The 53,941-nt window shown below is 73.8% G+C and carries 59 protein-coding genes (2 of these 59 running past the window's edge); 34 read left to right on the top strand and 25 right to left on the bottom strand.

Translation table 11 applies throughout. The annotated features are described in order from the left end of the window. Positions 1-140, bottom strand: the 5' end (the start) of a protein-coding gene (locus EDD26_RS11555) for an ABC transporter permease family protein (RefSeq protein ID WP_123697852.1). Its footprint begins 430 nt before the window's first position; the window shows 140 of its 570 coding nt (coding positions 1-140); its start codon is at positions 138-140; its stop codon lies off the left edge, out of view. A gap of 109 nt (positions 141-249) precedes the next feature. Beyond that, the gene (locus tag EDD26_RS11550; protein WP_123697851.1) at positions 250-636 is read right to left on the bottom strand and encodes a pyridoxamine 5'-phosphate oxidase family protein; all 387 of its coding nucleotides are present in this window, start codon (positions 634-636) and stop codon (positions 250-252) included. Between the two features lie 141 nt (positions 637-777). Here EDD26_RS11550 and EDD26_RS11545 point away from each other — a divergent pair, with 141 nt between their 5' ends. The 7 genes from EDD26_RS11545 (at position 778) to EDD26_RS11515 (ending at position 7,373) form a co-directional block, all read left to right on the top strand. After that, positions 778-1,674, top strand: coding sequence for an AraC family transcriptional regulator (locus EDD26_RS11545; RefSeq protein WP_123697850.1), 897 nt, complete (start codon positions 778-780; stop codon positions 1,672-1,674). Positions 1,675-1,707: 33 nt separating this feature from the next. Continuing rightward, positions 1,708-2,613, top strand: coding sequence for an oxygenase MpaB family protein (locus EDD26_RS11540; protein WP_123697849.1), 906 nt, complete (start codon positions 1,708-1,710; stop codon positions 2,611-2,613). A gap of 83 nt (positions 2,614-2,696) precedes the next feature. Further along, positions 2,697-3,179 carry a cupredoxin domain-containing protein gene (locus EDD26_RS11535; RefSeq protein ID WP_148058743.1) on the top strand — a complete coding sequence of 161 codons (483 nt, stop codon included), beginning with the start codon at positions 2,697-2,699 and terminating at the stop codon, positions 3,177-3,179. A gap of 46 nt (positions 3,180-3,225) precedes the next feature. Continuing rightward, positions 3,226-3,744 (top strand): metallophosphoesterase family protein, encoded by a 519-nt coding sequence (locus EDD26_RS11530; protein WP_123697847.1) that lies wholly within the window; start codon positions 3,226-3,228, stop codon positions 3,742-3,744. Between the two features lie 16 nt (positions 3,745-3,760). After that, a complete protein-coding gene (locus tag EDD26_RS11525; protein WP_123697846.1) occupies positions 3,761-4,516 on the top strand; it encodes a hypothetical protein in 756 nt (251 codons plus the stop codon). A 76-nt stretch (positions 4,517-4,592) separates the two neighbouring features. Further along, positions 4,593-6,056 (top strand): serine/threonine-protein kinase, encoded by a 1,464-nt coding sequence (locus tag EDD26_RS11520; RefSeq protein WP_123697845.1) that lies wholly within the window; start codon positions 4,593-4,595, stop codon positions 6,054-6,056. 114 nt (positions 6,057-6,170) lie between these two features. After that, positions 6,171-7,373, top strand: a complete 1,203-nt coding sequence (locus EDD26_RS11515) for a cysteine desulfurase-like protein (RefSeq protein WP_123697844.1) — start codon at positions 6,171-6,173, stop codon at positions 7,371-7,373. Here EDD26_RS11515 and EDD26_RS11510 read toward each other — a convergent pair. From EDD26_RS11510 to EDD26_RS11500, 3 genes are all read right to left on the bottom strand, one after another. Then, entirely contained in the window at positions 7,370-7,828 is a 459-nt protein-coding gene (locus EDD26_RS11510; protein ID WP_123698563.1) for an ASCH domain-containing protein, read from the bottom strand. The two genes, EDD26_RS11515 and EDD26_RS11510, sit on opposite strands and share 4 nt — an antisense overlap. A 92-nt stretch (positions 7,829-7,920) precedes the next feature. Then, a complete protein-coding gene (locus EDD26_RS11505) occupies positions 7,921-8,676 on the bottom strand; it encodes an alpha/beta fold hydrolase (protein ID WP_123697843.1) in 756 nt (251 codons plus the stop codon). Between the two features lie 91 nt (positions 8,677-8,767). After that, a complete protein-coding gene (locus tag EDD26_RS11500; RefSeq protein WP_123697842.1) occupies positions 8,768-9,724 on the bottom strand; it encodes a manganese catalase family protein in 957 nt (318 codons plus the stop codon). Positions 9,725-9,849: 125 nt separating this feature from the next. Between EDD26_RS11500 and EDD26_RS11495 the strand changes: the two genes are divergently transcribed. Continuing rightward, positions 9,850-10,689 carry an SDR family NAD(P)-dependent oxidoreductase gene (locus EDD26_RS11495; RefSeq protein ID WP_123697841.1) on the top strand — a complete coding sequence of 280 codons (840 nt, stop codon included), beginning with the start codon at positions 9,850-9,852 and terminating at the stop codon, positions 10,687-10,689. Here the strand turns inward: EDD26_RS11495 and EDD26_RS11490 are convergent. Then, positions 10,673-11,083 carry a GNAT family N-acetyltransferase gene (locus EDD26_RS11490; protein WP_170165626.1) on the bottom strand — a complete coding sequence of 137 codons (411 nt, stop codon included), beginning with the start codon at positions 11,081-11,083 and terminating at the stop codon, positions 10,673-10,675. The two genes, EDD26_RS11495 and EDD26_RS11490, sit on opposite strands and share 17 nt — an antisense overlap. 79 nt (positions 11,084-11,162) lie before the next feature. Here EDD26_RS11490 and EDD26_RS11485 point away from each other — a divergent pair, with 79 nt between their 5' ends. Further along, a complete protein-coding gene (locus tag EDD26_RS11485; RefSeq protein WP_123697839.1) occupies positions 11,163-11,645 on the top strand; it encodes a pyridoxamine 5'-phosphate oxidase family protein in 483 nt (160 codons plus the stop codon). Positions 11,646-11,670: 25 nt separating this feature from the next. Here EDD26_RS11485 and EDD26_RS11480 read toward each other — a convergent pair whose 3' ends face one another. Beyond that, on the bottom strand, positions 11,671-12,897 hold the full coding sequence (locus EDD26_RS11480) for a hypothetical protein (RefSeq protein WP_123697838.1): 1,227 nt from the start codon (positions 12,895-12,897) through the stop codon (positions 11,671-11,673). Between the two features lie 44 nt (positions 12,898-12,941). After that, positions 12,942-14,165, bottom strand: coding sequence for a saccharopine dehydrogenase family protein (locus EDD26_RS11475; RefSeq protein WP_123697837.1), 1,224 nt, complete (start codon positions 14,163-14,165; stop codon positions 12,942-12,944). A gap of 128 nt (positions 14,166-14,293) precedes the next feature. Here EDD26_RS11475 and EDD26_RS11470 point away from each other — a divergent pair, with 128 nt between their 5' ends. Further along, positions 14,294-14,815 carry a hypothetical protein gene (locus EDD26_RS11470; RefSeq protein ID WP_123697836.1) on the top strand — a complete coding sequence of 174 codons (522 nt, stop codon included), beginning with the start codon at positions 14,294-14,296 and terminating at the stop codon, positions 14,813-14,815. Further along, the gene (locus tag EDD26_RS11465; protein ID WP_123697835.1) at positions 14,812-15,597 is read left to right on the top strand and encodes a thioesterase family protein; all 786 of its coding nucleotides are present in this window, start codon (positions 14,812-14,814) and stop codon (positions 15,595-15,597) included. The genes EDD26_RS11470 and EDD26_RS11465 overlap by 4 nt, the downstream gene beginning before the upstream one ends. A 15-nt stretch (positions 15,598-15,612) precedes the next feature. Here the strand turns inward: EDD26_RS11465 and EDD26_RS11460 are convergent, their stop codons facing one another. Together EDD26_RS11460 and EDD26_RS11455 are read right to left on the bottom strand one after the other, a co-directional pair. Continuing rightward, positions 15,613-16,791, bottom strand: coding sequence for a hypothetical protein (locus EDD26_RS11460; RefSeq protein WP_148058742.1), 1,179 nt, complete (start codon positions 16,789-16,791; stop codon positions 15,613-15,615). A 101-nt stretch (positions 16,792-16,892) separates the two neighbouring features. Continuing rightward, positions 16,893-17,822 (bottom strand): hypothetical protein, encoded by a 930-nt coding sequence (locus EDD26_RS11455; protein WP_148058741.1) that lies wholly within the window; start codon positions 17,820-17,822, stop codon positions 16,893-16,895. A gap of 77 nt (positions 17,823-17,899) precedes the next feature. Between EDD26_RS11455 and EDD26_RS11450 the strand changes: the two genes are divergently transcribed. After that, positions 17,900-18,277 (top strand): DUF2255 family protein, encoded by a 378-nt coding sequence (locus EDD26_RS11450; RefSeq protein ID WP_123697832.1) that lies wholly within the window; start codon positions 17,900-17,902, stop codon positions 18,275-18,277. Between the two features lie 16 nt (positions 18,278-18,293). On the opposite strand, the gene EDD26_RS11445 is transcribed toward EDD26_RS11450, so the two are convergent. Further along, a complete protein-coding gene (locus EDD26_RS11445; RefSeq protein WP_123697831.1) occupies positions 18,294-18,944 on the bottom strand; it encodes a DsbA family protein in 651 nt (216 codons plus the stop codon). A 67-nt stretch (positions 18,945-19,011) separates the two neighbouring features. Between EDD26_RS11445 and EDD26_RS11440 the strand changes: the two genes are divergently transcribed. Next, a complete protein-coding gene (locus tag EDD26_RS11440; RefSeq protein ID WP_123697830.1) occupies positions 19,012-19,299 on the top strand; it encodes a DUF1905 domain-containing protein in 288 nt (95 codons plus the stop codon). Positions 19,300-19,409: 110 nt separating this feature from the next. Further along, positions 19,410-21,569, top strand: coding sequence for a protealysin inhibitor emfourin (locus EDD26_RS11435; protein WP_123697829.1), 2,160 nt, complete (start codon positions 19,410-19,412; stop codon positions 21,567-21,569). Positions 21,570-21,814: 245 nt separating this feature from the next. Here the strand turns inward: EDD26_RS11435 and EDD26_RS11430 are convergent, their stop codons facing one another. Further along, positions 21,815-23,521, bottom strand: coding sequence for a thiamine pyrophosphate-binding protein (locus EDD26_RS11430; protein WP_123697828.1), 1,707 nt, complete (start codon positions 23,519-23,521; stop codon positions 21,815-21,817). Between the two features lie 133 nt (positions 23,522-23,654). Beyond that, positions 23,655-24,863 (bottom strand): ATP-binding protein, encoded by a 1,209-nt coding sequence (locus EDD26_RS11425; RefSeq protein WP_148058740.1) that lies wholly within the window; start codon positions 24,861-24,863, stop codon positions 23,655-23,657. A gap of 89 nt (positions 24,864-24,952) precedes the next feature. Here EDD26_RS11425 and EDD26_RS11420 point away from each other — a divergent pair, with 89 nt between their 5' ends. Then, positions 24,953-25,654: a lysoplasmalogenase family protein gene (locus EDD26_RS11420; RefSeq protein ID WP_170165625.1), complete on the top strand. Its 702-nt coding sequence runs from the start codon at positions 24,953-24,955 to the stop codon at positions 25,652-25,654. Between the two features lie 68 nt (positions 25,655-25,722). After that, positions 25,723-26,535 carry an aspartate/glutamate racemase family protein gene (locus EDD26_RS11415; protein ID WP_123697825.1) on the top strand — a complete coding sequence of 271 codons (813 nt, stop codon included), beginning with the start codon at positions 25,723-25,725 and terminating at the stop codon, positions 26,533-26,535. Here EDD26_RS11415 and EDD26_RS11410 read toward each other — a convergent pair. After that, positions 26,428-27,324 carry a LysR family transcriptional regulator gene (locus tag EDD26_RS11410; protein WP_170165624.1) on the bottom strand — a complete coding sequence of 299 codons (897 nt, stop codon included), beginning with the start codon at positions 27,322-27,324 and terminating at the stop codon, positions 26,428-26,430. The two genes, EDD26_RS11415 and EDD26_RS11410, sit on opposite strands and share 108 nt — an antisense overlap. Before the next feature lie 61 nt (positions 27,325-27,385). On the opposite strand from EDD26_RS11410, the gene EDD26_RS11405 reads away from it, so the two are divergent. After that, a complete protein-coding gene (locus EDD26_RS11405; protein ID WP_123697823.1) occupies positions 27,386-27,670 on the top strand; it encodes a GNAT family N-acetyltransferase in 285 nt (94 codons plus the stop codon). On the opposite strand, the gene dhaM is transcribed toward EDD26_RS11405, so the two are convergent. From dhaM to dhaK, 3 genes are read right to left on the bottom strand one after another with little or no spacing between them, the layout of a single operon-like run. After that, positions 27,671-28,357: a dihydroxyacetone kinase phosphoryl donor subunit DhaM gene (gene dhaM / locus EDD26_RS11400; RefSeq protein WP_123697822.1), complete on the bottom strand. Its 687-nt coding sequence runs from the start codon at positions 28,355-28,357 to the stop codon at positions 27,671-27,673. Further along, entirely contained in the window at positions 28,354-28,977 is a 624-nt protein-coding gene (gene dhaL / locus EDD26_RS11395; protein ID WP_123697821.1) for a dihydroxyacetone kinase subunit DhaL, read from the bottom strand. Before dhaL ends, dhaM begins: the two co-directional genes overlap by 4 nt. A gap of 7 nt (positions 28,978-28,984) precedes the next feature. Further along, a complete protein-coding gene (gene dhaK / locus EDD26_RS11390; RefSeq protein WP_123697820.1) occupies positions 28,985-29,989 on the bottom strand; it encodes a dihydroxyacetone kinase subunit DhaK in 1,005 nt (334 codons plus the stop codon). A 175-nt stretch (positions 29,990-30,164) separates the two neighbouring features. Between dhaK and EDD26_RS11385 the strand changes: the two genes are divergently transcribed. Beyond that, complete coding sequence (locus EDD26_RS11385; RefSeq protein ID WP_123697819.1) at positions 30,165-30,944, top strand: MIP/aquaporin family protein; 780 nt, start codon at positions 30,165-30,167, stop codon at positions 30,942-30,944. A gap of 96 nt (positions 30,945-31,040) precedes the next feature. After that, positions 31,041-32,552 carry a glycerol kinase GlpK gene (gene glpK / locus EDD26_RS11380; RefSeq protein ID WP_123697818.1) on the top strand — a complete coding sequence of 504 codons (1,512 nt, stop codon included), beginning with the start codon at positions 31,041-31,043 and terminating at the stop codon, positions 32,550-32,552. A gap of 97 nt (positions 32,553-32,649) precedes the next feature. Here the strand turns inward: glpK and EDD26_RS11375 are convergent, their stop codons facing one another. Beyond that, positions 32,650-33,603, bottom strand: coding sequence for a hypothetical protein (locus tag EDD26_RS11375; protein WP_123697817.1), 954 nt, complete (start codon positions 33,601-33,603; stop codon positions 32,650-32,652). Between the two features lie 4 nt (positions 33,604-33,607). Next, a complete protein-coding gene (gene trpD / locus EDD26_RS11370) occupies positions 33,608-34,660 on the bottom strand; it encodes an anthranilate phosphoribosyltransferase (RefSeq protein WP_123697816.1) in 1,053 nt (350 codons plus the stop codon). Positions 34,661-34,738: 78 nt separating this feature from the next. Between trpD and ctaE the strand changes: the two genes are divergently transcribed. The 5 genes from ctaE to EDD26_RS11345 are packed head-to-tail and all read left to right on the top strand — an operon-like array spanning position 34,739 to position 40,030. Then, positions 34,739-35,374: a cytochrome c oxidase subunit 3 gene (gene ctaE, locus EDD26_RS11365; protein WP_483923577.1), complete on the top strand. Its 636-nt coding sequence runs from the start codon at positions 34,739-34,741 to the stop codon at positions 35,372-35,374. A 13-nt stretch (positions 35,375-35,387) separates the two neighbouring features. Further along, positions 35,388-36,203, top strand: a complete 816-nt coding sequence (qcrC, locus tag EDD26_RS11360; RefSeq protein WP_123698561.1) for a cytochrome bc1 complex diheme cytochrome c subunit — start codon at positions 35,388-35,390, stop codon at positions 36,201-36,203. Between the two features lie 32 nt (positions 36,204-36,235). After that, positions 36,236-37,351 carry a cytochrome bc1 complex Rieske iron-sulfur subunit gene (gene qcrA / locus EDD26_RS11355; protein ID WP_123697815.1) on the top strand — a complete coding sequence of 372 codons (1,116 nt, stop codon included), beginning with the start codon at positions 36,236-36,238 and terminating at the stop codon, positions 37,349-37,351. After that, the gene (gene qcrB / locus EDD26_RS11350; protein ID WP_123697814.1) at positions 37,348-38,937 is read left to right on the top strand and encodes a cytochrome bc1 complex cytochrome b subunit; all 1,590 of its coding nucleotides are present in this window, start codon (positions 37,348-37,350) and stop codon (positions 38,935-38,937) included. The genes qcrA and qcrB overlap by 4 nt, the downstream gene beginning before the upstream one ends. Positions 38,938-38,992: 55 nt before the next feature. Continuing rightward, positions 38,993-40,030, top strand: a complete 1,038-nt coding sequence (locus EDD26_RS11345; RefSeq protein ID WP_123697813.1) for an LLM class flavin-dependent oxidoreductase — start codon at positions 38,993-38,995, stop codon at positions 40,028-40,030. 34 nt (positions 40,031-40,064) lie between these two features. Here the strand turns inward: EDD26_RS11345 and EDD26_RS11340 are convergent, their stop codons facing one another. Next, a complete protein-coding gene (locus EDD26_RS11340) occupies positions 40,065-41,228 on the bottom strand; it encodes a phosphotransferase family protein (RefSeq protein ID WP_123697812.1) in 1,164 nt (387 codons plus the stop codon). A 60-nt stretch (positions 41,229-41,288) separates the two neighbouring features. Here EDD26_RS11340 and EDD26_RS11335 point away from each other — a divergent pair, with 60 nt between their 5' ends. After that, a complete protein-coding gene (locus tag EDD26_RS11335) occupies positions 41,289-42,341 on the top strand; it encodes an FUSC family protein (protein WP_123697811.1) in 1,053 nt (350 codons plus the stop codon). Here EDD26_RS11335 and EDD26_RS11330 read toward each other — a convergent pair. Further along, a complete protein-coding gene (locus EDD26_RS11330) occupies positions 42,299-42,814 on the bottom strand; it encodes a hypothetical protein (protein ID WP_123697810.1) in 516 nt (171 codons plus the stop codon). The two genes, EDD26_RS11335 and EDD26_RS11330, sit on opposite strands and share 43 nt — an antisense overlap. A gap of 33 nt (positions 42,815-42,847) precedes the next feature. Between EDD26_RS11330 and EDD26_RS11325 the strand changes: the two genes are divergently transcribed. Next, positions 42,848-43,309 carry an HD domain-containing protein gene (locus EDD26_RS11325; protein ID WP_123697809.1) on the top strand — a complete coding sequence of 154 codons (462 nt, stop codon included), beginning with the start codon at positions 42,848-42,850 and terminating at the stop codon, positions 43,307-43,309. A 158-nt stretch (positions 43,310-43,467) separates the two neighbouring features. On the opposite strand, the gene EDD26_RS11320 is transcribed toward EDD26_RS11325, so the two are convergent. From EDD26_RS11320 to EDD26_RS11305, 4 genes are read right to left on the bottom strand one after another with little or no spacing between them, the layout of a single operon-like run. Further along, complete coding sequence (locus EDD26_RS11320) at positions 43,468-44,535, bottom strand: lipid II:glycine glycyltransferase FemX (RefSeq protein ID WP_170165623.1); 1,068 nt, start codon at positions 44,533-44,535, stop codon at positions 43,468-43,470. Between the two features lie 60 nt (positions 44,536-44,595). After that, the gene (locus EDD26_RS11315) at positions 44,596-45,648 is read right to left on the bottom strand and encodes a lipid II:glycine glycyltransferase FemX (protein ID WP_123697807.1); all 1,053 of its coding nucleotides are present in this window, start codon (positions 45,646-45,648) and stop codon (positions 44,596-44,598) included. Next, entirely contained in the window at positions 45,645-46,715 is a 1,071-nt protein-coding gene (locus EDD26_RS11310) for a lipid II:glycine glycyltransferase FemX (protein ID WP_123697806.1), read from the bottom strand. Before EDD26_RS11310 ends, EDD26_RS11315 begins: the two co-directional genes overlap by 4 nt. Before the next feature lie 32 nt (positions 46,716-46,747). Beyond that, positions 46,748-47,524 carry an EI24 domain-containing protein gene (locus EDD26_RS11305; protein WP_123697805.1) on the bottom strand — a complete coding sequence of 259 codons (777 nt, stop codon included), beginning with the start codon at positions 47,522-47,524 and terminating at the stop codon, positions 46,748-46,750. Positions 47,525-47,590: 66 nt separating this feature from the next. Between EDD26_RS11305 and EDD26_RS11300 the strand changes: the two genes are divergently transcribed. From EDD26_RS11300 to metE, 8 genes are all read left to right on the top strand, one after another. Continuing rightward, a complete protein-coding gene (locus EDD26_RS11300; RefSeq protein ID WP_123697804.1) occupies positions 47,591-48,622 on the top strand; it encodes a DMT family transporter in 1,032 nt (343 codons plus the stop codon). After that, a complete protein-coding gene (locus tag EDD26_RS11295) occupies positions 48,585-49,466 on the top strand; it encodes an SDR family oxidoreductase (RefSeq protein WP_123697803.1) in 882 nt (293 codons plus the stop codon). Before EDD26_RS11300 ends, EDD26_RS11295 begins: the two co-directional genes overlap by 38 nt. Continuing rightward, positions 49,466-49,723, top strand: a complete 258-nt coding sequence (locus EDD26_RS11290) for a DUF7218 family protein (protein ID WP_123697802.1) — start codon at positions 49,466-49,468, stop codon at positions 49,721-49,723. Before EDD26_RS11295 ends, EDD26_RS11290 begins: the two co-directional genes overlap by 1 nt. A gap of 22 nt (positions 49,724-49,745) precedes the next feature. After that, a complete protein-coding gene (locus EDD26_RS11285; RefSeq protein ID WP_245989868.1) occupies positions 49,746-50,237 on the top strand; it encodes a DUF6328 family protein in 492 nt (163 codons plus the stop codon). An 87-nt stretch (positions 50,238-50,324) separates the two neighbouring features. Then, on the top strand, positions 50,325-51,524 hold the full coding sequence (locus tag EDD26_RS11280; RefSeq protein ID WP_123697800.1) for a MalY/PatB family protein: 1,200 nt from the start codon (positions 50,325-50,327) through the stop codon (positions 51,522-51,524). After that, positions 51,521-52,864 carry an O-acetylhomoserine aminocarboxypropyltransferase/cysteine synthase family protein gene (locus EDD26_RS11275; protein ID WP_123697799.1) on the top strand — a complete coding sequence of 448 codons (1,344 nt, stop codon included), beginning with the start codon at positions 51,521-51,523 and terminating at the stop codon, positions 52,862-52,864. Before EDD26_RS11280 ends, EDD26_RS11275 begins: the two co-directional genes overlap by 4 nt. Further along, positions 52,861-53,817, top strand: coding sequence for a methylenetetrahydrofolate reductase (locus tag EDD26_RS11270; protein ID WP_123697798.1), 957 nt, complete (start codon positions 52,861-52,863; stop codon positions 53,815-53,817). The genes EDD26_RS11275 and EDD26_RS11270 overlap by 4 nt, the downstream gene beginning before the upstream one ends. Continuing rightward, on the top strand, positions 53,814-53,941 hold the 5' end (the start) of the coding sequence (gene metE / locus EDD26_RS11265) for a 5-methyltetrahydropteroyltriglutamate--homocysteine S-methyltransferase (RefSeq protein WP_123697797.1). It continues 2,143 nt past the right edge of the window; only the first 128 of its 2,271 coding nucleotides appear in the window; the start codon lies at positions 53,814-53,816; its stop codon lies beyond the right edge, outside the window. Before EDD26_RS11270 ends, metE begins: the two co-directional genes overlap by 4 nt.

Here is a 53,941-nt window from a genome sequence, read left to right as displayed (position 1 = left end):
CTCGACAGTCGCGTGCGCTCCCGGGGGTCCTTCGCCTCGGCGGTGGCGCCGTTGAGGCCGATGGCTCCCATGAGCGAGCCGCCGAACCAGGCGGCGGCGGTGAGGTCGTGGACCGAGCGGGCGATGAGGTTCGTGTACATGGTGACTCCGATGGTGGGATGACGTCGTGCCCACACCGTGCACCGTTTGTACCCCGACGACAACAGGCGAACGTCCAGCCTTCCCTCGCCCCGCGGCAGCTGTGGACCGTCAGCCCGGCTGCACGTTGCCGAGCAGCCGCTCGACCTCGATCTCGATCACCACGCGCTCGGGGTTCGGTCGCGGCTGGCGGTAGCGCTCGGCGTACCGGCGCACTGCCTCGGCGACGCGCTCGGGCTCCGCAGAGACCGTGGCGCGGCCCTCGACGGTGCTCCACCAGCGGCCCTCCACCTGCGAGACGGCGACCCGGCTGCCGGGATGCCTGCGCAGGTTGCGGGCCTTGTAGCTCGAGCCCGACGTGATGACCCGCACGAGCTGCCGCTCGGCGTCGAACGTCGCGCCGACGGGCACCTGGTGGATCGTGCCGTCCGGGCGCGGCGACGCCAGCATGCACAGCCGGTACTCCCGCCAGAACTGCTCGAAGTCGATCTGCTCCATGTGCCCTCCCATGCGAGCGTAGGTGGCGAGCCGACCCGAATGGCACGCCCCGCCGGGACCCAGCGGCGCGGATCGCACCGGACCGCGATGATCGGGCGTGCGGCCGCACGCTCGCGCAGACTCGATGTCGAAGGGGGAACCGTGATCGCAGCGCTCAACCGGCTCGTCGAGCTCGTCGAGGAGCACCTCGAGGGCGAGATCGACGTCGCCCGCCTCGCGCGGGAGCGCGGCACGACGGAGTACCACGTGCGCCGGATGTTCTCCTCACTCGCCGGGATGCCGCTCTCGGACTACGTGCGGCGCCGCCGCATGACGGTCGCCGCTGCCGAGCTGCTCGGGGACGGCGACCTGCTCGGGATCGCGGTGCGCTACGGGTACGGCTCGACCGAGGCGTTCGGCCGCGCGTTCCGGGCGGTGCACGGCGCGAGCCCGGCTGCCGTGCGCCGCGATGGCGGCCCCCTTCGCACACAACCGCAGCTCAGGTTCCGCCTGAGCGTCGAAGGGAGCACCACCATGGACACCCGCATCGCAGAGCGTCCGGCATTCCGGCTCATCGGCCACGCCGCCCGCGTGCCGCTCATCCACCAGGGCGTCAACCCGCACATCCAGGCGCACATCGCGGCGCTGCCGGCCGACGAGCACGCTCGGCTGAAGGCGCTCAGCAGCGAGCAGCCCGCCGGACTGCTGCAGGTCAGCGCCGACGTCGACCCCGACTACACCGAGGGCCGCGAGCTCACGTACCTCCACGGCGTCGCCGTCGCCGAGGGGGCCCCCGTGGCCGACGACCTGGACGCCATCGAGGTGCCGGCCGGCACGTGGGCGGTCTTCCGCAGCGAGGGACCGCATCCGGCGGCGCTCCAGTCCGTCTGGGCGGCGACGGCGAGCGACTGGTTCCCCTCCAATCCGTGGCGGCTGCGCCCGGGTCCGTCGATCGTGGCGGTCCTCGACCGCGCGGCCGACTTCAGCACGGCGACGTGCGAGCTGTGGCTCCCGGTGGAGCGGGCCGGCATCGAGCCGTCTCCGACCGCGAGCGCATGACGCACCCAGGCGGCGCCTGACAGGCTGGACCCCATGGTGCAGACGCTCCGGGCTCGGCTGCTGACGGCGCTGTCGGGCGATCCCGGCGGGTCGCCGGCATGGATCCGCGAGCTCGCCGAGGGCGACGACGCCGGTCACTTCGCCGCGGGCGGCGCCGCGTGGACCGTGCACGGCAGCATGGCGACGCTCGTCGCCGGCATCCGCGCACTGCTCCTCCAGGCGCTCCACCCGGGCGCGATGGCGGGCGTCCATGACTGGTCGACGTATCGGCAGGACCCCCTCGGGCGCCTGTCGGGCACCGTGCGCTGGGTCGTCTGCGTGACCTACGGCTCGACGGCGCAGGCCGACCGCGAGACGGCACGGGTCGCGCGGTTCCACCGCCGCGTCGAGGGCGCGTACGTCGACGGGACGGGCGCGGAGCGCAGCTACAGCGCCGGCGATCCGGCGCTCGCGGAGTGGGTGCACCTGGCGTTCACGGATGCGTTCCTCACCTGCCAGCAGGTGTGGGGCGAGCCCATCCCCGGCGGCCCGGATGCCTACGTCGAGGAGTGGTCGCGCGCGGGCAGGCTCATGCGCGTCGCCGAGCCGCCGACGACCGAGGCCGAGCTGCGCCGGCGGCTGCGCGGCTACCTCGAGCGCGGCGAGCTGCGCGGGGACGAGCGCGTGCGCGAGGTCGTCTCGTTCCTGCGACGCCCGATGCTGCCCGGCGCCGCCGGCATCGGCTACCGGCTGCTCTTCGAGGGCGCGGTCGCGACGATCCCGCGCCCCTACCGGCGCCTGCTCGGCCTGCGCCGCTCGCCGCTCCCCGTCGTGACGGGCACGCGCATCGTGCTCGCGATCGCCGGCCGAGCGCTCGCGTCGGGCGAGGGCAAGCGGGCCCAGGACTGGGCGCGCGAGCGGCTCGCGCGGCTGCGCCAGGCGGACGCCCCCTCGACGTGAGCCGGGCCCCCGGCGCCTCGCACAGGCGACCCATAACGGGCGACGCTACGCTCGGCGCCACGGCCCGACCGATGGAGATCACGATGACCCGCAGACGCACGACCGCAGCAGCACTGATCGCCGCGATGGGCCTGGCGCTGGCCGCATGCAGCGGCGGCACCGGCGCCGCCCCCTCATCCGAGCCCGTCGAGCCCAGCGCGTCGACCGCGCCGAGCGCGTCGTCCGGCGCGAGCGAGACGGCCGCACCGAGCGAGGGCACGACTGCCACCGCGCTCATCGGCATGGTCGGCACCGCCGACGATCCGGATGCGTACGAGATCGCGCTGACCGACGAGAGCGGCGCCCCGGTCACCACCCTGCCGGCCGGCGACTACACGCTCACGTTCGCCGACCGCTCCGCCGCGCACAACTTCCACCTCACCGGACCGGGGGGTGTCGACGTCGCCACCGACCTCGCCGGCGTCGACGAGTCGACCGTCGAGATCACGCTCGAGCCCGGCACCTACCTCTTCGTGTGCGACCCGCACGTGTCGAGCATGAGCGGCCAGGTCGAGGTCACCGCCTGACCCCGCATGCCAGCGCCCCGCCGCTCCCCCTCCGCAGGCTGACGGCGTGACGACGCGCCTGCTGCTGCTGAGCGACACGCACGTGCCGAAGCGGGCGAGGGCCGTGCAGGGGCAGGTCTGGCAGCTCGTCGACGAGGCGGACGTCGTCATCCACGCCGGCGACTGGGTCGACATCGGGCTGCTCGACGAGCTCGAGGGGCGCGCGCGCCGGCTGATCGGCGTCGCGGGCAACAACGACGGCGCGGCGCTCTGGGATCGGCTCGGCGAGGTCGCGCGGGTCGACGTCGAGGGCGTGCGCATCGCGGTCGTCCACGAGACCGGTTCGGCCGCCGGCAGGGAGCGGCGCTGCGACGAGCGCTTCGGGCCCCGCGCCGACGACCCGTGCGACGTGCTCGTCTTCGGGCACTCCCACATCCCCTGGGACTCCACCACCCCCGGCGGCCTCCGGCTCCTGAACCCGGGCTCCCCGACCGATCGGCGTCGGCAGCCGGTCGGCACGGTGATGACGGCCGTCGTCGACGGCGGTCGCCTGCACTCGGTGACGCTGGTCCCGACACCGCGCTGAGGGCTATCGTCCAGCCATGGACGCCGCCCCGAAGCCCTACCGGGCGATCAAGGCCGTGCTGTTCGCCTTCGGCACGATCGCGCTCGCGAGCGGCGCGACCGCGGTGTTCGTGAGCTCGAACGACGCGGGCTCCGCCGCGCTCGTCGTCGTCGGCGCTGCGCTGCTGGCGTTCGGCGTGCTCCTCGAGCGCATCGTCTCGCTCCGGGCCGGGCCGGTCGAGCTGCAGCTCGAGCTCGTGCGGACCCAGGCCGAGATCGCCGCGGCGGTCGAGCGCGGCGACAGCGACCGCGCGGCGCGGCTCAGCGAGCGGGCGACCGCCCTCGTCGCGAGCTTGAGCCCGCTCGCCGCCGAGTACGAGCGGGTCCGCAGCCTGCGCCCGGGCAGCCGGGAGCACCCGCAGGCCCTGGACGAGCGCGCGGTCGAGGCGGCGCGCCGCCGTGCGGCGGCCGACGACGTCGCTCCCGAGACGATCGAGCTCCTGTTCGACACGCCCGGCGCGGGCAACCGGCTCACCGCGCTCGCGCTCATCCAGGGTCGGCCGGAGGCCGCGTCGCTCCCGGTGCTCGAGCGCGCGATCCTGCACGCCGCATCCGACGTCGAGCAGCTCCAGGCGCTGCGCTCGGCAGAGGCCGCCGTCGGCTCCGCGGCGCTCGACCCGGCTCGACGCGCGCAGCTGATCGCGACGGTCGACGAGGCCGTGCGCATCGGGAGGATCCGCGGCGACGACTCCGACCGGATGCGCATCGCGAAGCGGATCGCGGGCCTGGCCTAGCCGTCACCGACGGCGCGCACCACTGGGGTACATCTCAGCCCTCCGCAGGTACGATTGGGGCGACGGTGGAGGCACCATGCAGGCAGTGGATCCGCTCCAGCCAGGGAGCGTGCTCGTCGGACGGTATCGGCTCGGCGCGCTGCTCGGCTCCGGCGGGATGGCGTTCGTCCATCGCGCCACCGACGAGGTGCTGCGCCGCGAGGTCGCGCTCAAGGTGCTCGTGCCCACGACCTCGGATTCGACCGAGCTGCAGCGCGTCCGGTCGGAGATCGACCTGCTCGCCACGCTGAGCCATCGGGCGCTCGTCACGCTCTTCGACGCGGGCAGCACGACGCTCGACGGCCGCGACATCACCTACCTGGTGATGGAGCTCGTCGACGGGCCGACGCTCGCCGCGCGGCTCGCCCTCGGGCCGCCTCCCGAGCCCGACGTCGCCCGGATGGCGCGCGACCTCGCGGAGGCGCTCGTCGTCGTCCACGCGAGTGGCGTCGTGCACCGCGACCTCAAGCCGGCGAACATCCTGCTCGCGCCCTCGCCGCTGCCCGGACGCGAGTTCGACGCCAAGCTCGCGGACTTCGGCATCGCCTCGCTCGTCGACGCCGCGCGGCTCACCGCCACGGGCATGGTGCTCGGCACCGCGGCCTACCTCAGCCCCGAGCAGGCGACCGGCGCACGCGTCGGCCCGTCGTCGGACGTCTACTCGCTGGGGCTGGTGCTGCTGGAGTCGCTCACCGGCCAGCGCGAGTTCCCCGGCACCATGATCGAGTCGCTCAGCGCCAGGCTCACTCGCGACCCGGTCATCCCCGGGTCCGTCGGCTACGAGTGGAAGTCGCTGCTCACCGCCATGACCGCGCGTGACCCGGCAGCGCGCCCCACCGCCGCTGCGGTGCTCGACCGGCTCGCCGATGTGGCCGGCGGGGCGCCCCTGCTCGTCGGTGCCGCGGCCGCGACGGCCGCCGCGATGGCGCCGAGCCCGGCGCCGACGGCAGCGCTGCCCGCTCACGCCGGGGCGACCGGATCGGCCACCACCACCGCCGACACAGCGCCGGCGCAGGCGAGCAGACGTCCGCGCCGACGGCCGTGGATGCTCGTCGGCGGCGTCGCCGCGGCCGTCGCGATCGTCGGGGCGGTGGTGGCGTTCACGCTCCAGGGACTGCCGACCACGCCGGCAGCGGTGGCGCCGACGGACTCGTCCGTGCCGGCAGTCGCGGTGACGCCGCCGCCCGCGACCTCGGAGCCGGTGGTGGTGGATCCGGTCGTCGAGCAGCCCGTCGTCGAGCAGCCCGTCGTCCAGCAGCCGGTCGTGGAGCAGCCGGTCGAGGAGCCGGTCGTGAACGAGCCCGCCACCAACACCGGCAACAACGGGAACGGCAACGGCGGTGCCGGCAACGGCGGCTCGGGCAGCGGCAACGGGGGCGGCGGCAGCGGGGCTGGCTCCGGCGGCGGCGGCGGGGGCGGCTCGGGCAACGGCGGCGGCGGCAACGGCGGCGGCGGCAACGGCGGCGGCGGCAACGGGAACGGCGGCAACGGGAACGGCTGAGCGCCCGCTCGACCGCTGCGGGGTGCACGATCGCGTCGCTCGCGACGCGGCCGGAGCACCCATCGCTCGTCGCATAGCCTGGCCGTGGTCCACCGCCCCGCCCCGAGGAGTCCCATGCCCTTCGACGTCGCCGCGCTCCGCGCGCAGTTCCCCTCGCTCGCATCCGGGATCGCCCACTTCGACGGCCCGGGCGGCACGCAGACGCCCGCCGTGGTCGGCGAGGCAATCGCGCGCACGCTGACCGCGCCGCTGTCGAACCGCGGCACCGTGACCGCGAGCGAGCGCAACGCCGGCGACGCCGTCGCCGCCTTCCGCGCGGCGATCGGCGATCTGCTCGCCGCCGACCCCTGTGGCGTGGTGTACGGGCGCAGCGCGACCCAGCTGACCTACGACTTCTCCCGCCACCTGGCGAAGACCTGGCGCCCGGGCGACGAGGTCGTCGTCTCGCGGCTCGACCACGACGCCAACGTGCGCCCGTGGATCCAGGCGGCGGAGGCCGTGGGCGCGACCGTGCGCTGGCTCGAGCTCGACCCGGCGACCGCCGACCTCGACCTGGATGCGCTCGACGACGTCATCACCGACCGCACCCGCCTCGTCGCCGTCACCGGTGCCTCCAACCTGCTGGGCACGAAGCCCGATGTGGCCCGCATCGCGCGTCGCGCGCACGAGGTCGGCGCCCTCGTCCACGTCGACGGCGTGCACCTCGCCGCGCACGCCGCCGTCGACGTGGCGGAGCTCGGCGCAGACCTCTTCGTCTGCTCCCCGTACAAGTTCTTCGGTCCGCACTGCGCCGCACTCGTGGCATCGCCCGCGCTGCTCGAGACGCTCGCGCCCGACAAGCTGCTGCCGTCGACGAACGCCGTGCCGGAGCGCTTCGAGCTCGGCACGCTGCCCTACGAGCTGATGGCGGGCGCGACAGCCGCGGTCGACTTCATCGCCGGCCTCGCGCCGGACGCAGGCTCGCGCCGCGCGCGGATCCTCGCAGCGCACCACGCGATCGACGAGCACGAGCGCCGGCTCCGCGGACGGATCGAGGACGGCCTCGCCGCGCTCGGGGAGCGGGTCACGCTGCACTCGATCGCGAGCGAGCGCACCCCCACGCTCTTCCTGACCTTCCGCGGCCGCGACGCGACCGACGCCTACCGCACCCTCGCGACGCGCGACATCCTCGCGCCCGCCGGCTCGTTCTACGCCTACGAGCCCTTCCGGGCGCTGGGCCTCGAGGTCGACGGCGGCCTGCGCGTCGGGCTCGCCGCGTACAACGACGACCGCGAGGTCGACCGGCTGCTGGAGGCGCTCACCGACTTCGTCGGCTAGGCGTCCGCGTGCTCGGGCGGCCAGACCACGCGGAACCGCTCGAACACGATCTCGTCGTCCTCCGACCACTCGGCGCCGCGGGCGGCAGCGGTGCGCTGCCAGTAGCGGCGGTGCTCGCGCCGCCAGCTCCCGAGCGAGCCGTCGTCCTCGCCCTCGTCGGCGGCGAACGCGGCATCCGCGCTCCCGAACGGCCCGACGCGCAGCTCGACGCTGCGGATGATGATGGTCGGCACACCGCGGCCGTCGCACGCGATCCAGTGCGATCCGATCCGCGGCACGTCGTCCCCGCGGGCGAGGAAGTCGGCCACGAGCTCTGCCGTCGCCCGCTTGCGGCCGCGGAGCACGATGTCGAGCAGCGCATCGGCGAGCCGCTCCGAGTCGCCGAAGTGCTCGACGGTGTGCTCGGGCGACGCCGCGACCGCCTCCGGCCGAGCGGCGGCGTAGGCCCGCCACAGCTCGGCGGCTGCCTCGAGATCGGGCGGGGCGACGGGCTGGGACGATCCGGGGGCGCTCACCCGATCGATCGTGCCAGACGCGCTCGCCGCGGTCAGCCGTGGGCGAGGATGGCCGCCGCGACCGCTCGCGGCGCCGCCCGCTGCGCGTTGTGCGGCCCGCCCGGGATGTGCACGAGCGATGCGACGGGGGCGCTGTCGCGCAGGAGCCGGCACCACCGCGCGCTCGCGATGGGGTCGTGCTCGCCGCGGATGACGAGCAGCGGCATCGTGAGCTCCCGCACCCGCTCCTCGATCGGGTACGTCAGCATCGGCTGCAGCTGGGCGACGTACCAGGGCACGCCGCAGCGGAGGTAGTCGGTCGACACGATCCAGTTCGTGGCTGGAGACTCGAGGAAGGTGTCGACGGCGAGGGCGCGCGCCTGTGCGGCGGCGGAGCGGTGGGCCACGTCCGCGACCGGGCCGATCGCGACCACGCGCGACACCAGGTCGGGCCGCTGGCGGCCGAGCTCCACCACCCACTGGGTGCCCATCGAGTGCCCGACGAGCACGGCCGGCCCCGCGTCGAGCGAGGCGACGACCTCGGCCAGCGCGGCCGCCATCGTCTCGACGTCGACGGCCCTCGCCGGCCTGGGCATCGCGCCGAACCCGGGCAGGTCGAGCGAGACGACCCGGCTGTGCGGTCGCAGCGCATCGTGCAGCCGCGCGAAGTACCGACTCGACATCCCGATGCCGTGGACGAGCACGATCGTCGGGAGGTCGGCCGCATCGGCGCGGGCCTCCGTGATGACGCGGAACGCGAGGTCGCCGATGTCGATCCGGCGCGCGAGGCGGGTGCGCGTGCGCCTCACGCGCGCACTGCTGCGGCGCGTGACATGCGCTCACGCTAGCGGCGGGACGCGCGACGGCCGCGGCGCGCCACGCCGCGGCCGTCCGCGAGCGTCAGGACGACTTCATCGGGCCGAAGTCCATGTCGATCTGCGCCATCTCCATCGCCGCCGTCGCCTCGATGAGCGCGCGCAGCTCCTTGTCGGCTCCCGGCGCGAACTCTTCGAGCCGCTCCGGCGCGATGTCGAGGGGCGCACCCTGCGGCGCCTGCTGCGACGCGTCGAGCTCGGTGCCGTCGTTCGAGGGCGACATGCCCTGGAAGATCTTGCCGGCCTCCGACTGGTCGCCGAGGTCGAAGGAGTACTGCTTGCTCTGCAGCCCGAGGTCGAGCAGTCGCTTGACCTCCGGGAACTGCTCGGCGTTGGTCTTCGGGATCGGCAGCGAGGTGCGCCAGTTCACCCCGAGCGTCTCGAGCGCCTTCGCGTAGGCGTTCTCGTGGGCCTGGTCGCGCACGATCAGGTACGAGATCGTCGAGCGGGCGGTCTTGTTCGCCGTCATCTCGTACAGCCGGCACTTCTGCAGCCGACCGGTCGACTCGAGCATCAGGTTGTAGAGCAGGTCGAGCACGAGGTTGCCCGAGTTGTAGACGTAGCTGCCGAGCCACGGGTTGCCGGCCGCGTCGACCGGCATCGCGCCCTGCGCCCCGACGAGGTAGTGGTGGATGTTGCTGTGGTCGACGGCGATGCTGAGCGGCGTCGCCCCGCGCTTGCCGGGCTCGTCGACCGGATCCGTGGGCTTGCCCTGGTAGCGCGGCGAGCCGTCGAGCAGGCGCGAGATGGTCGTGCCGATGAGCTCGACGTGCGAGATCTCCTCGGTCCCGATGCCCTGGATGAGGTCCTTGTACGGCTTGCCGGAGGGGCCGCGGAAGTTGATGCTCTGGAAGAGGTACTGCATCATCGTGCGCATCTCGCCGAACTGCCCGCCCAGGCCCTCCTGCAGGGCGTTCGCGGCGGCGGGATCCGGCTCGTCCTGCTCGATGGGGTTGATCAGCTGCTGCAGGTGGAAGTACATGTCGTCTCCGATCGATGGGGAGTCGCGACGCTACTCCTTGTACCCCAACCGCTCTAGCGAGCCGTCGCGACGCACACCGGATGCTCAGCCAGGCGCGCCCAGCCGAGCGCCGTAGGGTGACCGCCATGCCCTCCCGCACGATCGTCCTCACCGGTGCCTCCGACGGCATCGGCGCAGCCGCCGCCCGACAGCTCGCGGAGCGCGGGCACCGCCTGCTGCTCGTCGGACGCTCCGCCGAGAAGACGGCAGCGGTCGCGCAGGCGCTCGGCGCCGAGCACTTCGTCGTGGACTTCGCGAGGCTCGACGACGTGCGCGCGCTCGCCCGCGACCTCCTCGCGACGACCGAGCGCGTCGACGTGCTCGCCAACAACGCGGGTGCGATCCTCGGCCGGCGAGCGCTCACGGTCGACGGGCACGAGCAGACCTTCCAGGTCAACCACCTCGCGCCCTTCCTGCTCACGCAGCTGCTGCTGCCCGCGCTGCAGGCAGGCGAGGGCATCGTCGTGAACACCGCCAGCTCGGCGGCACGCCGGCTCGCGCGCTTCGACATCGACGACCTCGAGGGCGAGCGCTCGTTCGGCCCCAACCGCGCCTACGGCAACGCGAAGCTCGCGAACATCCTGCACGCCCGCGGGCTGCAGGCGAGGTACGGGAATGCAGGCATCAGCGCGGTCGCCTTCGACCCCGGCAACGTGCGCACGAGCTTCGCCACCGGCAGCACGAGCATCCTGCGCTTCGTCTACCGCACGCCGCTCGCCCGCCTGCTGCTCATCTCGCCGGAGCAGGGCGGCGAGAACCTGACGTTCTTCGCCGACGGGAGCCCCGGCACGACGTGGGAGCCGGGCAGGTTCTACACCGAGCGGTATCCGGCGACACCCGACCAGACGAATCCGCTCGTGCACGCCGACATGCTCGTCGACCTGCTGTGGGAGCGCAGCGAGGCGATGCTCAGCCGCGCACGCTGAGCGTCATGCCGAGCGGGTCGCCGTCCGCCGCCCGGAAGCCGAGCCCCTCGTAGACCGAGACCGCCTCGGGGCTCGCGAACAGGCCGACGACCGCCTCCGCCGGCGCCGCGGCGCGCACCCAGTCGAGCAACCGCTCGACGATCTGGGTCGCGATCCCCTGCTCCGACGCGGCCGGGTCGACCATGACGTCCTGCACGTAGCAGTAGCGCACCCCGTCGCCCACGAGCCTGCCGACGCCCACGACGGCGTCGCCCTGCCGCGCGACCACGCCGTGCAGCGAGCGGTCGAGCGAGCCGCCGATCGTCGCCCAGTCGAAGTGGTCGAGCCAGCCGACCGCATCGGCGACCGCGCGCTGCTCCTCGACGGTGGGCACGCGGTCCTCGAAGGTGGTCATGCGGAGCACCCTAGCCGCGGCTCGCTCAGAGCCGGGTGGGCACGGCGTTCGCCCAGCCGCTCGTGACAGGTTGAGCCCCATGACCGCATACGACGAGCAGCTCAAGACCATCGCCGACATCATGCGCTCCACGCGCATCGCCTCCCTCGCCTACGTCTCGATGGACGGCGGGCTCGTGTCGACGCCGATGGGCACGCAGGACTTCACCGAGCCGGGCACCGTCTGGTTCATCACCGAGCGCAGCACCTCCAAGGTCGCCGCGATCGAGGCCGACCCGCGCGTCAACGTGCACTACGCGAGCAAGAGCGGCTGGGTGTCGCTCGCCGGCACCGCCCGCTACGTCGACGACCGCGCGAAGCTCAAGGAGCTGTGGGATGCGTCGGCCGGCATCTTCATGTCCGGCACGCCCGACGACCCCGACAACGGCCTGCTCGAGGTGACCGCGTCGACCGCCGAGTACTGGGACTCCCCCGGCAAGGTCGCGACGGCCGTCAACCTCGTCAAGGGGCTCGTCACCGACGGTGAGCCGGACCTGGGCGACACCGGCATCGTCCCGCTGTAGGCGGCGCGGGCTCACGCATCGGCGGTCAGGGTGCGAGGCTGACTGCCACGATCGCGGAGAGCCCGACCCCGGCTCCTGTGAGGCCGAGCATCGCACGCCGGGAGATCTGACCGTCCCCCGCGAGTGCGCAGACCAGCGCGGCCGAGAGCAGCGTCGGCACCGCCACGAGCGCGGGACGCGCGGCCACTGCGGCGACCGGGTCGTCGACGAGGGCTCCGAGCACGACGGCGGCCAGCGGCAGCGCGAGGGCAGCGATCGCGAGCGGCGCGCTGCACCGGCCGAGCCAGCGGATGCGCGCATGCGGTGCGTCGATGGTGTGGAACGCGGCGATGCGGATCTCATCCGCGCCGGCCCGCCGCAGCACGTCGAGCTCGGCGCGCGAGAAGGGCAGATCCCAGGACCTGCGGCTCAACCGCGCCAGCGCCTCGACGGGGTCGTCGACGCGGCGCAGCACCGCGACGAGCGCATCGCGCTCGGGACCGGTCGACAGGCCCTCCACGAGGAGCCCCCAGCGCGCAGCGCCAGCCCGGTCGCCCCACCGGCGCGCCTCGTCGACGAGCCACTGCCGGGATCGAGCCGCGTCGCCGAGCGGACCGCCCGCCCACATCGCGGTGCCGACCGCGGCACGCTCGGCGGTCCTACGCTCCCGCCCCTGGAGTCGCTCGATCGACGCCCGATCGGCGTCCGAGATCGCGGCGTCGCGTGCCGTCGTGAAACGGGTCTCCGCGCGCACGATGCCCCACACCGCGAGCGCGCAGCAGGCGGCCGCCACGAGCCCGCTCACCAGCATCCAGGTCTGCGGACGATCGCCGCGCGCGAGGTCGAGCAGTGCCATGAGGAGGCTGCCGAGCACCCAGGCGCCCGCGATGAGCGCCATCACGAGCGACAGGCACCCGTCAGCGTCACTGCGGTCGGCATCCTGCGGCGGCAGCGCGAGGTCCGCGACCGCCGGAGGCACGGGATCCTCCCTGCGCAGGCCCAGATACCCGCGGACCGCGGCGGGCCCTTCCGCGATCAGCGTCAAGCGCAGCGCCCTCAGCTCGCTCACCCTCGCCCAGCCGGGCTCGACGATCCCCCACCTGGCCGCCTGGTCGAGGGCGCCGAGCGCGCGGTAGTGCTCGGCCAGCTCGCGGCGCAGCACCGGGTCGCCCTGCCACCGCACGCGATGGACGAGCGCTCGACGCGCAGCGCGCAGCGCCGCGTCCGGCTCGACGAGCAGCTGCGCGAGCACGTCGGCCGAGCGGTCCTCCACCAGCGCAGACTAGGGGCATCCGGCCGTCCGGCCGGGATCCCCGCTCACGCCACGCGCACCTCGAGCGTGAACCCCTGCCCGCGCAGCCGCTCGACGAGCACGTCGCCCATCGCGACGGCCGGGGTGAGGATGCCGCCCTCCGCGCTGCATCGCTCGCCGTCGACCGCGAGCGCGAGGCCGGCCTCGCCGAGCATCACCGACGTGGCGGCGTAGCCCGGATCGCCCTGCGCCGCGACCGTGGCGGTGACGCGTCGCCCGTCCTCGGTGCGCGTCGTCGTCTCCAGCGCGAACGATCCGGCACGGCGGCGCTCCTCCGACGGGCCGTCGCCCGGCGACGGCAGCGCCACGTCGATGAGGCTGCGCACCCCGGGCGTCGCCATGCCGACGACGAGCGCCCCCATCCCGGCCGCGATCGCCGTCGCGCGGGCGCGGCCGGCGAGCCCACGACCGGTCGGCAGCACCTCGCGGTAGCGGAAGCGCTCGCCGTACGCGCCGCCGAGCAGGGCGTCGGAGCGGCGCACGAGCCGGGTGTTGTAGCCGGCCATCACGAACGGCGCATCCCACTCTCCCGTCGCGGCGTCGAGGAACGGCGCGTGCACGTCGGGCTGGCCCGGGGCGACCCGGGCTCCAGCGCTGAGCGCGGCGGGATCCGCGAGCACCCGGCGGAGCGAGGCGTCGTCCCGCGCGCGGGCGAGCTGCAGCCGCATCGAGTCGATCGTGCCGCCGCTGATGCCGCCCGAGAGCCGTCGCACCCGCAGCGTCGTGTCTGTGAGGCCGCCCGCGCCGTCCGCTGTCGCGCGCCGGTGGAGCAGGTGCACCGCGAGATCGGACGGCACCGAGTCGAATCCGCACGACACGACGATCCGGGCACCGCTCGCACGCGCCGGCTCGTGCCAGCGCTCGATGAGCTCGCGCACGAAGAGCACCTCGCCGGTCAGGTCGGCGTAGTCGGTGCCGGCGGCCGCGCACGCCTCGACGAGCGGCAGCCCGTGCCGCTGATAGGGACCGACGGTGCTGACGACGACGCGCGTGCGCCGCGCGAGCTCCCGGAGGCTCTCCGGGTCCGCGCTGTCGGCCTCGAGCAGCGGCCAGTCGGCGGCTGCAGGCCCGAGCCCGTCGCGCACGGCCTCGAGCCGCGCTCGTGAGCGACCGGCGAGCGCGATCCGCGTGCCGCCGGGTGCCGCGTCCGCGAGGTGCTCGGCGACGAGCCGGCCGACGAAGCCGGTCGCGCCGAAGAGGGTCAGGTCGAGCTCGCGCTCCTGGCTCATGCCGAAGCCTCCCGTCGTTCCAGCATCGGGATCCCCTTCCTCGTGCCGCCAGGGCGGCGCACGCAGCACGCTAGCCCACGGGCCCGGGCGTGGAGGCCCGGCTGGAGCGCTCCCCGTACGATGCGACGGTGGCAGTGCACCCCGACGACCCGGCGGCGATCGAGCTCGCGCGCACGGCGCTGCGGGCGGTCGCGGAGCGGCTCGCGGCCGCGCACGCGCGCGATGAGGCGCTGGCGGAGCACGTCGAGCCGAAGCCGGTGCTCGGCATCCCCCGGCGGCCGCGGATGCGGTCGCTCGGCCGCGCCTGGCGGCTCGGTGCGCTGCTCGTGCAGGCGGACGGCTCGGTCTGGCGCACAGGCGTCTCGACCCGCGTGACCGAGCCCGGCCGCCCGCAGCACCACACCGCATCCGTCGAGCAGCGCCGCGCCTGGCGCGCCGCGGCGCTCCAGGGCGGCTTCCCGATGGGCGAGACCGTGAACCACGGCATCGAGCCGATCCCGCTCGACGAGTCGCTCGTCGACGGCTCCGGACCGCTCGTGGTGCGCGACGGCCGGGCGTGGGTGCGCTGGGGATCGGATGCCCCGCTCCCCCTCGAGCGCTACCTCGACGACCTCGCCGACCTGCTGCTGCATCCCCCGGAGGGCGCATGACCGCCTACCTCACCGCCCTCGGCGGCGACCGCTACCTGCCGAGCGAGCACGCGGGCGGCGCGTGGCAGCCGGGCGAGCTGCACTTCGCGCCGCTCGGTGGGCTGCTGACGCACGCGATCGAGCGGCATCGCGCCTCCTCGGGCGGAGCGCCGCTCGTGCTGAGCCGCATCGCGTTCGACATCCTCGGCTTCCTCGCGCTCGACGAGATCGCGGTGCGCGTCCAGACCCGCCGGCCAGGACGCACGATCGAGCTCACCGAGGCCACCGCATCCATCGCAGGCCGCGACGTGGCGGTCGCGCGCGCCTGGCACAGCGTCGTCGGCGACACCGGCGCGGTCGAGGGCGGGTCGGCTGCGCCGCTGCCGTCGCCGGAGCTGGCGCGTCCTGCCGCGTTCGATCCCGCCTGGGGCGGCGGGTTCGTGCGGTCGCTCGACCTGCGCCAGTCGGGCGACGCGGTGCCGGGCAGGAGCACCGCGTGGGTGTCGAGCCCGCTCGAGCTCCTCGACGGCGAGGCGGCGAGCCCGCTCGCCCGCTGGCTCGGCCTCGTCGACGTGGTCAACGGCGTCGCCGTGCGCGCGACCCCGGATGCGTGGATGTTCCCCAACCTCGACCTCACCGTGCACCTGCTGCGGCAGCCGGAGGGCCGCTGGGTGGGCCTCGACACCACCGTCGCCTTCGGACCGAGCGGCCAGGGCATCACCGGCGCCGCGCTGCACGACGAGCGCGGGCACGTCGGCCACGCGATGCAGACGCTCACCGTGCGACCCAGCCCGCGCGCCTGAGCCGCCGCGGCCTCCTCAGCTGTCGCCGTCGAACGGCGCGCCCAGCAGCACCTGCGCCCAGCGCGCGGGCCCCGCGCCGTCGCCGCGCACGCAGCACCAGTACGCGCATGCACCGTCGTCGTCGACGACCGCGATGATGTCGCCGGCTGCGCCCCGCTTGGGCAGGTGCAGCTCGCCCTCGCGCTCTGCCAGCAGCTCGCGCGGCGACGACGCGGTCGTCGGCCCGAAGACGCGGCCCGCCTGGTGGGGCACGAGCCGCAGCTGGGCTGCCCGTGCCGACTCGAAGACCCCGCCGCGGCTGTCGGACGACGTGCCGCGCACACCGGGACCGTCGCCGCTGCGGCCCAGCACGCCGGTCGAGCGCTCGCCCGCCCCGCTCGCGCCCTGACCGACCACGCCGACGTCGCCGGTCGCCGAGATCGGCGGCACCGGTGACGCGCCGGAGACCCCGACGACGCCCGCCGCCGCAGGCATCCTCGGCTCGTCGCTCACGCCGCCGCGGCCGACGACGCCGGTGCCCGGCACCGCCGGGCCGCTGGCCACGACGGGTCCGGCCGTGCCGGTCTCGTCGAAGGTCTGCACCTGCACGACCGTCGCGTCCGCACCCTTGCCGTAGACGCCGGTGCCACCCGTCTCGGCGAGCGGATGCGCGGGCAGATCGTCGTGCGAGGGTCCCGTGCCGCCGCCCAGCCCGATGACCCCCGCCGCGTGCAGCGACCGCGCGGTGTTCTCGCGCTCCGACTGCCTGCCGCCCTGGCCGACGACGCCCGCACCGGGAGGGTTGTCGGGATCCGGGAAGCTGACCGCCTGCGACCCGCCGAGGCCGTGGACGCCGATGCCGCCCTCCCCTGCCGAATCCGGCTCGGGCACGCCGCCGCCGAGCCCGACGACACCGGTGCCCGACTTGCGTCCGCCGCGGCCGATGACGCCGTGCGCCGGCGGCGACCCTCCGAAGCCGGAGGCGCTCTTGCCGGTCGCGAGCACGCCGTGGAACGCGTTGGACGGGATGAAGCTCGCGCCGTCCTCGTAGTCGTCCGGGTCCTCCGCGTCGCCCGCCACCTCGGCGATGAGGATCGCAGGGCCGTCGAAGTCCGCCTCGTCGGGCTCGACCTGCGCCCACACGATCGTGCGCCCCTCGGCGCGGTTGACGCGGCCGGTCTGCATCTCCTCGCCGCTGCCGGATGCCCCAGCCATGGTCGCCCCCACTCTCGCGCGCATGAGCTCGAGCCGCTCAGCCGTGCGCGCTCCACTCGGGACGGTACGCCGCAGCACGCGCGCGCGACAGGTGCGCGTCGTCAGCCCGCGCAGCGCGCGACGACCCACCCGAGCAGCGCGTCGCGCTGGTCGTCGGGCACGGGCACCAGGAGGTCGACGGGCTCGCCGGCGGCGGTCGCTCGGATGCGGAAGATGGTGCCCTGCTTGTCCTCCGCCACGGCGTGCAGGTCGCAGCGGCCGGGCGCGAGCGGCACCTCGATCACCGTCGGTGCGGCGCCCGCGACGATCTCGAGCGCGACCGGCAGGGCCTCGAGGCGACCGCCCCGCGCATCCGTCGGCGTGAGCAGCACCGTCGCGGCCACGTCGTCGATGCTGCCGAGCCGCTCGCCACCGCCCGGTGCGGGCGACACCTCGAGCCGCAGCACGGCCGCGCGCGAGCCGTCTGCGGGGATGTCCGGGGCGAGCCAGGCGAGTCCTGCGACGTCGCGCGCGAACGCCCGCACGTCGCACACGCGGTCGTCGAGCGCGTCGAGCTGGCCGAGCGGATCCTGGGGCTCGCCCTCGACGACGCTGCCGTCGGCGAGCTCGAGCGTCGCGCGGTGCTCGACCGGGCCCGGCTCGCACGTGGGCTCGGGCAGCTGCAGGCGCAGGTTGCGACGCGCGCCGGCCGGGATGCGCGCCTCGTCGACGCGGGTCATCGTCGTGCTCCACGCGCTCGAGTCGTAGGCGGCGCGCTCGATGACGAGCTCGTCCGTCCCCTCGTTCGTGACCCGCAGCTCGACGAAGCCGCCCGCGACGTCGCCGCGCAGCTGCACGATCTCGAGCAGCACCGGCACGGTGGCCTCGGGCGCGGTGGTCTGGGGCACGGTGGTCTCGGGCACCGGATCCGGCTCGGCGGGCGCGGTCGCGCAGCCGGCGACGCCCAGCACGGCGCACAGCACGACGCTCAGCGCGGCGGGCACCGACGACGGCACCGCGCGCGTCCTCGACACACCCGCACGTCGTCGCACGCCGCCATCCTGGCACCGGCGTGGGAGGGGCGCGATCACCACTGTCGTGCACGACCGGGCGGGGCCATGATGTGGCCATGAGCGCGCCCTGGGACCCCGACCACCTCGCGGCGATCGCCGCGGCCGACGAGCTCCGCATCGCCTCCCGCCGCTCGGACGGCACGCTGAGCCCGCCTGTCACGATCTGGTCGGTCGCGCTCCACGGCGTGGTGGTGGTGCGCTCGGCCTACGGCGCCGACAACGGCTGGTACCGGCGGGCGCTGCGGCGAGGGCGCGGTCGGATCAGCGCGGGCGGCGTCGACCACGATGCCGTGTTCCAGCCCGGCGACCACTTCGACCAGGAGCTCGTCGACGCGGAGTATCGGCGCAAGTACGCCCGGTTCCCCGACGCCGTGCTGCGGACCGTGGTCGGCGAGCGCGCGCACGAGCTGTCGCTCATCGTCACGCCCGGATGAGCGAGCGCTGCGGCGGCTACCCCTCGAGCGCCGCCTGCAGGGCCGCCTCGACGTCCTCGTAGCGCTGCAGCTCGAGCATCTCGCCGTCCACGAAGAACGTCGGCGTCGAGGGCGCGCCGAGCGCCGCGGCGGCGTCCGCGTCGAGCTGGACGCGCTCGAGGGTCGCGGGATCGGCGATCGCGGCGTCGTACGCGTCGAGGTCGAGGCCGAGCTCCTCGGCGTAGCCGCGGAGCGCGGCAGCGGCGCCGTCGGTGCCCGCCCACTCCTGCTGCCGGTCGAAGAGCATCGTGTGCATGGCCTCGAACGATCCCTGCTGCGCGGCCGCCTCCGCGGCGAGGGCCGCGGGCACGGCGTTCGGGTGCATCGCGAGCGGGAAGTACCGCACCGCGAAGGTGACCTCGCCGGCGTAGCGCTCGCGCAGGTCCTCGACGATCGGGTGGAACTGCCCGCAGGACGGGCACTCGTAGTCGAGGAACTCGACCAGCACGGGCGCACCCTCCCCCGCGTCCTCGAGGATGTGCGTGCTCTCGTCGAGCACCGGCACGCTCGCGGCCTCCGCAACGGGCTCGGGGCGCTCCCACGGACGCACGACCGCGAGGGCGACCGCGACGATGAGGAGGAGCGCGCCGACGACGGTCGCGATGCTGATGACGGCCTGCTTCTGCATCGATCCAGGCTATCGGCGCCGAGGGCGGGCCGATCCCGGCGCGGTCCGCGGGCGGTAGCGTGCGGGCATGGAGCTCGACTTCTCGGCCGTCGCAATCGAGTGGCGCGGTCCCGCGCCCTTCGTCTTCGTGCCGGTGCCGCCGGACGAGTCCGAGCTCATCCAAGACAGCGCGAGCGAGCTCACCTACGGGTGGGGCGTCATCCCGGTGGAGGCCACCATCGGCACCACGACGTTCACGACCTCGCTCTTCCCCCGCGACGGCGGCTACCTGCTGCCGCTCAAGGTCGCGGTGCAGCGCGCGGAGGGCATCGGTGTCGGCGACGCCATGGACGTGCGGATGCGGCTCGGCCGCTGACGCGCATCGGCTCCGGTCAGCGGCCGCGAGTACGATCGGCCACCACGCTCCGGCGCTCCGGCTCGGGGCACGATGGGGCACGACAGGCATCGCACGAGCGGAGGTCGCGGATGGGCATCGCAGCATGGATCGGGGCGACCGCGGCCTCGGCGTCGAGGCGCGCCGAGCGCACCATCCACCGACTCGCGCGCCCGGCGGCCTTCGCACTCGCGCCCGTGCTGCTGCGGCAGGGCAAGGCGCTGCAGTCGGAGCTCGTCTGGCTGCCGGAGCCGCAGGGCACGCGCTCGGGCGTCGTCGGCGAGGGCGACGGCGACCCGCTGCGGCTGCTCGCGATCGGCGACTCCACGGCGACGGGCGTGGGCGCCGAGCAGCTCGACGAGACGCTCGCGGTGCAGACGGCTCGCCGCCTCGCCGGCCGCCGCGGGCAGCGCGTCGAGTGGCGCATCGAGGGCCTCGAGGGCTCGAACGCCGCGCAGGTGCTCGAGCGGCACCTGCCCGCGGTCGACGACGGCCCCTGGGATGTCGTGCTGCTGCTCGTCGGCGCGAACGACGCGCTGCAGCTCGTGCGACGCGGCGCGTTCCAGCGCAGCGTGCGCGCCATCGTCGCCGGGCTCGAGCGGCACGTCGCCCCCGGCGGCGTCATCGGGCTCGCCGGCGCGCCGCAGATCGACACGTTCGAGTGGCTGCCGCAGCCCATCCGCGCGCTGATCGGCGGCCACGCCCGCAGCCTCGACGACGCCCTGCAGCGCGTGGCCGCCGACGTGCCGCGCACGATCCACCTCCCGACGCCGGCCATCCTCGAGCCCTCGCTGCACGCAGCCGACGGCTTCCACCCGTCCGCCGCCGGCTACTTCGTCTGGTCGAGCCTCATCGCGCCGGTCATCGACGACGCGATCGCCGCACCGCGCGTGCGGCACGGCATCGTGCCGCCATTCCTGCTCGAGCGGATCGCTGCGGCGCCGACAGCCGCGGCCGCGGTCGCCGAGCGCACCCTGCGGCTCGACGGCGGCATCCGCGTCGAGCGAGGCGTCCGCGCCGAGCGCGCTGCGACGGCGCGCCCGGCCGGAGCCCAGCAGCGCCCGACGCTCGTGCCCGACGAGGCGGCGCCCGACCGCACGGTGAGCGACGCGAAGGGCACGACCACGCTGCCGGGCACGGCCGTGCGCGGCGAGGGCGACGCGCCGACCGGCGATGCTGCGGCCGACGACGCCTTCGACGGGCTGGGGCTCGCCTGGGGGATGCTGCACGACGCGTTCGGCCGCGACTCGCTCGACGACGCCGGCATGCCGCTGCTCGCGACCGTGCACTACGGCACCCGCTACGACAACGCGTTCTGGGACGGTGAGCGGATGGTCTTCGGGGACGGCGACGGAGTGGTGTTCGCGGGCTTCACGCAGGCGGTCGACGTCATCGGTCACGAGCTGGGCCACGGGGTGATCTCGTCGACCGCCGACCTCGTCTACCGCGACCAGCCCGGCGCGCTCAACGAGTCGATCGCCGACGTGCTCGGCGCGCTCGTGAAGCAGCACGCGCTCGGCCAGACGGCCGACGAGGCGGACTGGCTCATCGGCGCCGGCGTCTTCACCGAGCAGGTGCAGGGCGTCGCGCTCCGCTCGATGGCCGAGCCCGGCACCGCCTACGACGACCCGGTGCTCGGCAAGGACCCGCAGCCTGGCCACATGCGCGACTTCGTCGTGACGACCGACGACCTCGGCGGCGTCCACATCAACTCCGGCATCCCCAACAAGGCGTTCCACCTCGCGGCGACCGCGATCGGCGGGCACGCGTGGGAGGCGCCGGGCCGCATCTGGATGGACGCGCTCACCGGCGGCCTCTCGGCGACGGCCGACTTCGCCGCCTTCGCGACGGCGACCGTCGACGCGGCCATCGCCCGCTTCGGCGACGACGCGGCCGAGACGCGCGCGGTCCGCGACGCGTGGGCCGCCGTGGGCGTGGGCGAGGCGCCGGCCGACGAGGCATCGCCCGAGGAGGCCATCCGGGTCGCGCGCACCGGTGGCATGCTCGGGCGCACGCGCGCGGCGGTGCTCGAGCTCGAGGTGATCCCCGGCGACGACCGCGACCACCTCGACACGCTCGTCGCCTCCGGACGGCTCGCCGAGCTCGACGGCCAGGCGCTGCCGGATGCGCCGACCTGGCGCGTGACCGTCGAGACGCGCTGCGACGTGACGGTCGCCGAGCCGCTGCTGCCCGACGAGGTGCTGTCGCTCTTCCGCCGGCTGCTCGAGCTGGGCGACGCGCCCGAGCGCTGAGCGCGCCCGGCCCCGGCCGGCCGACCGCCCCTGCACCTCCGACGAGTGTCGACTCCCTGCGGCAGTGTCGCGACACTCGCGCACGCCCCCGACACTCGGCCGGCGGACCGCCCGGGCACCGCCGACGAGTGTCGGCTCGTTGCGGCAGTGTCGCGACGCTCGCGCACGAACCCGACACTCGGCGGGCGGACCGCGCCAGCGCCACCGGCGAGGGCGGCGCGGGCACCGCGCGCTGCGCGCCGGCGTCAGCGGGTGGCTGCCCGCATCGCCGCCTCGCGCACCTCGATGATGTAGGGGGCGACGACCTGCTGGCTGATCCTGCAGTCGGCGACGAAGACGCCCTCGGCGCCGGTCGCGAGCCACGCCTCGAGCTGCGCGAGGTCCTCGAGCCGCTCGATGACCGCCGCCTCCGCGCCGAGCGCGCGGCCGAGCGCGGCGAAGTCGACCTGCTCGATGAGCATCGGCTCCTCGGCGACGCCGCGCACGGCGTACTGGTGCACCTCGGCGCCGTAGGCGGCGTCGTTGCAGACGACCACGATGCCGCGCCGCACCGTGCGCACGACCGAGTCGAGGTCGGCGAGCCCCATGAGGGCGCCGCCGTCGCCGGTCACGAGCACGATGGTCGACTCCGGCCGCGCGGCACCCGCACCGACGGCGCTCGGCAGCCCCAGCCCGATCGTCTGGAACGCGGTGCCGACCATGAGCAGCCGCTCGGGGTCGGCGACCGAGAGGTGCGTCGGCGCCCAGCCGATGAAGTGGCCGCCGTCCTGCACGATCACGCGGTCCTCGGGCAGCACCCGCTCGAGCGCGTGGAACAGACTGCGCGGGTCGAGGCGGCCGTCGGCGGCGAGCTCGTCGCCGGCCTCGCGCTCGGCGCCGATGCCGGCGACCTCGGCGAAGCCCGCCTCGCTCCAGCCGGCGTCGCCCGCGGCAGCGGCATCGGCTCCGCGCTCGTCGCCGGTCTCCCCCGCGCCGATGAGCGCGACCAGCGCCTGCGCCACGAGGCGGGCGTCGCCGCGCACGAGCTCGTCGACGCGGGGGTTCGACGGCGCGTCGAGGACGTCGACCTGCATCACGTGGGCGCCGGGGGCGAAGGCGTCGCCGAAGCGCGTCTGGAAGGCGTTGAGGCTCGCGCCGACGACGAGCACCGCGTCGGCGTGCTCGATCGCCTCGGCGGCACGCTCCGAGGCGAAGCCGCCGCAGATGCCGAGGTGGCGGGATGCGTCAGCGAAGATGCCGCTGCCGAGCGCGCTCGATGCCGTGCGGGCGCCCAGCCGCGCGGCGAGCTCGCGCAGCGCGTCCTCGGCGCCGGCGAGGTGGGCGCCGCGGCCGGCGAGCAGCAGCGGGCGCCGCGCGCCGACGAGCCGCTCGGCGACGCCGGCGAGCTGCTCGCCGTCGAGCGCGACGAACGGCGTCACCGACGCGTGCTCCGTCGCCGCCTCGCCGTCGCCCTCGATGTCGGCGTGGCTCAGGTCGTACGGGATCGCCAGCACGACGGGGCGCCGCTCGGCGAGCGCCGTCTCGACGGCCCGCCGGGCGGCCGCCCGCGCGTCGCCGCGTCTCACGACGATCGTGGGCGCGCCGACCGCTGTCGCGATGCCGGCCTGGTCGACGTCGAACGGCCGCGCGCCGCCGGTCGGCCGGTCCCCGACCACCACGACGAGCGGGATGCGGGCGAGCGCCGCCTCGGCGAGCGGCGTGATGGCGTTCGTGTAGCCGGGGCCGTAGGTGACCGAGGCGACCGCGAGCCTGCCGCTCGCGCGGTGATACGCGTCGGCCGCAGCGATCGTCGCGGCCTCGTGCCGCACCGCGGTGAGCGTCATGGCCCCTCGGCGCACGACGGCGTCGAGGAACCACGCGTTGCCGTTGCCCATGAGGGCGAAGACATCGGCGGCGTGCAGCTCGAGCTCCGCCGCGATCGCGGCGGAGACGGAGACGGGGGCGTCAGGCATGGGGTGCTCCAGAGGAGACGGGAGGCCCGGCGGCACTGCACGGAACCTCGTCGATCGGGTCCATGTGTGTCGCGCGCTGCCGCGTGGTCCCATTTCTCGAGACCCGGCGCGCATGGCGCCTGACGAGGCGATGCTAGCCGACGGCCGGTCCGTCGAGCTCGCGGCCGGGCTGCTCGGTCGCACCGGCGCCGTCGCGGAACGTCTCGCGCGCCGCGGTCGGCAGTCCCAGCTGTGCGTCGTGCGGATGCGCGCGCAGGTGCTCGCGCATGCGCGGGATGGCGAAGTCGACGCGCCCGCGCTCCGGCGCCACGATGACGCCGGCGTCGAGCAGGCGCGCCCGCTGGCGCCCGGCGTTGCCGGACGTCGCGCCCATCCGCTCGGCGACATCGATCGTGGACGCCGGTCCGTCGTCCTCCGCCATCGCGATGAGGTAGTCGCGGTCGCGGCCCGAGAGGCCGCGCAGCGCCGGCACGATCACGCTCTCGCCCATCGCGGCGTGCGCGACGTGCACCGCGTGCTGCACGGCGTCCGTCACGATCTCGGTGACGCTCGGCTGGTACTCCCATGCGCGCGCACCGATCGACTGGACGAGGAACGGGTAGCCCTCGCTCGCGCGCGCCGCCATGTCGAGGGCCGCCTCGCCGATCGTGCGGCCGCGTTCGCGCACCGGCACCTCGATCGCGGCCCGGGCCTCGGCGAGCGTGAGGGTGTCGAGGCGCACCTGCTGCGCCCGGCGGAAGAAGGTGAGGCCGTCGGCGTCGAGCGCCGCGGCGATCGAGGCCGGCACACCGGCGGCGACGATCGCGATCCGGCGGTCCTCGCGCTGCAGGTGCTGCACCGCGATGGCGATCCGGCGCAGCTCGTCGAGCGACGACGCGGCCACCTCGTCGAGCGAGACCAGCAGCCCCGCGCCGCGCGCCTCGGCGAGCTCGACGAGCCGCTCGAGCATGCTCTCGAGCCGCGGCTCGCGCGGGTAGTGCTGCACGACCTGCGTGGTGGCGCCGCCGATCTGCGGCAGGGTGAGGCCGGTCCACTCGCGCGAGAACGCCTCGGGGTCCTGCTCCTCGAGCAGCGCCGGCAGCCGGTCGTGCTCGAGCACCTCGATGAGGCCGACGTGCAGCGTGCCGTGCACGACGGTCCAGTCGCGGGCGCGCGCCTCGTCCTCGAGCGCGTTGAGCAGCACGGTCTTGCCGACGCCGCGCATGCCGGTGACGAGCGCGGCGCGGTACGGCGACCAGGCGCCGAGCCCGAGCACCTCGCGCCACTCGTCGAGCAGCGCGTCGCGCCCCGCGAGCATCGGCGGCGAGATGCCGAAGCCGGGCCGGAAGGGGTTGTCGTGCACGTCGCCCACTCTGGCACCGACCGCCGACGTCGCGGCGACACGGCCCGGCGCGCCCGCCGCGGCCGACGCTTCGTGGAACGATGAGCCCCATGTCCGCCACGCCGCTGCCCAGGCCGCTGCGGCTGGGCTTCTGGATCGCGGGCGCGCTGCTCGCCGTCAACCTCGCCGCAGCCACGCTGCTCGCGCTCGGCCTCGGCGACGCCGGGCTGCTCGAGCAGCTGCGGCTCGTGCTCATGTGGGCGATGCTGCCGCCGATCTGGCTCGCGCTCATCGCGGTCGGCGCGCTCCGGCACGCGGTCGGCCGCTGGCACGTGGCCGCGGCGGTGCTCTGCGGGCTCGGCGACGGGCTCGGCGCCACCACCGACCTCACGATCGTGCTGCTGGGGATGTTCCTGCTCGGCCACGTCGCGTACCTCGTCGCCCTGTGGCCCACGCGCCGCCGCTCGCTCGCGTGGGGGCCGGCCGGCATCGCCTACGCGATCGTCGGCCTCATCGCCGGGGCCATCATCGCGATCGGCGCGGGCCCGCTCGCCCTGCCCGTCGTCCTGTACGCGCTCGTGATCGCCGCGGTCGCGGCGTTCGCCGCGATCGACGTGCCGGGGCTCCTCGGCGGGCTGCTCTTCATGGTGAGCGACCTCGTGCTCGGCCTCGGCCTCTTCGTGCTCGAGATCCCCGATCCGCTGCGGTCGATCGTCGTGCTCTCGACCTACGCGGGCGCGCAGGCGCTGCTGGCGGTCAGCCTGCAGCAGCGCCTCGCGCTCGGCGCCGCCGCGGACGAGGACGAGACATAAGCGCTGCCTGCATGAGCGACAGCCAACACAGGCTGGACTACTGGCGTCACGGCTGGTGTGATCGTCGCATGGACTCGCGCGACCGCACCCTCGGCATCCTCGGCGGCATGAGCTGGCACTCGACCGCCGCGTACTACCGCACGATCAACGAGCAGGTCGCCGCAGCGCGCGGCGGTCACGCGTCGGCGCGCATCCTGCTCGCGAGCGTCGACTTCGCCGAGGTCCGCGACTGCCAGGTGCGCGGCGACTGGGCCGCCGCCGGCGCGATGCTCGCCCGCGAGGCCGCCGCGCTCGAGCTGGCGGGGGCCGGTTCGGTCGCGATCGCCACGAACCTCATGCACCGGGTCGCCGACGACGTCGCCGCCGCCGTGGGCGTCCCGCTCGTGCACATCGCCGATGCCGTCGCGCATGCGGCCGGCGCGCTCGGCGCCCGCACGCTCGGCATCGTCGGTACCCGGTGGGTGATGTCGGAGCGGTTCTACGCCGACCGGCTCGCCGAGCACGGGATCGGCGTCGTCGTGCCGCCGGCCGACGTCCAGCCCGAGCTCGACCGGATCATCTTCGACGAGCTCACGCAGGGCGTCGTGACGGATGCGTCGCGCGCCGCCTTCCGCGACGCCTTCGCCGCGCTCGCGGCCGCGGGCGCCGACGCGATCGTGCTCGCGTGCACCGAGATCATGCTGCTCGTCGACGCCGAGGACGCCGCCGTGCCGCTCATCGACTCGTGCGCGGCGCATGCCGACGCGCTCGCGCGGATCGCGCTCGGCCAGCGGTCAGCGGGTGCGCTCGCCCCACAGCTGCTGCATCGCGCCGAGGACGGTGCTGATGGCGGGCACCCGCTCGGCGCCGTGCCGGTGGCGGAGCGAGACCGTCCGGCCTGAGCCGTCCGCGAGCGGCGCGACCACGACGTCGTCGCGCGTGAGCACGCGCAGCGCCATCGTGGGCAGCAGCGTCACCGAGCCGGTCGCGGCGACGAACGACTGGGCGGCGACGAAGTCGTCGGTCTCGAACTGGATCGTCGGGGCGAAGCCGGCGTCGGCCGCGAGCGACTGGAGGTGCCTGCGGCAGCGCTCGCACCCGCCCACCCAGTCCGCGCCGGCGAGCGCCGAGAGCTCGATCGGCGACCCGTCGGCCAGCTCGTGGTCGAGCGGCAGCACGATGCACGACGGGTCCTCCCCCAGCTCGATGCGGGCGAGCTGCACGTCGTCGTGCAGCTCGTCGTACTCGAACGCCACCGCGACGTCGGCGTCGCCCGCGAGCACCGCCTCGATCGCCTCCGGCGGCTCGAGCTCGATGACGCGCGCGGTGAGCCCCGGCACCGCGAGCCTGGCCGCCGCGATCGCGCGGGGCACGAAGTCGGCGAGCGCCGAGGGGAACGCCGCGATCGTGACCGTGCCGGCGCCCTCGGCGAGCGAGCGCAGCTCCGCCTCGGCCGATCCGAGCAGCCCGGCGATGCCGTCGGCGTGCCGCAGCAGCCGCGCACCCGCCTCGGTGAGCGTCACGCCCGTCGACGATCGCAGCAGCAGCGCCTGACCGACCTCCTCCTCGAGCAGGCGGATGTGCTGGCTCACCGCGGGCTGCGTCCAGCCGAGGGCCCGGGCGCCGCCGGAGACCGATCCCTCGCGCGCGACGGTGCGGAAGATCAGGATGCGACGCGGGTCCAGCTGCATGGCCCCAAGCATGCCGCATCCCCGGCGGGCGGCGTCCAGGCTCGAGGCGTAGCGTGGAGCCATGAGCGAGCAGATCGAGATCGTCGACAACCCGAAGGCCCAGCGCTTCGAGGCGCGCGTCGATGGCGCGCTCGCCGGCTTCGCCGACTACCGCGACGGCGAGGGCGTGCGAGGCTTCCCCCACACCGAGGTCGACCCGGCGTTCGGCGGCCGCGGCATCGGCTCGACGCTCGTCGACGAGGCGCTGCGCGCGACGATCGCCGAGGGCCGGCGGATCATCCCGCAGTGCTCGTTCGTCGCCGCACGGGTGACGGCGGACGAGTTCGCCGCGCACGTCGCGCGCTAGCTACTCCCCGAACCGCTCGCGCACGAGCGCGCCGACCGCGTCGATCGCGTCGGCCGCCTGCGGACCGGTCGCCTCGAAGACGACCGTCGAGCCGCGATCCAGGCCGAGCGCGAGCACGCGCAGCATGCTCTTCGCGTCGACGCCGTTGACCGCCACCGCGGCGTCGAAGCCGCTCACCGTGCGCACCAGCTCGGACGCGGGTCGCGCGTGCAGCCCGTGCTCGTTCTCGAGCACGATCTCGAGGCGGGCCGGCTCCGCCGTCGACGCGGCGTCGTCGCCAGGGCCGGCATCCGCATCCGCGCGCCGCTCGGGCTCGGGCGCGACCGGCTCCGCGGCCGCGACGACCTCGTCCATCGAGCCGCCCGCCTCGGCGGCGACCGCCGCGGCGACGGCGCCCTCGACGATCGGCGCGTCGGCGATGCGGATGCGCTCCGGCTCCGCGGCGAAGTCGATCGCCGTCTCCGTCGTCAGCACGGCCGACCCCAGGTCGCACAGCACGACGACCCCGTCGCCGGAGTCCGCCTCGCCGAGCGCAGCCTGCACCCGGTCGAAGCTCGTGCCGATGCCGCCGTCGTCGGTGCCGCCGGCGGCGACGATCGTCACCGTCGGCGCCATCTGCGCGGCGAGCTCGACCACCCCCTCGGCGATGCGGGCGGAGTGCGAGACGATGACGAGCCCGACGCTCACCTGGTCTCCGCCGCGGCGCGCAGCATGAGCGAGGTGGACTCGCTGCCCGGGTCGCGGTGGCCGATGGCGCGCTCCCCCAGGTACGACGCGCGCCCCTTGTGGGCGACGAGCGGCTCGGTCGCGGCGGCGCCCTCCGCCGCGGCTGCGGCAGCCGCCTCGAGCGCGGCCCGCACGTCGTCGCCCGCGGCCGCGGCCGCGTCCACGGCCGGCGTCCACGCATCCACCATCGTCTTGTCGCCCGGCTCGGCCTTGCCCCGCGCCACGATGCCGTCGCGCGCGGCCGTCAGCACCTCGACGAGCCCCGCGGCGTCGAGCTCCGCGCGGTCGCCCGCCGCCATCGAGCCCTTGAGGAACGCGGTGCCGTAGAGCGGCCCCGCGGCACCGCCCACCGTCGAGATGAGCGTGGTCGCGACGAGCTTCAGCACGGCGCCGGGGGTCGCGTCGTCGTCGAGCGCCTCGAGCCTGCCGAGCACCGCCTGGAACCCGCGGTCGAGGTTCTCGCCGTGGTCGGCGTCACCGATCGCGCGGTCGAGCGCCGTGAGCTCGAGCTTGCGCCGCGCGACCTCCGCGGCGACGGCCTCGATCCAGCGCCTGGTCCAGCGGCCGTCCAGCCCGCTCATCCGCTCGCTACCTTCCCCACCGCAGCGCGGCGGTCTGCACGGGCGCGTCGTAGAGGCCGAGGAGCTCGTCGTCGACCTGCAGCAGCGTGATCGACACGCCCTGCATCTCCAGGCTCGTCACGTAGGAGCCGACGAGCGAGCGCGCGAGGTCGATGCCGCGCTCGGCGAGCACCTCCGCCGCGCGGCGGAAGACGATGTACAGCTCCGACTGCGGCGTCCCGCCCATGCCGTTGACGAGCAGCACGACGCGGTCGCCCTTCGCGAACGGCAGGTCCTCGAGGATCGGCTCCATGAGCCGGTCGACGATGCGGTCGGCGGGCTCGAGCGCGATGCGCTCGCGGCCCGGCTCGCCGTGGATGCCGATGCCGATCTCGATCTCGTCGTCGGCGAGCGTGAAGCTCGGCTCCGTCGCGTGCGGCACCGTGCAGGGCGACAGCGCCATGCCCATCGTGCGCACCTTGCGGTTGACGGTGCGCGCGACCTCCGCCACCTGGTCGAGCGAGTCCCCGCGCTGGGCGGCAGCGCCCGCGAGCTTCTCGACGAGCAGGGTGCCCGCGACGCCGCGACGGCCGGCGGTGTAGAGCGAGTCCTTGACCGCGACGTCGTCGTCGACGATGACGGTCTGCACCTCGATGCCCTCCGCGAGGGCGAGGTCGGCCGCGGTCTCGAAGTTGAGCACGTCGCCGGTGTAGTTCTTGACGATGTGGAGCACGCCGGCCCCGGCGTCGACCTGCTTCGTCGCCTCGAGGATCGGGTCGGGCGTCGGCGAGGTGAACATCGCCCCGGGCACCGCGGCGTCGAGCATGCCGAAGCCGACGAAGCCGGCGTGCAGCGGCTCGTGGCCCGACCCGCCGCCGGAGACGAGGCCGACCTTGCCCTGCACGGGCGCGTCCGCGCGGACGACGACGAAGGGCGGGTCGACGACCACGCGCACGAGGTCGGCATGCGCGGCGGCGAAGCCTGCGACGCCTTCGTCGACCGTCTTGGTGGGGTCGTTGATGAGCTTCTTCACGGTGCGCCTCTCGTTCAGCTTGGCCGGTCGGGCTCACGCTACGCCCCGCCGCCTGGAATCTCGATGGCCTCGATCGAAGATCTCTCGGATTTCGGCCCGGCCCCGGCTATCGTGTGCCGTACCACCCGAGTGGGCGGTACGGGCGATGCGGCCCGTAGACGAGAAGGCAGGGACCATGGAACCCAATCTCGGACTGGTATTCCTCTCAGAGCTGGTGGGCACCGCGATGCTCGTGCTGCTCGGCTGCGGCGTCGTGGCCAACGTCGTGCTGAAGGGCAACAAGGGCTACGGCGGCGGCTTCCTGATGATCAACTTCGGCTGGGGCCTCGCGGTCTTCGCCGGCGTGATCGTCTCGGCGTACTCGGGGGCGCACCTGAACCCCGCCGTCACCTTCGGCCTGCTCGCGCGCGACCTCGCGACCGGCGTCGACTACAACTGGGCGATGCTGCCCGTCTACCTCGCGGCGCAGTTCATCGGCGCCTTCCTCGGCGCCGTGCTGTGCTGGCTCGCCTACAAGCAGCACTTCGACATCGAGGAGGACCCGGGCGCGAAGCTCGGCACCTTCTCGACCGGCCCCGGCATCCGCAACAACGGCTGGAACCTCGTCACCGAGATCATCGGCACCTTCGTGCTCGTCTTCGTCGTGATCGGCTTCAGCGCACAGAACGGCGTCGAGGCCGACGTGCCCGCGGGGCTCGCCTCGCTCGGCGCGCTGCCTGTCGCGCTCCTCGTCGTCGGCATCGGCGCCTCGCTCGGCGGACCGACCGGCTACGCCATCAACCCCGCCCGCGACCTCGGCCCGCGCATCGCCCACGCGCTGCTGCCCATCAAGGGCAAGGGCGCGAGCGACTGGAGCTACGCCTGGATCCCGGTGGCCGGCCCCATCATCGGCGGCATCCTCGCCGGGCTCCTCGCGCCGACGGCCATCGCCGGCATCACGGGCTTCGCGGCCTGACGCATCGCGGAGGGGCCTCCCCTGGCCCCTCCGTCGTCGCGGCTCCGCGGCGCATCCACACCAGCACGGCATCCATCACAGAACGAAGGAGTTCCGGTGAACGACTACGTCATCGCGATCGACCAGGGCACGACCTCGACTCGCGCCATCCTCTTCGACCACTCGGGGAGCATCGTCTCCACGGGCCAGCTCGAGCACGAGCAGATCTTCCCGCAGGCGGGCTGGGTCGAGCACGACCCGAAGGAGATCTGGAACAACACCCGCGAGGTCATCGGCCAGGCGCTCTCGAAGGCCAACGTCACCCGCCACAACGTGAAGGCGATCGGCATCACGAACCAGCGCGAGACGGCGGTGGTGTGGAACAAGCAGACCGGCGAGCCCGTCTACAACGCCATCGTCTGGCAGGACACCCGCACGCAGAAGATCGTCGACCGGCTCGCCGACGGCGACACCGACCGCTACAAGCAGAAGGTGGGCCTGCCGCTCGCGACCTACTTCTCGGGCACGAAGATCGTCTGGATCCTCGAGAACGTCGAGGGGGCCCGTGAGGCCGCGGAGGCGGGCGACCTGCTCTTCGGCACCACCGACTGCTGGGTGCTGTGGAACCTCACGGGCGGCGTCAACGGCGGCGTGCACGCGACCGACGTGACGAACGCGTCCCGCACGCTGTTCATGGACCTCGAGTCGCTCGAGTGGGACGACGCGATCCTCGCCGACTTCGGCGTGCCGCGCTCGATGCTGCCCGAGATCAAGTCGTCGTCCGGCGAGTTCGGCGTCGCGGCCTCCGAGTCGCTGCTGCGCGAGACGCCCATCACGGGCATCCTCGGCGACCAGCAGGCGGCGACGTTCGGCCAGGCGGCGTTCGACAAGGGCGAGGCGAAGAACACCTACGGCACCGGCAACTTCCTCATCTTCAACACGGGCGAGGAGATCGTCCACTCGAAGAACGGGCTGCTGACCACCGTCGGCTACAAGATCGGCGACGAGCCCACGCACTACGCGCTCGAGGGGTCGATCGCCGTCACGGGCTCGCTCATCCAGTGGCTGCGCGACAACCTGGGCCTCATCCCGGACGCCCCGGCGGTCGAGCAGCTCGCGAAGTCGGTCGACGACAACGGCGGTGCGTACTTCGTGCCGGCGTTCTCGGGCCTCTTCGCGCCCTACTGGCGGCCGGATGCGCGCGGCGCGCTCGTCGGCCTCACGCGGTACGTCAACAAGGGCCACATCGCGCGGGCCGCGCTCGAGGCGACCGCGTTCCAGACCGCCGAGGTGGTCGACGCGGTGAACGCCGACTCCGGCGTCGACCTCACCGAGCTCAAGGTCGACGGCGGCATGATCGCGAACGACACGCTCATGCAGTTCCAGGCCGACATGCTGCGGGTGCCCGTCATCCGCCCGGTCGTCGCGGAGACGACGGCGCTCGGCGCCGCCTACGCGGCCGGCCTCGCGGTCGGCTTCTGGACGTCGCTCGACGAGCTGCGCCAGCAGTGGCAGGAGGACCGCCGCTGGGAGCCGCAGATGGAGCAGGAGGCGCGCGACCGCACCTACCGCAACTGGAAGAAGGCCGTGCAGAAGACCCTCGACTGGGTCGACGACGACGTGGCCTGACACGCCAGCGCCAGGTACGACGGCATGGCGGAGGGGGCGGCTGCGGCCGCCCCCTCCGTGCTGCCCGGGACGAGCGGGAACGGCCGGCGCGGCGCGGTCAGAGCTGCGCTCGGTACACCGGGTCGCTGAGCCAGATCACCGCGGCCGCGATCACCACGACCACCATCGTCATGCGCGCCGTCGAGACGGCGAGCACGATCGACGCCCACCAGTCGTCGTCGGCCGAGAGCCGGCCGCGCGCGACGGGCTGCTTCGCCGAGATGGCGACGGTGATCGCGATGGGGTCGAGCGCCACGAGCATCGTGATGACCGCCGAGCGCAGCCGCTGCGCCTCCCCCGTGCGCGACGCACGACCGGAGCCGTGCGGCTCCGCGACGTTCGCGACCGGCAGCAGCGCGCGCATCCAGCCGTCGAGCCACCACGCGAGCAGCACGAGCCCGAGCACGAGCACGAGCAGCACGGCGCGCACGACGATCTCGTCGTACGCGGTCTGCGCCTCCTGCCACGGGTCGCTCGCGAGCCGCGCCCGCAGCGCGGGCATCGCCCGCGCGAAGAACGCGGCGCCCGCGGTCGCGTAGCCGAGCGCCACGATGAGGATCGTGAGCGGATGCCGCATCCGCACGAGCATCCACGCGATGATCAGCGCGGCACCGGCGCAGAACTCGACGGCGTCGAGCGCGCCGTAGGTCGTCGCGCCGAGCAGCGACGTGGTCTGCATGAGCAGGATCGCGGTCTGCGCCCCCGCGAACAGCACGAGGCAGTAGAGCGCGCCGACGCGGTAGCCGCGCGACGCCGGCGCCACGAGCGCTGCGAGCAGCAGCAGCAGCACGCCGATGATGCGCAGCGTCACCGACGGGGTGAGCGATGGCGGTCGGTGCAGCAGCAGCGTGAGGCCGTAGCAGGCGAGCAGCCCGCCGAGCGCGAGCGCGACGAGCAGCAGCGAGCGCGAGGCGCGGTCGGCCCACGAGAGCGGCCAGCTGCCCCACACCTCGTCGCGCGACCACGTCGACTGCCGCTGCGCCCTCGGGTGCTCGGCCACCTGCGCGCTCACGCGATCAGCGCACGGCGGCGCGCCACGCGTCGAGCGTGCGCGTCGCTGCCCCGGAGTCGATGGCCGTGCGCGCGACCTCCAGCTCCTCCGCCAGCCGCTCGACGAGCGGGCGGTCCTTCTGCCGCACGTCGCCGTCGAGCCGCCAGGCGACGAGCGCGGCGGCGGCGTTGAGCAGCACGATGTCGCGCACCGCGCCCTGCTCGCCCGCGAGCGTGCGGCGCAGCACCTCGGCGTTGTGCTCCGCGGAGCCGCCCCGGAGGTCGTCGAGCTGCGCCCGCGGGATGCCGAGCTCACGCGGGTCGATGTCGTGCTCGACCACGTCGCCGCGCGCGACCTCCCAGAGCTCCGAGTGGCCGGTCGTCGTGAGCTCGTCGAGCCCGTCCTCGCCACGGACGACGAGCGCCGTCGCGCCGCGGGTCGCGAAGACGCCGACGAACTGCTCGATGACGCGCTTGTCGGCGACGCCGACGAGCGTCACCTCCGGCCGCGCCGGGTTGACGAGCGGGCCGAGCACGTTGAAGACGGTCGGGACGCCGAGCTGCGCGCGCACCGGGCCGGCGTGGCGGAAGCCGGGGTGGAAGCGCGTCGCCCACGCGAACGAGATGCCGGCCTCCTCGAGGATGCGGCGCACGGCGGCGGGGTCCTCGTCGGCGGGCACCAGACCGAGCGCCTCGAGCACGTCGGAGGCACCCGAGGACGACGAGACGGCGCGGTTGCCGTGCTTGAGCACGGGCACGCCCGCGGCGGCCACGACGATGCTCGCGGTCGTCGAGATGTTCACGGTGTGCTGCCGGTCGCCGCCGGTGCCGACGATGTCGACCAGGCGGGTGTCGCCGGGCAGCGGCACGGCGGCCTCGAGCACGGCGTCCCGGAAGCCCACGAGCTCCTCGGCCACCACGCCCTTGCTGCGCAGCGCGATGAGGAAGCCACCCATCTGCGCCTCGGTGGCACGGCCGGAGACGATCTCGGCCATGGCCCACTCGGCCTGTCGGATCGCGAGATCCTCCCCCTCGAGCAGCGTCTCCAGCACGACTGGCCAGGTCAAGAGGCGATCCATAGGTCCAGCCTAGGCGTTGGCGGCACGCGGGCCCGCCGGGTCGTCCCCCCGGGGGTGAACTGTCACTAGGATGGGAACGTGTCCACTACTGCGCTCTCCCCGTCGCCGTCGGCGCCGATGATCAGGCGGCCGAACACCGTTGCGGTCGGCACCATCGTCTGGCTCGGCAGCGAGGTCATGTTCTTCGCCGGCCTGTTCGCGATCTACTTCACGCTGCGCTCGATGTCCGGAGATCTCTTCGCGACCGAGGCAGAGAAGCTGAACGTGATCTTCGCCACGATCAACACGATCATCCTGCTGGCCTCGAGCTTCACGTGCCAGGCGGGCGCGAACGCAGCCGAGCACCACCAGGCGTTCCGGTCGGGCGGAAGGTTCCAGCTCTCCAAGTGGGGCATGGTCGAGTGGTTCTACCTCACCTACGCCATGGGCGCGGTCTTCATCATCCTGCAGGTCTTCGAGTACATCGTGCTCATCAGCCACGGGGTGACGCTGTCGTCGAGCTCCTACGGCTCGGCCTTCTACCTCACGACCGGCTTCCACGGCCTCCACGTGACCGGCGGACTCTTCGCCTTCCTGTTCGTGATCGGCCGCGCGTACGCCGTCAAGCGCTTCGCACACAAGGAGGCGACGAGCGCGCACGTCATCTCCTACTACTGGCACTTCGTCGACGTGGTCTGGATCGGCCTGTACCTCGTCATCTACTGGCTCAAGTAAGCAACGGTTGGGACTGAGAACGTTGGCATCACGCAAGAAGACCGGTCGCAGGCACCCGCTCGCCAGCGCGGCGCTGCTCATCATCGGACTCGTCGCCGCAGGCGGCGCGTCGGTCGCGGTGGGCTCCGTGGCGAACGCCGAGCCGGCCACGACCCCGCACTCCCAGCAGCTCACGGCCGCCGACGGCGAGGCGCTCTTCCGCGCCAACTGCGCGTCGTGCCACGGCCTCAACGCCGAGGGCACCGAGAACGGCACGAGCCTCATCGGCGTCGGCGCCGCATCGGTCGACTTCCAGGTCATGACCGGCCGCATGCCGATGGCGATGTCCGGCCCGCAGGCGCTGCAGCGCGAGCCGCAGTTCTCGCAGGAGGACACCGACGCGATGGCTGCGTACATCGCCTCGCTCGCGCCGGGCCCGGACGTGCCCTCCGAGGAGCTGCTCGACACCTCCGTGGTCGACGCCGAGGGCATCGCCGCCGGCGGCGAGCTCTTCCGCATCAACTGCGCCATGTGCCACAACGTGGCCGGCGCCGGCGGCGCGCTCACCGAGGGCAAGTTCGCCCCGCCGCTCAAGGGCGTCGCGGCCAACCACATCTACGAGGCCATGCTCACGGGCCCGCAGAACATGCCGGTGTTCAACGACTCGAACATCAGCCCCGAGGAGAAGCGCGAGATCATCGCTTACCTGAACTACCTCGACGAGAACCCGTCGGTCGGCGGCTTCGACCTGGGCGCGCTCGGACCGGTGTCCGAGGGCCTGTTCATCTGGATCTTCGGTCTCGGCGGCATCGTCGCGATCACGGTCTGGCTGACCTCGAGGCCGAACTGACCATGGCGCAGGACACAGGAAGGACCGACAGCATGTCGGCTGAAGGCCAGTCCGCTCCGGCGGAGCAGCACGAGGTCGCGGTCTACGACCGCGGCGCAGCGGTCGTGCAGGCCGACGCGTTCGAGAACCCGGGCCTGCCCCCGCACCGCCCGCGCCAGACCGACCTCCACCCCGTCAAGGAGCGTCGCGCCGAGCGCCAGGTCGTGTGGTGGTTCCTGCTCTCGATGGTCGGCTCGGTGCTCGCGATCATCGCGTACGTCGCCGTGCCGATCGAGTCGGGCGACATGGGGACGGTCCGCTTCAACAACCTGTTCCTCGGCCTCGGCATCGCGCTCGCGCTGCTCGGCGTCGGCTTCGGCGGCATGCACTGGGCCCGTCAGCTCATGAGCTCGCACGAGGTCGTCGAGGAGCGCCACCTGTCGCGCGGCTCGGAGAAGACCCGCGCGCGCGCCGTCGAGATCTTCCAGCTCGGCGACGAGGAGTCCGGCTTCTCGCGCCGCTCGCTCATCCGCAACACGCTCATCGGCGCGATCGCCCTCGTGCCGCTGCCCGCAGTCGTCCTCTTCCGCGACCTCGCCCCGGCGCAGGACGCGGTGGAGGCCATCTCGAACACGATGTGGAAGGCGGGCTCCCGGCTCGCGCTCGACCCCACCGGCACGCCCATCCGGGCGACCGACGTCACGATCGGGTCGGCCTTCCACGTCATCCCGGAGGAGCTCAAGGACCTCGGTCACGATGAGGGCTACCTCGATCAGAAGGCCCTGGCGTCCGTGCTGCTCGTCCGCGTGCCGCTCGACCGCCTCAACGAGCAGCCGGCACGCGCCGGATGGTCGTACGACGGCATCGTCGCCTACTCGAAGATCTGCACGCACGTCGGCTGCCCCGTGGCGCTGTACGAGCAGCAGACCCACCACCTGCTCTGCCCCTGCCACCAGTCGACCTTCGACGTGACCAACCACGCCAAGGTGATCTTCGGACCTGCCAAGCGCCCGCTGCCGCAGCTGCCGATCACGGTCGACGACGAGGGCTTCCTCATCGCGCAGAGCGACTTCACCGAGCCCATCGGCCCCTCGTTCTTCGAGCGCCTCGGGCATGTCGACCCTGAGCACGTGCCGCTCTCGGCCGCTGAGCTGGAGACCCGAGCATGACTTCCACCGCACCGCGCCCCACCCTCACCGCGCAGGCGTCGAACTACCTCGACGAGCGCACCAGCATCTCGACCATGGTCGCGACGCTCGGCCGCAAGGTCTTCCCCGACCACTGGTCGTTCATGCTGGGCGAGGTCATCCTGTACTCGTTCGTCGCGATCCTGCTCTCGGGCACGTTCCTGACGTTCTTCTTCGACCCGTCGATGACCGAGGTCCACTACGAGGGCTCCTACGTGCCCCTCAAGGGCATCGCGATGTCGGCGGCCTACGCGTCGTCGCTCGACATCTCGTTCGACATCCGCGGCGGCCTGCTCATGCGCCAGGTGCACCACTGGGCGGCGCTGCTGTTCGTGGCGGCCATCGGCCTGCACATGCTGCGCGTCTTCTTCACCGGTGCGTTCCGCAAGCCGCGCGAGATCAACTGGGTCGTCGGCTTCATCCTCTTCATCCTCGCGATGGCGGAGGGCTTCACGGGCTACTCGCTCCCCGACGACCTGCTCTCGGGCAACGGCCTCGCGATCATCAACGGCATGGTCAAGGGCATCCCGATCGTGGGCACCTGGATCTCGTACCTGTTCTTCGGCGGGCTGTTCCCGGGCGACGACATCGTGTCGAGGCTCTTCGTGCTGCACATCATGCTGCTGCCCGCGATCGTGATCGCGCTCATCGGCGTGCACATGGTGCTGCTCATCGTGAACAAGCACACGCAGTTCGCCGGCCCCGGCAAGACGAACGACAACGTCGTCGGCGCGCCGATCATGCCGCTCTTCGCGGCGAAGGCGGGCTCGTTCTTCTTCATCGTCTTCGGCGTGATCGTGCTCATCGCATCGACGTTCACGATCAACCCGATCTGGGCCTACGGACCGTACGACCCGTCCCCCGTGTCGGCGGGCACGCAGCCCGATTGGTACATCGGCTTCGCCGACGGCGCGCTGCGGCTCGCCCCCGGCCTCGAGTCCGAGATCTTCGGCCTGACGCTCTCGTGGAACATCCTGATCCCGATGGCGGTGCTCGGCGCCTTCATCGTGCTCGTCATGTTCTACCCGTTCATCGAGCAGTGGATCACGGGCGACAAGCGCGAGCACCACATCGCCGAGCGCCCGCGCAACAACCCGACGCGCACGGCCATCGGCGCCGCGGGCATCCTGTTCTACGCCGTGCTGTGGGCGGCCGCGTCGTCCGACCTCATCGCGACGCACTTCCAGCTCAACGTGTTCCAGGTCACCTGGTGGCTGCAGGCGACGCTCATCCTCGGCCCGATCGTCACGTTCTGGCTCACCCGCCGGATCGCGCTCGGCCTGCAGAAGAAGGATCGCGAGATCCTGCTGCACGGCTACGAGTCGGGCAACATCCGCCGGCTCCCGGGCGGTGAGTACGTCGAGGTGCACCAGCAGCTCGACGAGTACGAGTCGTGGAAGCTCAAGGCCTTCGACTCCTACGAGCCGGTCATGGTGCGCCCGAACGCCAAGGGCAAGATCACGCCCGCGACGCACGCGCGTGCCGCGCTCACGCGCTGGTTCTTCGAGGACCGCATCGCCCCGGTCAGCCGCGGCGAGCTCGAGGCAGCGAAGCACGACCACCACTGACGCATGACGCGGAGGGCCCGGGATGATTCCCGGGCCCTTCGCTGTTGGCTCGGGCATGCCCCTCGAATTCGGTGTCCACACGTTCGCAGCCGTCCCCGTCGTCGACGGCGCACCGCTCAGCCCCGCGCAGGTGCTGCGCGACGTCGTGCAGGAGGGGATCGCGGCCGAGCGCGCCGGCCTCGCCTTCTTCGGCGCCGGCGAGCACCACCGCGAGGACTTCGCGATCAGCGCCCCCGAGATCGTGCTGGGCGCGCTCGCCACCGTCACCGAGCGCATCCGCCTCGGCACCGCCGTCACCGTGCTGTCGTCGAACGACCCGGTGCGGGTGTTCGAGCAGTTCTCCACCCTCGACGGCATCTCGAGCGGTCGTGCGGAGCTCATCGTGGGCCGCGGCTCGTTCACCGAGTCGTTCCCGCTCTTCGGGTACCGCCTCGAGGACTACCAGGCGCTCTTCGAGGAGCGCCTCGAGCTGCTGGCGGCGCTCGTGCGCGAGGAGCCCGTCACGTGGTCGGGCGAGCTGCGCTCCCCGCTCGTCGAGCAGTCGGTGCACCCGCGGTCGCACGCGGCGGAGCACGGCGGCCGGATGCCGGTCTGGGTCGGCGTCGGCGGCTCCCCCGAGTCGGTCATCCGCACCGCGCGACACGGGTTCGACATGATGCTCGCGATCATCGGCGGCAGCCCCGCGCAGTTCGCGCCCTTCTCCGGGCTCTACCGGAAGGCGATGGAGCAGTTCGGCCACACCGCCGGCCGCGTCGGCATGCACTCCCCCGGTCTGATCGCCGAGACGGACGCGGAGGCGAAGCGCATCCTCATGCCGCAGTGGCTCGTCTTCCGCAACCGGCTGGGACGCGAGCGCGGCTGGGGCGAGGCGTCCGAGCGCGAGTTCGACGCGAACGCCGCCGAGCACGGCGCGCTCTTCGTCGGCAGCCCCGAGACGGTCGCGCAGAAGATCGTCTGGGCGCACGAGACGCTCGGCATCGAGCGCTTCGACCTGAAGTACGACTCGGGCACCCTGCACGAGGACAACCTGCGCACGATCGAGCTCTTCGGCACCGAGGTCGTGCCCCGGGTGCGGGCGCTGCTCGGCGAGTGAGCGCCTCGCGCTGACACCGCGTCGCAGGCCGCGCTCAGGCGAGCAGCGCCTCTGCCCGCTCGAGCAGCCGCTGGGCCGCGGCGCTGCTGCGGTCGTCGCCGCGGCCGGCGTTCGCGAGGGCGTGCCCCATGAGGTGCGTGGCGGCGATCGCGGCGACGCGCGCGTCGCCGGCCCAGCCGGACTGCAGCTCGTCGGCGAACGCGGCGAGCGCTGCCCCGGCCTCGGTCGCGGGCGTCCGCTCGATCGCCGAGACGACGACGTGCCCGAAGAGCGCGCCGCGGTCGTCGGCGGGGTCGCCGAGCCCCGCGGTGTCGATGTCGAGGATGCCGGTGATCGTCGAGGGCGCGGCCTCGTCGACGAAGATCTGCCCGAGGTGCAGGTCGCCGTGGATCGTCACCGGGCGCGGCAGCACCGTCGCGGCGTAGCGCTCCGCGACGAGCTGGGCGAGCCGCGCCGTCTGGCGGCCGAAGAGCGGCGCCGTCTCCTGCATCCGCTCGGCGTACCAGTCGACGCGGCGCGCGAGCGACTCGCGCGCGCCGATCGCGACGGGCACCGACGCGATGTGCTGGGTGAGCTCGTCGAGGCCGCGCGCGAACCGCGCGCGATCGATCCGCTCGAAGACGTCGATCGCGGGCACGCCGGGGAGCTCGCCGAGCAGCACGAGCCCGGCGTCCGAGAAGCCGAGCGAGCGCGGCACCGGCACCCCGGCGGCGCGGAAGCGCTCGTGCAGGTCGTGGATCGACGAGGCGAGCGACGGGTGCACGACCTTCGCGAACCAGCGGTCGGTCGCGGTCTCGACGCGCAGCACCGCCCGCTTACCAGGACGGTACGCCTCCATGCGGAGCTTCGCGCCCTCGGCCGCGATGCCGAACTTCGCGAGCACGACGCCGGCGGCCTCCGGGTAGGAGACGGCGGGCAGCGACGGGAGCGCCGGGTCCTGGGGGTACGCCCACGCGGTGAGCCGGCGGCCCGACGCGTCGACGAGCTCGACCGTGTGCTCGTCCATCGGCGCGCTCGGCGAGGTGTTCACGTAGATCGTGACGCGCTCGATGCTGTCGTCGCGCGTGCGGACGCCGCACGAGAAGCCGACGATGAAGCCCTCGTTCACGGGCTCGACGTCCTTCTGCGCGAAGTCGACCAGCTCGCGCCCGCTCTCCGCGACGAGTCGCATGAGGACCGCGGCAGCGTTGTCGAGCATGCCTCCCATCCAACACCGCCGCAGCCGGGAAGCGGCCCAGGCGCGCGATACCGTTGGGTCATGCGGTGGCTGGGACGGCTCATGGTCGAGCAGCAGGCGCCGTGGCTCCAGGTCGTGAAGATGCTCGTCGCGATCGTGGTGTCGTGGGTCGCGAGCTCGCTGCTGCTCGGCACCGAGCTGCCCATCTTCGCCGCGATCGCCGCGCTGCTCGTCGTCGCGCCGAGCGTGCACCAGTCGATCGGCAAGGGGCTCGAGCGGTCGGCCGGCGTGCTCGGCGGCGTCGTGCTCGCGTGGCTCGCGAGCCTCACGCTGCCCACCGGGCCGCTCGTCGTGCTCGCCGTCACGCTCGTCGCGGTGCTCGTCGCGCGGCTGCTGCGGCTTGCGCCGATGGCCGCGAACCAGCTGCCGATCAGCGCGATGATCCTGCTCGCGCTCGGCGCGGGCGCGGGGCCGCTGTTCGGCTTCGAGCGGGTCGTCGAGACGCTCATCGGGGCGGCGTGCGCGCTGCTCATCAACCTGGTGGTCGTGCCGCCCGTGCAGCACGAGCCGGCCGAGCGGGCGATGCGCGAGACGGCGTACGCGGTCGCCGACGCCTACGATCGCGTCGCCGCCGCGCTCGCCTCCCACGACGCCGTCGACGGCGAGCGGCTGCTCGCGGACGCGAGAGCGCTGCGCGCGCACGTGCAGCGCACCCGGGCGGCGATGGATGCGCTCGAGGAGTCCACGCGGCTCAACCTGCGCGCGCGGGCGCTGCGCGAGCGGATCGCGCGCGACGAGCGGCTGCTGCTGACGCTCACGGTGCTCGTGAACCGGGTGATCGGCATGTCGCGCACCGTCGCCGACCGGTTCGACGCATCCGTCGCCGACGACCCGATCGTGCACCGGGTCGGCACCGAGGCGCGGCGCATCGCGCACGGCGTGCGGATGCTCGTCGACCGCCACGCGCTCGAGGACGGCCGCACGACGACCATGCCCGCGCTCGACGGGCCGGCGCTCACGACCCCGATCGCGGTGCCGCAGCCGCACCCCACCCACTGGGTGCTCATCGGCGCCCTGCTGGAGGACGTGCGTCAGGCGCGCGAGTCGCTCGAGGCGGACGGGGCGGGCGAGTAGGGCGTCAGCCACTGCAGCCGCCAGAACTCGTCGGCCGAGAGCTCGAAGGAGTGCGTGTCGACCGCGACCGCGCGGCGCACCGCGTCGGGGTCGAGGTGCGGCCGGGCGAGGATCGACACCGCGCTCTGCCGCAGCACCGCCGACCGGCCGTAGTGGATCGCCAGGATGTCGGCGGTCGCGGGGGTGTCGGAGACCACGTAGGCGCTCGAGAGCAGGCGCGAGCGGCCGAGCATGCGCCACGAGAAGTGCCGGCCGGCCCACGCCGCCTCGGCGATCACCTCGCGGTCGCCCTTGTCGGGACGGTGGTACTCGTACACCTCGCGCAGCTGCAGCGGCGAGCTGCGCACGAGCTCGAACGTGAGCCGCGGGTTCTTGCGCTCCGGGTGCGTCCAGTACGGGAACGTGGTCGCGCGGATCGCCCACGTGCCGCGCAGCAGGCGCGCCAGCTCAGCGGGATCAGCGACGCGTGACATGGCCCCAGGATAACCACCGGATACGCTCGCGTCATGGCGAGTGAGGACCTGGAGCGCGCGATCGCGGTCGCGGCGCGGGCGTTCGACGGCCGCGTCGACCGGCAGGGGCAGCCCTACGTCGCCCACGCGATCCGCGTGATGCTCGACGTCGACACCGACGACGAGCGGGCCGTCGCGATGCTGCACGACGTGTTCGAGTGGGGCACCGTGACGCTGCGGCAGTTCCACGCCGCGAAGTTCCCGAAGCGCATCGTCGACGCCGTCGACGCGCTCACGAAGCGGCACGGCGAGTCGACGGCCGAGCACGTGGAGCGCGTGCGCGGCAGCGAGCTCGCGGCCACCGTCAAGGTCGCCGACCTGCGCGACAACGCGCTCGAGTGGCGCCTCGACGCGCTCGACGGCGCGACGCGCGACCGCCTCGTGGCGATGTACCGCGAGACCGCCCAGCTGCTCGGCACGAGCCTCGACGAGATCTGCGGCCGCCCCGTCAGCTGAGGCGGCGTTCCCTCCACCCGCGCCCTGCGCACGACGCAAGCTCGGGGCGCCCATCCAGCGGGCGGCGTCGCTCGAGCGGCTCAGCCGAAGCGGAAGCCGGTCGGCGGGCTTGCGTTGTGCGCCCGCCGCGAGGCGAGGCGCGGAAGGTGGAGGGGCGGCTACCAGATGCCGAAGGGCCGGCGGCGCACGCGACGCTCGATCGGCAGCAGCAGCCGCAGGAACAGCCGGTAGCGGCGGGCGTCGAGCACGAGGTCGTGGCTCGGCAGGTGGTCGACGATCGGGCCGAACACGCGCTTGAAGACGCCCGGCCCGTGCAGCCGGTGCGAAGGGTCGTCGGCGAGCCACGAGGGCGGCGTCGCGTAGGCGTCGTACACCTCTGCGCCCTGCTCCTTGAACCACTGCATCGCGCGCCAGCGGATGAGGTGCGCGCCGCCGCGGATCGCCCGGTCGGGCACCGAGCCGCCGTCCTTCGCCAGCGCGTAGCGGCCGAACCGGATCATGAAGGCGGATGCCTGCGGCCCGTCGTGCGCGCCGTCGTACCCGAACCAGAAGTGACCGCTCCCCTGCGCGACGGCGGCGCTCCAGAGCGTGCGGTAGTACTCGTAGGGCTTCATGCCCTCGACGCCCTTGCCGCCCGACACCGTCTGCATGAGCTGGTGCATCGTGCGGTAGGTGTCCTCGCCGGGCTCGACCTTCTCGACCCGGTAGCCGTTGCGCTCGGCGTAGCGGATGTGGTTGCGCAGGCTCTTCTTGAAGCCCGCGAAGATCGTCTCGACGTCGGGCATGAGGTCGACGAGCACGGTGTGCGTGTTCTGCTGGATCGCGTTCGCGGCGCGGTAGCCCGCCGTCTTCAGCACCGCGCGGTGCTCGGGCGTGTCGACGACGAACGGCTCCACCTTGACGGCGAACACGCCCTTCGCGGCACCGTCCCGAGCGGCGCGAAAGGCGTCGGCGATGCCGCCGAGCTGCTCGAACGACGCGCCGGGCCCGGTCGCGAAGTACCAGAAGCGTCCGGCGAGCGAGCGGTGCTCGAGCGCGAGCGCGTGCACCGTCTCGGGGCCCTCGAGCACGAGGTGGCGCGGGTGCAGCCGCTCGGTGCGCTTGAGCGTCGCGTAGGCGGCGCTCTGCGTCCACTGGCCGCCGTCCGGGTTCTGCAGCACCAGCGCATCCCAGTCCGCGATCTCCGCCGCGGTCGCGTCCCGCAGCGTCCAGCGCGTGCTCGCCATGCTCACCGCTCCCCCATCTCCATCCATCGTCGTCACCACAGTCCCGTCACCGGAGCCCTGTCACCAGAGGCCCGTGTAGCGGCGCTTGACGCGCCACTCGACCGGCCGCACGGCCTTCCGCCAGACCTGCTGGGCACGAGGCCGCAGCAGCACGTCGTGGCTCGGGGCGAAGTCGCTGATCTCGCCGAACTGCTGCTTGAAGCGCGCGAGCCCCGCCATCCAGTGGTCGGGGTCGTCCTTCGCCCACGTCGGCGGCGCGCCCATCATGTCGAGGCCGCTGAAGCCGCGCTCGCGGTAGTGCCGCACGCGCGTCCAGCGGCCGAGGTGCGCACCGCCCTCGATGAGGCGGTCCGGGCGCGAGCCCTCGTCCTTGTCGATCACGGTGCGGCCGAACGGGATCGTGAAGGTCACCGTCTGCGGTCCGTCGCCGCCGTCGTGGCCGAGCCACCAGTCGGCCTGGCCGCGGCTCGTGAACGCGCGCCAGATCGTCTTGTAGTAGTCCTCGTCGCGCATGCCGGCGAGGCCCTTGCCGCCGCGGATGGTCTGCATCCGCTGCCACGCGAGGTCGAACAGCGCCTCGTCGCCCTCGACGCGCTCGATCGTGAAGCCGTCGCGCTCGGCGCGGCGGATGAGCTTGCGCGCCGTCTTCGAGAACGACCCGAAGATCTCCTCCTCGGTGCGCTCGAGGTCGATGACGACCGTGTGCGTGTGCAGCTGCACGTCCTCGGCCTGCATGAGGCCGGCATCCGCGAGCATCGCGAGCGCCTCTGGGGTGCGCGGCAGCCGCGGCTCGACCTTGACCGAGATCAGGGTGGGGTGCTCGCGCCGCACGAAGGCGCGGATCGCGTCGACGACCGCGCGCATGTCGGGGTGCAGCGGCGCGCACGGGAAGTACCAGAACCGGCCGATCCAGCCGTTCCGCTCGAGCGCGAGCGCGTAGACGGGGACCTCGGCGTCGAACACGAGGTGGTGCGTGCGGAAGCCGTCCCAGCGCTTCAGCTCGGCGAACGCGAGCGTCTGGGTGAACTGCCCGCCGTCCGGGTTGGTGAGCACCAGCGCGTCCCAGTCGCGCAGCTCCGCGGGCGTGGCGGGGCGCAGTCGCATCTCGGTCATCGCAGCGTGTCCGGACCCTTGCGGATGCGCCACTCGACGCGGCGCACGACGCGCTCCCACAGCCGGTGCCGCAGCGGGTGCAGCACGAGGTCGAACGACGGCAGGAAGTCGGTGATCGGCCCGAAGCGCAGCTTGAACTGGGCGAGCCCGTAGAACGGGTGCGTCTCGTCGTCGGCGCGGTCCGACGGCGGCGTGCCCGCGAGGTCGAAGGCGAGCGCGCCCTCCTCGATGCAGTCCTGCATCGCCGTCCACAGCAGCAGCGCCGAGCCGCCGTTGATCTTGCGGTCGGGGCGCGAGCCCCCGTCCTTGTAGACGGCGGTGCGGCCGGCCGTCGTCACGAAGATGCCGGCCTGCGGCTCGTCGCCGTCGTCGTCGTAGCCGAAGTAGAAGCGGCCGGTGCCGGCCTCGGCGAACGCGCTCCAGAAGCGGTCGTAGTAGGCGCGCTCGCGCATGCCCGCCATGCCCTTGCCGCCCTGGACGGTGAGCATCATCGCGTGCATGCGGTCGAAGGTCTCCTGCGTCGCCTCGGGGCGCTCGACCCGGTAGCCCTTCTTCACGGCGCCGCGCACCTGGCGCCGGATCATCTGCGAGAACGAGGCGAACAGCGCCTCCTCGCCCTGCGCGAGGTCGAGCACGACCGTGTGCGTCATCACCTGCATGTCGCGGCTCTGCTCGAGCCCGAGCGCTCGCAGCTCGGCGATGCGCGCATCGCTGCGCTCGAGGTGCGGCTCGATCTTCACGACGAGCAGCCCGGGCTGCTGGCGCGCGAACGCGCGCAGCCCCTCGACGACGGCGCCCATCTCGGTGGCGGTCGGGCCCATCGGCACGTACCAGTAGCGGCCGAGCGACACCCTGCCCTCGAGCGCGAGGACGTGGATGCGCTCGGTGCCGTCGGCGGTCGGCGCGTCGATGACGAGGAAGACGGGCTCGAGGCCGTCGATGCGCTTCGTCTCGGCGAACGCCGACGACTGCACCATGTGCCCGCCGTCGGGGTTGGCCAGGATGCGCGCGTCCCAATCGGCGATCTCGTCTGGGGACGCGCGTCGGACGGCAGCTGGAGCGGGCATGGAACCTCTCGGTCGGACGGGCGGGGTCCAGCCTACGGCGCGGTCTCGGGGGCGGCCGTCGGCTCGCCGCGCAGGTCGCGGACGAGCAGCGTGCCGCCGACGATCGCCGCAGGGGTCGCGACGACCGCGAGCCCCGGCACGAGCAGCAGCAGGTAGGCGACCATCCCGAAGCCGAGCGAGCGCCAGCGATGGGCGGCGAGCAGCGCGCGGCGGTCCGCGAGCGTCATGCCGCGCGCGTCGCCCGCGATGCCCGTCAGCTCGCGCGCGAGCGCCCTGCCGCCGAGCACGGCGCCGACGGCGAGGCCGAGCACGCTGCCGATGAGCGGCACGAGGCCGACGAGGAACACGACGAGCGCCGTGCCGATGGCCATGCCGATGAGCACCACGGCGTCGCGCAGCCCCTTGGCGACCGAGGGCCAGAAGCCGAGGTCGGGCGCCTCGTGCGCCGCGCCGAGCCGCGCGTCGACCGATCGCGAGATGCGCTCGTAGAAGGGCTCGCCCACCGCGAGCGTGATCGCCGCGAAGGTCAGCACGCACAGCACGACGGCGCCGACGAGCAGGCCGAGCGCGAGGGCCGTGCGCAGCACGTCGGACCAGAGCCGATCCCAGCCGTCGGCGAACGGGGTGAGCGCCGTCGCCCATCCGCCCACCTGGAAGGCGAGCAGGATGAGCACGCCGAGCATCACGAGCCCGACGAGCAGCGCCGGCACGGCGCCGAGCAGCATCAGGCGGGGGTCGCGCGACCAGGTGGCGAAGCCGCGCAGCAGGATGCCCGCGCCGGCGAGCAGCTCCGAGAGGGGTTGACGCATGCGGCCATGCTGGCACGCACTCCTGCCGCTGTCCGCCGGCTCGACCGCTGTTCGTAGGATCGAGCCATGCCGACCCGCACCGACCCGAGCTCGGGCGCAGCGCGCCCGGCGCACGCCATCGCCGTGCTGCTCGCCGCCGTGCTGTGGGGCACGACCGGCACCGTCGCGCACTTCGCGCCGGCCGGCGCCTCGCCGCTCGCGATCGGCCTCGCCACCTTCGGCATCGGCGGCCTCGTGCTCGCGGCCATCTCGCTGCGGCGGGTGCTCGCGGTGCTGCGCCGCCGCGCGCACCTCGGCTGGCTACTCGCCGGCGCGGTCGGTGTCGTGCTGTACCCGTCGGCCTACTACCCGTCGATGACGCTCGCCGGCGTCGCCGTCGGCAACGTCGTCGCGCTCGGCTCGGGCCCGATCTTCGCGGCACTGCTCGAGTGGGCGGTCGACCGCCGCCGGCCCGACGCGCGCTGGGCGATCGCGACGGGCGTCGCCGTCGTCGGCATCGTGCTGCTGTCGCTCGGCGGGCACGGCGGCGCCGCGGCGGATCCGTCCGCTGCACCCGTCGGGGTCGGCCTCGCGCTCCTGGCCGGCTTCGGCTACGCGCTCTACGCCTTCGCGGGCGCGCGGCTCATCGCCGGCGGAGCGAGCGCGACCGGCGCGATGGGCGCACTCTTCCTCACCGGCGGGCTCGCGTGCCTGGCGTGGCTCGCGATCGTCGGGCTCGGGCCGCTCGTCTCGCTGCCGGGCGCCGCGACGGTCGCCTACCTCGCGCTCGTGCCGATGGCGCTCGCCTACCTCCTGTTCGGCTACGCGCTGCGCGCGCTCACGTCGTCGAGCGCGACGACCCTGGCGCTCGCGGAGCCCGTGGTCGCGACGCTCCTGGCCGTGCTCGTGGTCGGTGAGCGACCCACGGCGGTCGGCTGGACGGGCCTCGCGGTGGTGGCGGTCGGCATCGCGCTGCTCGCCGTTCCCGCACCCAGCCGGAAGGTGACGCTCAGCCGACCGCGCGTAGGTTCGGGGTACAACCAGGCACGACCCGAACCCACTCACGGAGGAGCGTCAGAGCATGACCGACCAGGACCCCCGCACGAAGCACCACGCTGACGAGTTCCCGACGCAGCAGCAGCCCGAGCAGCCGGGCCTGACCGAGCCGATGGACCCCGCCCCCGACCACGGCGAGTCGAGCTGGACCGGTCGCGGGCGCCTGCAGGGGCGCCGTGCGCTCATCACCGGCGGCGACAGCGGCATCGGCCGCGCCGTCGCGGTCGCCTTCGCGCGCGAGGGTGCCGACGTCGCGATCGTCCACCTGCCGGAGGAGGCGGAGGACGCCGCCGAGACGGGCAGGCTCGTCGAGGAGGCCGGTCGCCGCTTCCACGCGATGGCCCTCGACCTCACCGAGGAGCAGTCCTGCATCGACGCCGTCGCCGGTGCTGTCGAGCAGCTCGGCGGGATCGACGTGCTCGTGAACAACGCGGCCTACCAGCGCCAGCGCGACGGCATCGAGCACATGCAGGTCGCCGAGGTCGACCGCGTCTTCCGCACGAACCTCGTCGCCGCGATCGTGCTGGCCCGCGAGGCCGTCCCGCACATGGGGCCCGGCGCATCCATCATCTCGACGACGTCGATCCAGGCGCAGGAGCCCTCCCCGGGCCTGCTGGACTACGCCATGACGAAGGCCGCGCTCGTCGCGTACACCGAGGCGCTCGCGCAGGATCTGGGCGAGCGCGGTATCCGCGTGAACGCCGTCGCGCCGGGGCCGATCTGGACGCCGCTCATCCCCGCCACCGACTTCCCCGACGAGAAGGTCGAGCAGTTCGGCCAGGACACGCCGCTCGGCCGTGCGGGGCAGCCCGTCGAGCTCGCCGGCGCCTACGTCTACCTCGCGAGCGAGGAGGCCTCGTACGTCTCCGGCGCCGTCGTGCCGGTCACCGGCGGTCGGGGCTTCTGATGCCGAACCCGAGCATTAAGGACGAGGAGCTCTACGAGAAGCTCAAGAGCGAGGGCAACTCGTCCGAGAAGGCGGCGCGCATCGCGAACGCGGCGGCCAGGGACGGCCGGTCGAAGGTCGGCGAGCGCGGCGGCGACGCCGAGCGCTACGAGGACCGCACGGTGCCGGAGCTGCGCGACCGCGCGAAGGAGCTCGGCATCGAGGGCACCTCGACGCTCAAGAAGGCGGAGCTCATCGAGCGCCTGCGCGACCACTGAGAGCCGTGGCAGGATGCGTCGTGTGAGCGAGGGAGCGGGGCGCGACGAGCGCGGGCGCGATGAGACGCCCGAGGAGCGCGCCGACCGCAACTTCTCGGACATCCTGCAGGAGCTGCGGGTCGTGCTCACCGGCACGCAGCTCATCTCGGGCTTCCTGCTCGCAGTCGCCTTCCAGTCGCGGTTCGAGGACCTCGACGCGGATGAGGTCCAGCACTACCTCGTGCTCGTCGCGATCGCCGCGCTCGCGACCCTGCTCGGGCTCACGCCCGTGCTCGTGCACCGCCTGCACTTCCAGCGCAGCATGAAGCAGCAGATCGTGCGGTTCTGCAACGTGCTGCTCATCGCGACGCTCGCGGTCGTGTCGATCCTCGTCATCGGCGTGACGAGCTTCATCTTCGAGGTCGTCGTCTCGGCCACGGCCGGCCTCTGGGCGAGCATCGCGTGCGCCGCGGCCGTCGTCGGGCTGTGGGTCATCGCGTGGGCTGCCCGCCGGGGGGCGAGCCGCGGGGACTGACCCGCATGTCGCCGTGTTACCAGCGTGCTGGGCTTCGGCCCCGCGCCCCTGCTTGTCTGGCTCCGTCAGCACGACGGAGGGAGCAGCATGGACGGGCACGGTCGCGACGAGCACGCGTGGGACGCGATCCGCAGGGTCGACCTCGAGCGGCCGTCGAGCCGCAAGTGGAGCCTGCACCCCGGCACGATCGGCGCGTGGGTCGCCGAGATGGACTTCGGCACGGCCCCGGCCGTGCGCGATGCGCTCGGCCGCGCGATCGCAGACGACGTGCTGGGCTACCTCTCCCCCTCGACGGCCGCCGAGCTCGGTGAGGCCGCCGCGGCGTGGCAGGCGAGGGAGCACGGGTGGCTCGTCGACCCGGAGCGCGTGCACGCGGTCTCCGACGTCATGGCCGCGCTCGGCGTCGCCGTCGAGGAGTACTCCCCCGCGGGCTCCGCCGTGATCGTGCCGACGCCCGCCTACATGCCGTTCCTCACCTACCTCGAGCGGCTGGGCCGCCGGGTCGTGGAGGTCCCCGGCGTCGTCGTGGACGGCCGCTGGCAGCACGACCTCGACGGGATCGACCGCGCGTTCGCCGCCGGCGCCGGCACGCTCGTGCTCTGCAACCCGCACAACCCCACCGGCACGGTGCTGCCGCGCGAGGAGCTCGAGGCGATCGCGCTGCTCGTCGAGCGCCACGGCGGGCGCGTCTTCGCCGACGAGATCCACGCCCCGATCCGCTTCGACGGTCGCGGGCACGTGCCGTACGCCTCCGTCTCCGAGACCGCCGCCTCGCACACCATCACCGGCACGAGCGCCTCGAAGGCGTGGAACGTGCCCGGCCTCAAGGCCGCGCAGCTCATCACCTCGAACGACGCGGACGAGGCCGTCTACCGCCGCTTCGGCTTCGCGGTCGTCCACGGCGCGTCGACCCTCGGCGTCATCGCCGCGACCGCCGCCTACCGCGACGGCGGCGCGTGGCTCGAGGGCGCGATCGCCTACCTGCAGCGCAGCCGCGACCTGCTCGCGGCGCTCGTCGCCGAGCGGCTGCCCGCCGTGCGGTGGCGGCCGCCGGAGGCCACCTACCTCGCGTGGCTCGACCTCGGTGCGCTCGACCTCGGCCGCGGCGCCGGCTCGCCCGCGTCGCTGCTGCTCGACCGCGCGGGCGTGGCGCTCACCGACGGCGCGCTCTGCGGGGCCGGCTTCGACGACCACGTGCGGCTCGTCTTCGCGACGCCCGCCCCCGTGCTCGAGGAGGCGGTCGACCGCATCGCCACGGCGCTCGTGCCCGCGGGGGTCGCGCGATGAGCGGGCTCGGCTTCGAGACCCGGCAGGTGCACGCCGGCGCGATCGTCGACGCCGAGGCCGGCGCGCGCGTCACCCCGATCTACCAGAGCGCCGGCTACGTCTTCGACAGCTTCGACGACGGGGTCGAGCGCTTCGCCGGCCGCAGCGCCCGCCGCGCCTACTCGCGCAACGACAACCCCACGAACGTCGTCGCGGCGCGGCGCATCGCAGACCTGGAGGGCGGTGTCGACGGCGTGCTCGTCGCGAGCGGCCAGGCCGCGATCGCGATGGCGCTCAGCGCGCTCGCGCAGGCGGGCGACCACATCCTCACCACCGACCGCCTCTACGAAGGCACGCGCGAGATGATCCGCGGCGCGCTGCGCCGGCAGGGCCTCGAGTTCGAGGCGCTGCCGATCGACGCCGACGAGGACGCCTGGGTCGCCGCCGTGCGGCCGAGCACGCGCGCGATCTACGCCGAGTCGATCGCGAACCCGCTCGGCGAGGTCGTCGACCTCGCGCTGCTGGGCCGCGTGTCGGCGCGCACCGGGGTGCCACTCGTGGTCGACAACACCGTCGCGACCCCGTACCTCTGCCGACCCGTCGAGCACGGCGCGGCCGTCGTCATCCACTCGACCTCCAAGTGGCTCGGCGGCCACGGCTCGGTCATCGGCGGCGCGATCGTCGACGGCGGCGGCTTCGACTGGACGGCCGCGGCCGCCCGCTTCCCGCACCTGCACGAACCCCGCCCGCACGGCGCCCCGTCGTTCGCCGAGCGCTTCGGCGCCGCGGCCTACAGCGCCTACCTGCGCTCGGTCGTCGTGCTCGAGCACGGCCCGACCGTGCCGCCCTCGAGCACGTTCCTGCTGCTGCACGGCATCGAGACGCTGTCGCTGCGGATGGAGCGGCACGTCGCGAACGCGGTGGCCGTGGCCGACGCGCTGCAGGACCACCCCGCCGTCGCGCGCGTGCACTACCCCGGCCGCGCCGACGGTCAGGCGGAGCGCGTCGCCCGGCTGCTCCCCGACGGCGCGGGGTCGATCGTGTCGATCGACCTCGCGGGCGGCAGGGACGCCGCGCGCACGTTCCTCGACGGCCTGCGGCTCGTCAGCCAGATGACGCACATCGGCGACGTGCGCACCCTCGCGATCCACACCGGCAGCACCATCCACGGCAAGCTCGACGACGCGGAGCGCGCCGGGCTCGGCATCACCGAGGGGCTCGTGCGCATCTCGGTGGGCATCGAGCTCGTCGACGACATCGTGGCGGACCTCGAGCAGGCGCTCGACGCGGTGCTCGCGGCGGGCGAGCGCACCGCGACGCGGCGCTCGGCCGCCGCGCAGCTCGAGGCGGTGCACCCGTGAGCCGGCTGCGCTACTCGTTCGAGCTCTACCCGCCGCGCGACGAGGCCGCGCGGCTGCGGGTCGAGGCCGCCGTCGACGCCTTCGCCGCGCTCGAGCCCGAGTTCGTCTCGGTCACGTTCGGCGCCGCCGGCACCTCGACCTCGCACTCGCTCGACGTGCTGCAGCGCCTGCTCGACGGGGGCGCCAGCCCGATGGCGCACCTGACGTGCGCGGGGCTGGAGGTCGACGAGACCGGCAGGCTCGTGCGGCAGTTCCTCGACGCCGGCATCACGAAGTTCCTCGCCCTGCGGGGCGATCCGCCGCGTGACGGCGACGTCCGCCCCAAGCGCACGCTCGCCTCCGCGGCCGAGCTGGTGCAGCTCATCGGCCGGGTCGAGGCCGAGCGGATGCCGTATGCCGAGACGCCGCTGCCCGGGCTGCGCGCCCCGATCCTCGGCGAGCGGCGCGGCGCCGCCCTCGGGGCTCGGCGCGCGGCGACCGAGATCGCCGTCGCCGCGTTCCCGAACGGCCACCCGGGCGCGGGCACGCGGCGCAGCGACGTCGACGCGCTGCTCGCGAAGCAGTCGGCCGGCGCGACGATGGCCATCACGCAGCTGTTCTTCGACCCCTACGACTACGCACGCTTCGTCGAGCTCGCCCGCTCCCGCGGCGTCACGATCCCGATCGTGCCCGGCGTCGTGGTGCCGACGACCGTCCGCCGGCTCATCCGCTCGGCCGAGCTCGCGGGCGAGGGCGTGCCGCGCGTGCTCGCGGAGCAGCTCGAGGCTGCGAGCCCCGACGACGCGCGCCGGCTCGGCGTCGACGCCGCGGTCGCCCTCATCGGCGCGCTCGCCGAGCACGACCCCGGCGCCGTGCACCTCTACACGTTCAACGACCATCGACCGGCGATCGACGTCCTCGCCGGCGTCGGCGCACTCCCCCTCACCGCCCCCACCCCGACCGGAGCACCATGACCACCACCACCCCCGCCTTCCCCGGCGGCACGATCCTCGGCTACCCGCGCATCGGCCGCCGCCGCGAGCTGAAGCGCGCGCTCGAGTCGCACTGGCGCGACGCGATCGACGACGCCGCCTTCCA

The sequence above is a fragment of the Agrococcus jenensis genome, assembly GCF_003752465.1.
Taxonomy (GTDB): domain Bacteria; phylum Actinomycetota; class Actinomycetes; order Actinomycetales; family Microbacteriaceae; genus Agrococcus; species Agrococcus jenensis.
The sequence above is the reverse complement of the archived record's forward strand: the minus strand, read 5'-3'. Positions and strand labels throughout refer to the sequence as shown.

Excerpts from the sequence above, each read along its gene's own strand:
- EDD26_RS11550 (WP_123697851.1), bottom strand. The coding sequence starts at position 636 with ATGGAGCAGATCGACTTCGAGCAGTTCTGGCGGGAGTACCGGCTGTGC.
- EDD26_RS11540 (WP_123697849.1), top strand. The coding sequence starts at position 1,708 with ATGGTGCAGACGCTCCGGGCTCGGCTGCTGACGGCGCTGTCGGGCGAT.
- EDD26_RS11535 (WP_148058743.1), top strand. The coding sequence starts at position 2,697 with ATGACCCGCAGACGCACGACCGCAGCAGCACTGATCGCCGCGATGGGC.
- EDD26_RS11525 (WP_123697846.1), top strand. The coding sequence starts at position 3,761 with ATGGACGCCGCCCCGAAGCCCTACCGGGCGATCAAGGCCGTGCTGTTC.
- EDD26_RS11520 (WP_123697845.1), top strand. The coding sequence starts at position 4,593 with ATGCAGGCAGTGGATCCGCTCCAGCCAGGGAGCGTGCTCGTCGGACGG.
- EDD26_RS11515 (WP_123697844.1), top strand. The coding sequence starts at position 6,171 with ATGCCCTTCGACGTCGCCGCGCTCCGCGCGCAGTTCCCCTCGCTCGCA.
- EDD26_RS11500 (WP_123697842.1), bottom strand. The coding sequence starts at position 9,724 with ATGTACTTCCACCTGCAGCAGCTGATCAACCCCATCGAGCAGGACGAG.
- EDD26_RS11495 (WP_123697841.1), top strand. The coding sequence starts at position 9,850 with ATGCCCTCCCGCACGATCGTCCTCACCGGTGCCTCCGACGGCATCGGC.
- EDD26_RS11490 (WP_170165626.1), bottom strand. The coding sequence starts at position 11,083 with ATGACCACCTTCGAGGACCGCGTGCCCACCGTCGAGGAGCAGCGCGCG.
- EDD26_RS11485 (WP_123697839.1), top strand. The coding sequence starts at position 11,163 with ATGACCGCATACGACGAGCAGCTCAAGACCATCGCCGACATCATGCGC.
- EDD26_RS11475 (WP_123697837.1), bottom strand. The coding sequence starts at position 14,165 with ATGAGCCAGGAGCGCGAGCTCGACCTGACCCTCTTCGGCGCGACCGGC.
- EDD26_RS11465 (WP_123697835.1), top strand. The coding sequence starts at position 14,812 with ATGACCGCCTACCTCACCGCCCTCGGCGGCGACCGCTACCTGCCGAGC.
- EDD26_RS11460 (WP_148058742.1), bottom strand. The coding sequence starts at position 16,791 with ATGGCTGGGGCATCCGGCAGCGGCGAGGAGATGCAGACCGGCCGCGTC.
- EDD26_RS11450 (WP_123697832.1), top strand. The coding sequence starts at position 17,900 with ATGAGCGCGCCCTGGGACCCCGACCACCTCGCGGCGATCGCCGCGGCC.
- EDD26_RS11445 (WP_123697831.1), bottom strand. The coding sequence starts at position 18,944 with ATGCAGAAGCAGGCCGTCATCAGCATCGCGACCGTCGTCGGCGCGCTC.
- EDD26_RS11440 (WP_123697830.1), top strand. The coding sequence starts at position 19,012 with ATGGAGCTCGACTTCTCGGCCGTCGCAATCGAGTGGCGCGGTCCCGCG.
- EDD26_RS11435 (WP_123697829.1), top strand. The coding sequence starts at position 19,410 with ATGGGCATCGCAGCATGGATCGGGGCGACCGCGGCCTCGGCGTCGAGG.
- EDD26_RS11430 (WP_123697828.1), bottom strand. The coding sequence starts at position 23,521 with ATGCCTGACGCCCCCGTCTCCGTCTCCGCCGCGATCGCGGCGGAGCTC.
- EDD26_RS11420 (WP_170165625.1), top strand. The coding sequence starts at position 24,953 with ATGTCCGCCACGCCGCTGCCCAGGCCGCTGCGGCTGGGCTTCTGGATC.
- EDD26_RS11415 (WP_123697825.1), top strand. The coding sequence starts at position 25,723 with ATGGACTCGCGCGACCGCACCCTCGGCATCCTCGGCGGCATGAGCTGG.
- EDD26_RS11410 (WP_170165624.1), bottom strand. The coding sequence starts at position 27,324 with ATGCAGCTGGACCCGCGTCGCATCCTGATCTTCCGCACCGTCGCGCGC.
- EDD26_RS11405 (WP_123697823.1), top strand. The coding sequence starts at position 27,386 with ATGAGCGAGCAGATCGAGATCGTCGACAACCCGAAGGCCCAGCGCTTC.
- dhaL (WP_123697821.1), bottom strand. The coding sequence starts at position 28,977 with ATGAGCGGGCTGGACGGCCGCTGGACCAGGCGCTGGATCGAGGCCGTC.
- EDD26_RS11385 (WP_123697819.1), top strand. The coding sequence starts at position 30,165 with ATGGAACCCAATCTCGGACTGGTATTCCTCTCAGAGCTGGTGGGCACC.
- trpD (WP_123697816.1), bottom strand. The coding sequence starts at position 34,660 with ATGGATCGCCTCTTGACCTGGCCAGTCGTGCTGGAGACGCTGCTCGAG.
- qcrA (WP_123697815.1), top strand. The coding sequence starts at position 36,236 with ATGTCGGCTGAAGGCCAGTCCGCTCCGGCGGAGCAGCACGAGGTCGCG.
- qcrB (WP_123697814.1), top strand. The coding sequence starts at position 37,348 with ATGACTTCCACCGCACCGCGCCCCACCCTCACCGCGCAGGCGTCGAAC.
- EDD26_RS11345 (WP_123697813.1), top strand. The coding sequence starts at position 38,993 with ATGCCCCTCGAATTCGGTGTCCACACGTTCGCAGCCGTCCCCGTCGTC.
- EDD26_RS11340 (WP_123697812.1), bottom strand. The coding sequence starts at position 41,228 with ATGCTCGACAACGCTGCCGCGGTCCTCATGCGACTCGTCGCGGAGAGC.
- EDD26_RS11335 (WP_123697811.1), top strand. The coding sequence starts at position 41,289 with ATGCGGTGGCTGGGACGGCTCATGGTCGAGCAGCAGGCGCCGTGGCTC.
- EDD26_RS11330 (WP_123697810.1), bottom strand. The coding sequence starts at position 42,814 with ATGTCACGCGTCGCTGATCCCGCTGAGCTGGCGCGCCTGCTGCGCGGC.
- EDD26_RS11325 (WP_123697809.1), top strand. The coding sequence starts at position 42,848 with ATGGCGAGTGAGGACCTGGAGCGCGCGATCGCGGTCGCGGCGCGGGCG.
- EDD26_RS11320 (WP_170165623.1), bottom strand. The coding sequence starts at position 44,535 with ATGGCGAGCACGCGCTGGACGCTGCGGGACGCGACCGCGGCGGAGATC.
- EDD26_RS11315 (WP_123697807.1), bottom strand. The coding sequence starts at position 45,648 with ATGACCGAGATGCGACTGCGCCCCGCCACGCCCGCGGAGCTGCGCGAC.
- EDD26_RS11310 (WP_123697806.1), bottom strand. The coding sequence starts at position 46,715 with ATGCCCGCTCCAGCTGCCGTCCGACGCGCGTCCCCAGACGAGATCGCC.
- EDD26_RS11305 (WP_123697805.1), bottom strand. The coding sequence starts at position 47,524 with ATGCGTCAACCCCTCTCGGAGCTGCTCGCCGGCGCGGGCATCCTGCTG.
- EDD26_RS11300 (WP_123697804.1), top strand. The coding sequence starts at position 47,591 with ATGCCGACCCGCACCGACCCGAGCTCGGGCGCAGCGCGCCCGGCGCAC.
- EDD26_RS11295 (WP_123697803.1), top strand. The coding sequence starts at position 48,585 with ATGACCGACCAGGACCCCCGCACGAAGCACCACGCTGACGAGTTCCCG.
- EDD26_RS11290 (WP_123697802.1), top strand. The coding sequence starts at position 49,466 with ATGCCGAACCCGAGCATTAAGGACGAGGAGCTCTACGAGAAGCTCAAG.
- EDD26_RS11280 (WP_123697800.1), top strand. The coding sequence starts at position 50,325 with ATGGACGGGCACGGTCGCGACGAGCACGCGTGGGACGCGATCCGCAGG.
- EDD26_RS11275 (WP_123697799.1), top strand. The coding sequence starts at position 51,521 with ATGAGCGGGCTCGGCTTCGAGACCCGGCAGGTGCACGCCGGCGCGATC.